This window comes from Acinetobacter sp. AS167, from assembly GCF_037152175.1.
Taxonomy (GTDB): Bacteria; Pseudomonadota; Gammaproteobacteria; order Pseudomonadales; family Moraxellaceae; genus Acinetobacter.
Genome location: NZ_JBBCMP010000010.1, coordinates 1 through 57,671, shown reverse-complemented (window position 1 = coordinate 57,671; position 57,671 = coordinate 1). Strand labels below are relative to the sequence as shown.

54 protein-coding genes, 3 tRNA genes and 3 pseudogenes (1 of these 60 running past the window's edge) are annotated in these 57,671 nt (G+C 35.7%); 34 read left to right on the top strand and 26 right to left on the bottom strand.

The window, feature by feature from the left end; genetic code table 11:
* The 3 genes from WFN33_RS15500 to WFN33_RS15490 all read left to right on the top strand — a co-directional run.
* A protein-coding gene (locus WFN33_RS15500) for an ABC transporter permease (RefSeq protein ID WP_336953905.1) crosses the window boundary here: on the top strand, nt 1-571 show its 3' portion. Its footprint begins 446 nt before the window's first position; 571 of the gene's 1,017 nt are visible here — the last part of the coding sequence; its start codon lies beyond the left edge, outside the window; the stop codon is at nt 569-571.
* Nucleotides 543-2,138: a dipeptide ABC transporter ATP-binding protein gene (locus WFN33_RS15495; RefSeq protein WP_336953904.1), complete on the top strand. Its 1,596-nt coding sequence runs from the start codon at nt 543-545 to the stop codon at nt 2,136-2,138. Before WFN33_RS15500 ends, WFN33_RS15495 begins: the two co-directional genes overlap by 29 nt.
* A 131-nt stretch (nt 2,139-2,269) precedes the next feature.
* Entirely contained in the window at nt 2,270-3,514 is a 1,245-nt protein-coding gene (locus WFN33_RS15490; RefSeq protein ID WP_336953903.1) for an NADH:flavin oxidoreductase/NADH oxidase family protein, read from the top strand.
* A 69-nt stretch (nt 3,515-3,583) separates the two neighbouring features.
* Here WFN33_RS15490 and WFN33_RS15485 read toward each other — a convergent pair.
* From WFN33_RS15485 to map, 4 genes and pseudogenes are all read right to left on the bottom strand, one after another.
* Nucleotides 3,584-3,697: pseudogene (locus WFN33_RS15485) on the bottom strand (glutathione S-transferase); the annotation flags it as partial.
* Between the two features lie 268 nt (nt 3,698-3,965).
* On the bottom strand, nt 3,966-5,192 hold the full coding sequence (locus tag WFN33_RS15480) for an MFS transporter (protein ID WP_336953902.1): 1,227 nt from the start codon (nt 5,190-5,192) through the stop codon (nt 3,966-3,968).
* Nucleotides 5,193-5,321: 129 nt separating this feature from the next.
* Nucleotides 5,322-6,371 carry an OmpW family outer membrane protein gene (locus WFN33_RS15475; RefSeq protein ID WP_336953901.1) on the bottom strand — a complete coding sequence of 350 codons (1,050 nt, stop codon included), beginning with the start codon at nt 6,369-6,371 and terminating at the stop codon, nt 5,322-5,324.
* Nucleotides 6,372-6,699: 328 nt separating this feature from the next.
* A complete protein-coding gene (gene map / locus WFN33_RS15470) occupies nt 6,700-7,527 on the bottom strand; it encodes a type I methionyl aminopeptidase (RefSeq protein ID WP_336953900.1) in 828 nt (275 codons plus the stop codon).
* A gap of 219 nt (nt 7,528-7,746) precedes the next feature.
* Here map and rpsB point away from each other — a divergent pair, with 219 nt between their 5' ends.
* The 6 genes from rpsB (at nt 7,747) to WFN33_RS15440 (ending at nt 12,370) form a co-directional block, all read left to right on the top strand.
* Nucleotides 7,747-8,499 (top strand): 30S ribosomal protein S2, encoded by a 753-nt coding sequence (gene rpsB / locus WFN33_RS15465; protein WP_004722027.1) that lies wholly within the window; start codon nt 7,747-7,749, stop codon nt 8,497-8,499.
* A gap of 139 nt (nt 8,500-8,638) precedes the next feature.
* Entirely contained in the window at nt 8,639-9,514 is an 876-nt protein-coding gene (gene tsf, locus WFN33_RS15460; protein WP_004722025.1) for a translation elongation factor Ts, read from the top strand.
* 157 nt (nt 9,515-9,671) lie between these two features.
* Nucleotides 9,672-10,232 (top strand): DUF3465 domain-containing protein, encoded by a 561-nt coding sequence (locus WFN33_RS15455; protein WP_336953899.1) that lies wholly within the window; start codon nt 9,672-9,674, stop codon nt 10,230-10,232.
* A gap of 136 nt (nt 10,233-10,368) precedes the next feature.
* Nucleotides 10,369-11,190 (top strand): AraC family transcriptional regulator, encoded by an 822-nt coding sequence (locus WFN33_RS15450; protein ID WP_004722023.1) that lies wholly within the window; start codon nt 10,369-10,371, stop codon nt 11,188-11,190.
* 122 nt (nt 11,191-11,312) lie between these two features.
* Nucleotides 11,313-12,059 (top strand): AzlC family ABC transporter permease, encoded by a 747-nt coding sequence (locus tag WFN33_RS15445; protein ID WP_336953898.1) that lies wholly within the window; start codon nt 11,313-11,315, stop codon nt 12,057-12,059.
* Nucleotides 12,056-12,370, top strand: a complete 315-nt coding sequence (locus tag WFN33_RS15440) for an AzlD domain-containing protein (RefSeq protein WP_004820009.1) — start codon at nt 12,056-12,058, stop codon at nt 12,368-12,370. The genes WFN33_RS15445 and WFN33_RS15440 overlap by 4 nt, the downstream gene beginning before the upstream one ends.
* Before the next feature lie 50 nt (nt 12,371-12,420).
* On the opposite strand, the gene WFN33_RS15435 is transcribed toward WFN33_RS15440, so the two are convergent.
* The 11 genes from WFN33_RS15435 to WFN33_RS15385 form a co-directional block, all read right to left on the bottom strand.
* Nucleotides 12,421-12,867, bottom strand: coding sequence for an Mpo1 family 2-hydroxy fatty acid dioxygenase (locus WFN33_RS15435; RefSeq protein ID WP_336953897.1), 447 nt, complete (start codon nt 12,865-12,867; stop codon nt 12,421-12,423).
* Nucleotides 12,868-13,307: 440 nt separating this feature from the next.
* Nucleotides 13,308-14,078: a DUF4850 domain-containing protein gene (locus WFN33_RS15430; protein WP_336953896.1), complete on the bottom strand. Its 771-nt coding sequence runs from the start codon at nt 14,076-14,078 to the stop codon at nt 13,308-13,310.
* A 29-nt stretch (nt 14,079-14,107) separates the two neighbouring features.
* Nucleotides 14,108-15,895 carry an amidohydrolase gene (locus WFN33_RS15425; protein WP_336953895.1) on the bottom strand — a complete coding sequence of 596 codons (1,788 nt, stop codon included), beginning with the start codon at nt 15,893-15,895 and terminating at the stop codon, nt 14,108-14,110.
* A gap of 187 nt (nt 15,896-16,082) precedes the next feature.
* Nucleotides 16,083-17,246 carry an MFS transporter gene (locus WFN33_RS15420; RefSeq protein WP_336953894.1) on the bottom strand — a complete coding sequence of 388 codons (1,164 nt, stop codon included), beginning with the start codon at nt 17,244-17,246 and terminating at the stop codon, nt 16,083-16,085.
* Nucleotides 17,247-17,465: 219 nt separating this feature from the next.
* Nucleotides 17,466-18,077 carry a septal ring lytic transglycosylase RlpA family protein gene (locus WFN33_RS15415; RefSeq protein WP_004722011.1) on the bottom strand — a complete coding sequence of 204 codons (612 nt, stop codon included), beginning with the start codon at nt 18,075-18,077 and terminating at the stop codon, nt 17,466-17,468.
* A gap of 285 nt (nt 18,078-18,362) precedes the next feature.
* Nucleotides 18,363-19,364 carry a lytic murein transglycosylase B gene (gene mltB, locus WFN33_RS15410; protein WP_004820018.1) on the bottom strand — a complete coding sequence of 334 codons (1,002 nt, stop codon included), beginning with the start codon at nt 19,362-19,364 and terminating at the stop codon, nt 18,363-18,365.
* A gap of 33 nt (nt 19,365-19,397) precedes the next feature.
* Entirely contained in the window at nt 19,398-20,540 is a 1,143-nt protein-coding gene (gene rodA, locus WFN33_RS15405) for a rod shape-determining protein RodA (RefSeq protein ID WP_336953893.1), read from the bottom strand.
* A gap of 343 nt (nt 20,541-20,883) precedes the next feature.
* Nucleotides 20,884-21,534, bottom strand: coding sequence for a hypothetical protein (locus WFN33_RS15400; RefSeq protein ID WP_336953892.1), 651 nt, complete (start codon nt 21,532-21,534; stop codon nt 20,884-20,886).
* A 17-nt stretch (nt 21,535-21,551) separates the two neighbouring features.
* A complete protein-coding gene (queF, locus tag WFN33_RS15395; RefSeq protein WP_336953891.1) occupies nt 21,552-22,376 on the bottom strand; it encodes an NADPH-dependent 7-cyano-7-deazaguanine reductase QueF in 825 nt (274 codons plus the stop codon).
* The gene (locus WFN33_RS15390; protein WP_336953890.1) at nt 22,376-23,149 is read right to left on the bottom strand and encodes an ABC transporter permease; all 774 of its coding nucleotides are present in this window, start codon (nt 23,147-23,149) and stop codon (nt 22,376-22,378) included. The genes queF and WFN33_RS15390 overlap by 1 nt, the downstream gene beginning before the upstream one ends.
* Nucleotides 23,146-24,081, bottom strand: a complete 936-nt coding sequence (locus WFN33_RS15385; protein WP_336953889.1) for an ABC transporter ATP-binding protein — start codon at nt 24,079-24,081, stop codon at nt 23,146-23,148. Before WFN33_RS15385 ends, WFN33_RS15390 begins: the two co-directional genes overlap by 4 nt.
* Before the next feature lie 187 nt (nt 24,082-24,268).
* On the opposite strand from WFN33_RS15385, the gene WFN33_RS15380 reads away from it, so the two are divergent.
* Both WFN33_RS15380 and WFN33_RS15375 read left to right on the top strand, forming a co-directional pair.
* Nucleotides 24,269-24,344, top strand: a tRNA-Arg gene (locus WFN33_RS15380).
* An 801-nt stretch (nt 24,345-25,145) separates the two neighbouring features.
* Complete coding sequence (locus WFN33_RS15375; protein ID WP_336953888.1) at nt 25,146-25,931, top strand: hypothetical protein; 786 nt, start codon at nt 25,146-25,148, stop codon at nt 25,929-25,931.
* A gap of 361 nt (nt 25,932-26,292) precedes the next feature.
* On the opposite strand, the gene gltS is transcribed toward WFN33_RS15375, so the two are convergent.
* Complete coding sequence (gltS, locus tag WFN33_RS15370; RefSeq protein WP_336953887.1) at nt 26,293-27,522, bottom strand: sodium/glutamate symporter; 1,230 nt, start codon at nt 27,520-27,522, stop codon at nt 26,293-26,295.
* Between the two features lie 588 nt (nt 27,523-28,110).
* On the opposite strand from gltS, the pseudogene WFN33_RS20455 reads away from it, so the two are divergent.
* From WFN33_RS20455 to WFN33_RS15320, 11 genes and pseudogenes are all read left to right on the top strand, one after another.
* A pseudogene (locus tag WFN33_RS20455) lies at nt 28,111-28,293 on the top strand (IS5/IS1182 family transposase); the annotation flags it as partial.
* An 857-nt stretch (nt 28,294-29,150) separates the two neighbouring features.
* Complete coding sequence (locus WFN33_RS15365) at nt 29,151-29,432, top strand: hypothetical protein (RefSeq protein ID WP_336953886.1); 282 nt, start codon at nt 29,151-29,153, stop codon at nt 29,430-29,432.
* 181 nt (nt 29,433-29,613) lie between these two features.
* Complete coding sequence (locus tag WFN33_RS15360; RefSeq protein ID WP_336953885.1) at nt 29,614-29,835, top strand: hypothetical protein; 222 nt, start codon at nt 29,614-29,616, stop codon at nt 29,833-29,835.
* A gap of 744 nt (nt 29,836-30,579) precedes the next feature.
* Nucleotides 30,580-30,656: transfer RNA gene (locus WFN33_RS15355), tRNA-Met, on the top strand.
* A gap of 206 nt (nt 30,657-30,862) precedes the next feature.
* Nucleotides 30,863-31,681 carry a helix-turn-helix domain-containing protein gene (locus WFN33_RS15350; protein ID WP_336953958.1) on the top strand — a complete coding sequence of 273 codons (819 nt, stop codon included), beginning with the start codon at nt 30,863-30,865 and terminating at the stop codon, nt 31,679-31,681.
* Nucleotides 31,682-31,766: 85 nt separating this feature from the next.
* Nucleotides 31,767-32,606 carry a sterol desaturase family protein gene (locus tag WFN33_RS15345; RefSeq protein ID WP_336953884.1) on the top strand — a complete coding sequence of 280 codons (840 nt, stop codon included), beginning with the start codon at nt 31,767-31,769 and terminating at the stop codon, nt 32,604-32,606.
* 359 nt (nt 32,607-32,965) lie between these two features.
* Nucleotides 32,966-33,181 carry a cold-shock protein gene (locus tag WFN33_RS15340; RefSeq protein WP_336953883.1) on the top strand — a complete coding sequence of 72 codons (216 nt, stop codon included), beginning with the start codon at nt 32,966-32,968 and terminating at the stop codon, nt 33,179-33,181.
* A 1,628-nt stretch (nt 33,182-34,809) separates the two neighbouring features.
* A complete protein-coding gene (locus WFN33_RS15335) occupies nt 34,810-35,022 on the top strand; it encodes a hypothetical protein (protein ID WP_336953882.1) in 213 nt (70 codons plus the stop codon).
* 704 nt (nt 35,023-35,726) lie between these two features.
* Nucleotides 35,727-35,803: transfer RNA gene (locus tag WFN33_RS15330), tRNA-Met, on the top strand.
* Nucleotides 35,804-36,050: 247 nt separating this feature from the next.
* Nucleotides 36,051-36,428 (top strand): hypothetical protein, encoded by a 378-nt coding sequence (locus WFN33_RS15325; RefSeq protein WP_336953881.1) that lies wholly within the window; start codon nt 36,051-36,053, stop codon nt 36,426-36,428.
* Nucleotides 36,425-36,616, top strand: a complete 192-nt coding sequence (locus tag WFN33_RS15320) for a helix-turn-helix transcriptional regulator (RefSeq protein ID WP_336953880.1) — start codon at nt 36,425-36,427, stop codon at nt 36,614-36,616. The genes WFN33_RS15325 and WFN33_RS15320 overlap by 4 nt, the downstream gene beginning before the upstream one ends.
* A 287-nt stretch (nt 36,617-36,903) precedes the next feature.
* On the opposite strand, the gene WFN33_RS15315 is transcribed toward WFN33_RS15320, so the two are convergent.
* Both WFN33_RS15315 and WFN33_RS15310 read right to left on the bottom strand, forming a co-directional pair.
* Nucleotides 36,904-37,950, bottom strand: coding sequence for a linear amide C-N hydrolase (locus WFN33_RS15315; protein ID WP_336953879.1), 1,047 nt, complete (start codon nt 37,948-37,950; stop codon nt 36,904-36,906).
* Between the two features lie 208 nt (nt 37,951-38,158).
* Entirely contained in the window at nt 38,159-38,710 is a 552-nt protein-coding gene (locus WFN33_RS15310) for a hypothetical protein (protein WP_336953878.1), read from the bottom strand.
* A 407-nt stretch (nt 38,711-39,117) separates the two neighbouring features.
* On the opposite strand from WFN33_RS15310, the gene WFN33_RS15305 reads away from it, so the two are divergent.
* The 3 genes from WFN33_RS15305 to WFN33_RS15295 all read left to right on the top strand — a co-directional run bounded on the left by WFN33_RS15305 (nt 39,118) and on the right by WFN33_RS15295 (nt 40,278).
* Nucleotides 39,118-39,288 carry a hypothetical protein gene (locus WFN33_RS15305; protein ID WP_336953877.1) on the top strand — a complete coding sequence of 57 codons (171 nt, stop codon included), beginning with the start codon at nt 39,118-39,120 and terminating at the stop codon, nt 39,286-39,288.
* Nucleotides 39,289-39,377: 89 nt separating this feature from the next.
* Nucleotides 39,378-39,602 carry a hypothetical protein gene (locus WFN33_RS15300; RefSeq protein WP_336953876.1) on the top strand — a complete coding sequence of 75 codons (225 nt, stop codon included), beginning with the start codon at nt 39,378-39,380 and terminating at the stop codon, nt 39,600-39,602.
* A gap of 415 nt (nt 39,603-40,017) precedes the next feature.
* Nucleotides 40,018-40,278 (top strand): DUF2164 domain-containing protein, encoded by a 261-nt coding sequence (locus WFN33_RS15295; RefSeq protein ID WP_336953875.1) that lies wholly within the window; start codon nt 40,018-40,020, stop codon nt 40,276-40,278.
* A 327-nt stretch (nt 40,279-40,605) separates the two neighbouring features.
* Here the strand turns inward: WFN33_RS15295 and WFN33_RS15290 are convergent, their stop codons facing one another.
* Together WFN33_RS15290 and WFN33_RS15285 are read right to left on the bottom strand one after the other, a co-directional pair.
* On the bottom strand, nt 40,606-41,094 hold the full coding sequence (locus tag WFN33_RS15290; RefSeq protein ID WP_336953874.1) for a GNAT family N-acetyltransferase: 489 nt from the start codon (nt 41,092-41,094) through the stop codon (nt 40,606-40,608).
* A 351-nt stretch (nt 41,095-41,445) separates the two neighbouring features.
* Nucleotides 41,446-41,682 (bottom strand): hypothetical protein, encoded by a 237-nt coding sequence (locus WFN33_RS15285; RefSeq protein ID WP_336953873.1) that lies wholly within the window; start codon nt 41,680-41,682, stop codon nt 41,446-41,448.
* A 410-nt stretch (nt 41,683-42,092) separates the two neighbouring features.
* On the opposite strand from WFN33_RS15285, the gene WFN33_RS15280 reads away from it, so the two are divergent.
* The 3 genes from WFN33_RS15280 to WFN33_RS15270 all read left to right on the top strand — a co-directional run bounded on the left by WFN33_RS15280 (nt 42,093) and on the right by WFN33_RS15270 (nt 44,827).
* Entirely contained in the window at nt 42,093-42,284 is a 192-nt protein-coding gene (locus WFN33_RS15280) for a hypothetical protein (RefSeq protein ID WP_336953872.1), read from the top strand.
* A 740-nt stretch (nt 42,285-43,024) separates the two neighbouring features.
* On the top strand, nt 43,025-43,381 hold the full coding sequence (locus WFN33_RS15275) for a roadblock/LC7 domain-containing protein (protein WP_336953871.1): 357 nt from the start codon (nt 43,025-43,027) through the stop codon (nt 43,379-43,381).
* A 1,218-nt stretch (nt 43,382-44,599) separates the two neighbouring features.
* Entirely contained in the window at nt 44,600-44,827 is a 228-nt protein-coding gene (locus tag WFN33_RS15270) for a hypothetical protein (protein WP_336953870.1), read from the top strand.
* Nucleotides 44,828-44,912: 85 nt separating this feature from the next.
* On the opposite strand, the gene WFN33_RS15265 is transcribed toward WFN33_RS15270, so the two are convergent.
* The 3 genes from WFN33_RS15265 to WFN33_RS15255 all read right to left on the bottom strand — a co-directional run bounded on the left by WFN33_RS15265 (nt 44,913) and on the right by WFN33_RS15255 (nt 47,020).
* Nucleotides 44,913-45,203, bottom strand: coding sequence for a hypothetical protein (locus WFN33_RS15265; protein WP_336953869.1), 291 nt, complete (start codon nt 45,201-45,203; stop codon nt 44,913-44,915).
* A gap of 343 nt (nt 45,204-45,546) precedes the next feature.
* A complete protein-coding gene (locus WFN33_RS15260; protein WP_336953868.1) occupies nt 45,547-46,233 on the bottom strand; it encodes a hypothetical protein in 687 nt (228 codons plus the stop codon).
* An 85-nt stretch (nt 46,234-46,318) separates the two neighbouring features.
* A complete protein-coding gene (locus WFN33_RS15255) occupies nt 46,319-47,020 on the bottom strand; it encodes a 3'-5' exonuclease (RefSeq protein ID WP_336953867.1) in 702 nt (233 codons plus the stop codon).
* 631 nt (nt 47,021-47,651) lie between these two features.
* Here WFN33_RS15255 and WFN33_RS15250 point away from each other — a divergent pair.
* The 3 genes from WFN33_RS15250 (at nt 47,652) to rnk (ending at nt 50,957) form a co-directional block, all read left to right on the top strand.
* Entirely contained in the window at nt 47,652-48,878 is a 1,227-nt protein-coding gene (locus tag WFN33_RS15250) for an alpha/beta hydrolase family protein (protein WP_336953866.1), read from the top strand.
* 160 nt (nt 48,879-49,038) lie between these two features.
* Nucleotides 49,039-50,292, top strand: a complete 1,254-nt coding sequence (glyA, locus tag WFN33_RS15245) for a serine hydroxymethyltransferase (RefSeq protein ID WP_262085493.1) — start codon at nt 49,039-49,041, stop codon at nt 50,290-50,292.
* Nucleotides 50,293-50,549: 257 nt separating this feature from the next.
* Nucleotides 50,550-50,957, top strand: a complete 408-nt coding sequence (gene rnk, locus WFN33_RS15240) for a nucleoside diphosphate kinase regulator (RefSeq protein ID WP_234622805.1) — start codon at nt 50,550-50,552, stop codon at nt 50,955-50,957.
* A gap of 82 nt (nt 50,958-51,039) precedes the next feature.
* Here rnk and WFN33_RS15235 read toward each other — a convergent pair whose 3' ends face one another.
* Entirely contained in the window at nt 51,040-52,578 is a 1,539-nt protein-coding gene (locus WFN33_RS15235) for a DUF4139 domain-containing protein (RefSeq protein ID WP_336953865.1), read from the bottom strand.
* Between the two features lie 266 nt (nt 52,579-52,844).
* On the opposite strand from WFN33_RS15235, the gene WFN33_RS15230 reads away from it, so the two are divergent.
* The 3 genes from WFN33_RS15230 to WFN33_RS15220 all read left to right on the top strand — a co-directional run bounded on the left by WFN33_RS15230 (nt 52,845) and on the right by WFN33_RS15220 (nt 55,630).
* A complete protein-coding gene (locus WFN33_RS15230) occupies nt 52,845-53,342 on the top strand; it encodes a chorismate--pyruvate lyase family protein (protein ID WP_336953864.1) in 498 nt (165 codons plus the stop codon).
* Between the two features lie 17 nt (nt 53,343-53,359).
* The gene (ubiA, locus tag WFN33_RS15225) at nt 53,360-54,238 is read left to right on the top strand and encodes a 4-hydroxybenzoate octaprenyltransferase (protein WP_336953863.1); all 879 of its coding nucleotides are present in this window, start codon (nt 53,360-53,362) and stop codon (nt 54,236-54,238) included.
* Between the two features lie 147 nt (nt 54,239-54,385).
* Nucleotides 54,386-55,630, top strand: coding sequence for an alpha/beta hydrolase family protein (locus WFN33_RS15220; protein WP_336953862.1), 1,245 nt, complete (start codon nt 54,386-54,388; stop codon nt 55,628-55,630).
* Nucleotides 55,631-55,732: 102 nt separating this feature from the next.
* Here WFN33_RS15220 and WFN33_RS15215 read toward each other — a convergent pair whose 3' ends face one another.
* Nucleotides 55,733-57,091 (bottom strand): nucleobase:cation symporter-2 family protein, encoded by a 1,359-nt coding sequence (locus WFN33_RS15215; RefSeq protein ID WP_336953861.1) that lies wholly within the window; start codon nt 57,089-57,091, stop codon nt 55,733-55,735.
* A 442-nt stretch (nt 57,092-57,533) separates the two neighbouring features.
* Nucleotides 57,534-57,671, bottom strand: a pseudogene (locus WFN33_RS15210) (IS110 family transposase); the annotation flags it as partial.

Sequence of the window (57,671 nt, the reverse complement as noted above, 5' to 3'; positions counted from 1 at the left end):
ATTTGCTGCATTTATTGGAATTATTGTTGGCGCGATACAGGGCTATTATGGCGGATGGGTAGATTTAATTGGGCAACGTCTGCTTGAAGTTTGGGGTGGTTTGCCGACTTTATTTATGGTGATCATCTTGGTCAGTATATTTACCCCGAGTGTCTATTGGCTATTTCTGATTATGTTGATTTTTGGCTGGACAGAGTTGGTCGGTATAGTGCGCGCTGAGTTTCTTCGTGCCCGTCATTTAGATTATGTTCAAGCAGCACGTGCATTAGGGGTGAGTGATTTGATGATTATGTTCCGACATATCTTGCCCAATGTGATCAGTTCAAGTTTATCTCAACTTCCATTTATGCTGACTGCAAATATCACCGCACTTACTGCATTGGATTTTTTAGGTTATGGGCTTCCACCAGATGCAGCCTCCCTCGGTGAATTATTACTACAAGGTAAAAATAATTTAAATGCGCCGTGGCTGGCTTTATCCGGATTTTTTACTTTGGCCTTGGTGCTATCTTTATTGATTTATATTGGGGAGGCGACACGCGATGCATTCGATCCAAGACGTCAAAAATGATCAATCTTTGTTGTTGTCTGTCCAACATCTGCATATTGAAAATGAGCGTAAAGAGGTGCTGGTCAATAATCTTAACTTTGACCTACATGTTGGGGAAACTGTTGCGATTGTCGGGGAGAGTGGTTCAGGCAAATCAATTAGTGGTTTGGCGTTACTTGGCTTGCTTCCTGAAAATTTAACTGTGACTGGGCAAGCGTTATATGATGAGCAAAATCTATTGTCTCTTAATCAAAATGCGCAGTTGGCGATCCGTGGTAAAAAAATTGCCATGATTTTTCAAGAACCGATGACTGCACTCAACCCACTACATAAAGTTGAGCGGATTATTGGTGAGACTTTACTTTTAGATGGGATGTCCAAGGAAAAAGTCAGAAAGCGTGTCTATGATTTATTGTGTGATGTCGGGATGGAAGAACCTGAGGATAAGTTGAATCGTTATCCACATGAGTTATCAGGTGGTCAAAGACAGCGTGTTTTGATTGCATCAGTTTTGGCCCAAAAGCCTGAAATTATTATTGCGGATGAACCCACAACAGCCTTAGATGTTACATTGCAATCGCAAGTTTTAAACTTATTACAACTGCTTATTCTAAACCATAAAATGGCGATGATTTTAGTCAGCCATGACTTGAATTTGGTGCGTAAATATTCCAATCAAGTGATTGTGATGAATCAGGGACAGGTTGAAGAAAAAGGCACAGTTCGAAATATTTTTCAAAACCCTAAAACCAGCTATACCCAATATTTATTGGATCATGATTTTGGTGAAGCCAATGCTTTACCACATAAACGTAACTTAGTTTTATCTCTGCATCGTGTTGGGGTTAAATTTCCAATAAGAAAGGGGATATTTAATCGAGTTAAAGATTATTTTGTTGCCGTTGAACCGATCAATTTACGTTTAGATCGAGCTGAGTCCATTGGCATTGTTGGAGAAAGCGGTTCTGGTAAAACCTCTTTGGCGTTGGCAATCGCACGACTTAAACAATGCTCGGGTAATATTTTCCTACTCAATCAAGACTTGAACAGGTTGAGCCAGCGTAAATTACGTCCACTTCGATCCAATTTTCAGATTGTATTCCAAGATCCGTTAAGCAGCTTAAATCCACGTATGACTGTTGACCAGATTATTCGAGAGGGCTTAACACTACAACGTCTAAAAGAAGCTGAAATGCTGATTCGTATCAATGAAATTTTAGATAAAGTAGATCTCCCGATAACAGTTAAACAGCGTTATCCACATGAGTTGTCTGGCGGTCAACGGCAACGTGTGGCTTTAGCGCGTGCTGTGGTATTACGCCCTAAATTATTGATTCTCGATGAACCAACCTCAGCACTTGACCGGACCACACAGCGTGCGATTGTAAAATTACTGCGTCAGTTACAACAGGATTATCAGATGAGTTATTTATTTATTAGTCATGATTTACAGGTTGTAAAAGCACTTTGTCAGAAAGTTCTGGTATTAAAAGATGCTAAAGTTATCGAATTTCATGACACTCAAGCCTTATTTGATAAACCTTTAAATGACTATACCAAGCGATTAATTGCCGCGAGTCAGTATTAACGCTGTATAGATGGTCTAGTTTAAAAAATATTCACATTAACAAAGTTGACAAAATGCATTGTCAGATTTACGCTTGAACTATTATAAATTTAAATTAGAGTAAAAGCTCTAATCACTAAAGAGATTTGACCATGAGCCATCTTGCACAAGCATTAGAAATAAAAAACACACCATTTAAAAACCGAATTATTAAAGGTGCGATGAGTGAAGCATTGGCCAACCATGCAGGGCAACCGAACCAATTGCATTTAGGTTTATATGATGCTTGGGGGAAAGGCGGCTTGGGTTGTGCCATTACGGGGAATGTGATGGTTGATTTCCGTGCTAAGAATGAGCCGGGTGTTGTTGTAGTTGAAACTGAACGTGATCTTGCCAAACTGACTGAATGGGCAAATGTGGGTAAAAAGCACGGGATGGTACAACTGATTCAGTTATCACATCCAGGTCGTCAGTGTCCAAAAGGGCTCAATAAAGAAACTGTTGCGCCTTCAGCAGTGCCTTTTAGTCCAATGTTGGCGACGACATTTGGTACACCACGTGCACTTAATGAAGCAGAAATTTTGGATATCATTCAACGATTTGCTGAAGCTGCGCGGATCTGTGAAAAAGCAGGATTTGAAGGTGTACAATTACATGGTGCACATGGTTATTTGATCAGTCAATTTCTTTCACCATTGACCAATAAACGTCAAGATCAATGGGGTGGTTCGATTGAAAACCGTATGCGTTTCTTATTAGAAATTTATGCTGCAGTGCGTGCTAAAACCTCAGAAAACTTTATTATTTCAGTCAAACTGAACTCTGCAGATTTCCAGCGTGGCGGAATCACAGAAGAAGAAGTGGTTCAAGTATTTAAAGCCATTGATACAGCAGGGATCGATCTGATTGAGATTTCTGGTGGTACCTATGAAGCACCGGCAATGGCAGGCGCAAAAGCGGATAAACGTAAGCAAAGTACGATTGCACGTGAAGCATATTTCTTGGATTTTGCAGAAAAAATTCGTAAAGAAGTCAAATGTCATCTTATGGTGACAGGTGGTTTCCGTACAGCGCAAGGAATGAATGCGGCTTTAGACAGTGGTGCGTGTGAATTTATTGGGATTGCACGTCCTCTTGCGGTAGAACCTGAAGTCAGCAACAACTTGATTGCTGGTCAGGATGTTCGATATGCAGTAGAACAAATCAAAACTGGTATCCCTTTTGTTGATAAAATGGCAATCATGGAAATTCTGTGGTATGCCGCTCAGTTTAAAGCAATTGGTGAAGGGAAGAAGCCAAATCCTAAGCTTTCTCCACTCAAGGTTTTCTTTAATTATGCAAAAAATAATATCAAAGCAGTGATTCAAGGACGAGTAAACTCGCGAAAATCAGCCTAATAAAGATTGGGAGAAGCGTAGTCTCGACTTAAAAAATTGATTTTAAGGTTGCTATTGGTCTGCTTTAGATCAATACGATTTAAATGTGTCAGCAGACCATTGTCCTTTCACTAAAGCCGTTTGAAAGGCGGGTCTGCTTTCTATTTGCAGAAGATAGCGCTGAATTTCAGTGAACTTTTGATATCTTGGGTGAGGTTCAAAACAGGCTTTGTTTCAACAAGGTCTAAATTAAAAAATGTTGAACTGCTTATTATTACAAAACAAAGCCCTAAAAGCAGCTAGGGCTTTGACAGAAAGCAATTAATCTAGCTATTGGACAATGGGTTAATGCGCACAAAAAGCCATATTAAAATATTCAAATAATTCAGGCGTATTTAACCACAGCATACTTGACAGCCCGAACAGAATAACAATAACCAACCAGATACTGAGCTTGAGCCACGAGAATGAATTAGTCATTAACCACAGCCTCTTCATTGACAAAGAAATGCACAATAACGCCGACTACACACAAGGCAATTGAGCATCCCCAAATGATGTTGTAGTTACCCGTTATATCATGATTTAAACCGCCTAGCCATCCACCAAAAAATGAACCGATTTGGTGAGTGAAAAACACTAGGCCGCTTAGCATGGTTAAGTATTTCACACCAAACATATTGGCCACAATGCCATTGGTTAGGGGTACAGTCGAAAGCCATAAAATCCCCATAACGATACCAAAGGCGTAAACAGTCCAAATACTCAATGGCAGCATCAGAAACGCAACAATCGCAACGCCACGTAAACCATATAAACCCATAAGCAGATGCGGTTTGGAATACTTACCACCAAGCCAACCTGCGGTATAGGTTCCGATAATATTAAATAGACCAACCAATGCAAGAAAGATCGTTCCAGTGGATGCATCAAAACCATGATCAATCAAATAACCGGGTAGGTGAATGCCTAAAAAAACCACTTGGAATCCACACACCGAGAAACCAAAGGCTAACCATAAAAAAGGTTTATGCTGAAAGGCAATTTTAAGAATCTGTTTAAAGCTTAAATTGGGTTTTATCGCTTGTTTAATTGCATTTGGCGGTACATACATAGGCGCTTTAAGCATCCATGCCAATGGGACAATCAGCACGATGAGTATTGCTGTAATGACTAGCGCAGATGACCAACCAAAGTTCTTAATGAGAAGTAGAGTGGTGGGCAACATAATGAATTGCCCAAATGAACCTGCCGCACTGGCTATACCCATTGCCATACTACGCTTGCTTGGATGCGCTGCTCGTCCTACGGCTGAAAGTAATACCGAGAATGATGTTGCAGAGAGGGCTAAGCCGATAATTAAGCCGACACTGATATCTAGTAACAGCACATTTGAACTGATAGACATTAACAATAGGCCAATGGTGTAGAGCACCCCGCCTATTGCAACAATCTTTTTACTGCCATATCTGTCTGCAAGCGCACCAGTAAAAGGTTGTACTGCACCCCAGAATAGATTTTGTATGGCAATGGCTAAACTAAAAACCTGATGACTCCAACCAAACTCATGGCTCATGGGTACAAGATAAAGCCCAAAACCGTGACGTACACCTAAAGAGAGTGCCAAGATAAAAGCACTACCGATGAGCATATAAATGAGTGGTTTAGAGAAACGTGTGTCGTCGTATAGTGCTGACATAAGCTATCCATTGAATCATCATGCGAGAATTGTAGATGATTCAATGGGACTTCGCGATAGAATAAAAATTTATCAATCGATAAATTTCAGTGATCAGTCAGCATATGTTAACGAAAATAAATTTAATTTTTAGAAGCGATAACCCACACCGACATAAGTAATCAGAGGATCAATATCAATTTTGGTTTTGGCTGTAACAAGTTGTTTGTTGGTATTTGAGTCTGAAATGGTAATGGTCGCATCACTACTCATTGGTGCATAAGTGACAGAGCCTACTCCAAACCAGCGATCATTAAAATCATAGGTTGCACCCAGTGTGGCCATAGGTGCCCAAGCATCATCTGCTTCTACTTTAACTACAGGATTTGCAGATGATTTTTTGCCATCTAATGCTGCTCCAGCCTGTCCATCTAATACGTTCTGGATCATGTGACCTGCTGCAATCAGATCGTCTTTTACGCCATTATCGACTTTTAGGTGAGTAAAATGTGCATACATGACACCTACACCCACATAAGGCCGAAGTTTATTCACACCAGATTTACCAAATTGATAATGTAGTTCTGCCGCTGGCAACCATGCAGTTGCAGATGCTGCTTTTGAATGTTTTGTTAAATCAGTAATCGCAATATCTTTTTTTAAGTCAATACTGCCAAGTGGTGTAGAATCTTTACCGGTCAATGGTGCATAGATTTGACCTTCGCCTTCAATCTCAACTTTAGGTGGAACACCTGCTTTAAACTCTAATGAAAGATTATCAGTGAAGTAGTAGTTTCCCATCAGGCCAAAAGTATCCACATCTTTTGCTGTTAGACCAGTACCTTCAGAGGTCCAACTGGATAGACCATTGACTGTGGCTGTGCCCGTTAAAGCGCCAGGAATTGTGTCACCCAAAAGGCCGATTGCACCATAAAGAAAAGGATTGGATTCTTTAACTGCTGCGTCTAAAACTGCCTTTTTAGAAATATCACCTACTTTAGATTGTGTTCCTTCTGCAACGGCAGTATTCACTTTGATCGGATTAGCGTTACCCTGTGGCATTGCATGTAGCCAACCTGCTGAAACAGAAAAGCGTTTAAACCCATCACCATCTTTAAGACTAAAATAAGGTGAATCTGCATGCGCCATCATCGGTAAAGTCATGCATGAGGTCATGATGCAAAGTAATGGTTTTTTCATAGGTTTGGACTCCATGTCCGTAATTGATACTAATTTTTATGCGTTTTTATTATTAGAAGTTTTTGCTGTTAATTAATGTAGTCTTTACAAAGGCTTTTTTTAAGTGAATGTTCTTTTTTTAATGTTTTATTTATCATAAGTTTATATATGTAATATAACTGTAATCATATTGTCATGATATTACATGCTAAAAATAAGTCACGATCTCGGTTAAAAACAATGATAAAACATTGACTTGGTAGAAAGGAAAAATTCAAGTTATAACAAAAGGTCATATGAACATGACCTTTTGTTAAGCAGTATAAGTCATTTTAGTCAATGACTTTCATTATTTTTGAAAACGAGATAGATCTTCTTCAGGGCGCGCGGTTAAAACTTCTACACCGTCTTTGGTCACCAGCAGGGTATGTTCGTATTGAGCTGAAAGACTATGGTCTTTGGTCACCACCGTCCATTTATCACCCATTAAACGTGTTTGCCAAACACCCGCATTTACCATTGGCTCAATGGTAAAGGTCATACCTTCTTCTAAAACCATGCCTGAATTAGGTTGACCATAGTGAAGGACTTGTGGTTCATCATGGAATACGGTACCAATACCGTGACCACAATATTCACGCACTACACTAAAGCGTTCTGATTCAACATATTTTTGAATCGCCGCACCAATATCACCAATGGTTGAACCCGGTTTCACGGTTTCCATACCACGGTACATTGCTTCTTGAGCAACTTTACACAAACGTTCAGCAATAATCGACGTTTCACCACCAACCACATACATCATATTGGTATCACCGTGATAACCATCCTTAATCACAGTGACATCAATATTGAGAATATCGCCTTTCTTTAAAATTTTATTTGCAGATGGAATACCGTGACATACCACATGATTTACAGAGGTACAAATCACATGTTGGAATGCAGGGCGACCAGGCGCAGCGCCATAACCTAAACATGCAGGTATAGCGTCTTGTTTGTTGACAATATAGTCATGACAAATCGTATCCAATTCAAGTGTACTGACACCTGGTTTGATATGCGGTTTGATCATATCCAAAACTTCTGCAGCCAATCGACCTGCAACACGCATTTTTTCAATTTCATCTGCGGTTTTGATTAATCGACGTGGCGCTTCGTAAGTACTGTTCATGATCTTTAAAAACTTTTGGAAATTTGTATGTGACTATGGTATAAATAGCCGCCCAATTTATCAAATGCTTTCTGTGACTTTCTTTGTGAATGGTTTATGGAAATATTGATAAGGGTAATTTAAAAATCCGCACATATGTCGTCACATTACTCTGGGTGCCTGAAAGGGTGGAGAATGCGGACATATGGAGGCCTAACCCAAACTTTTAAGGTAAAGAAAATGGCAGATTACAACGTAAGCATGCGCGACCTTCTTCAAGCTGGCGCGCACTTTGGTCACCAAACTCGCTTCTGGAACCCAAAAATGCGTCAATACATTTTTGGTGCGCGTAACCGTATTCACATCATCAACCTTGAACATACTGTTCCTGCGTTAAATGATGCTTTGAATTTTGTTAACAATCTAGCAAGCAAAAAGAACAAAGTATTGTTCGTTGGTACAAAACGTGCTGCTTCTAACATCATTCGTGAACAAGCTCAACGCGCTGGTCAGCCTTATGTTGATCACCGTTGGTTGGGTGGTATGTTGACTAACTGGAAAACTCTTCGTCAGTCAATCAACCGTTTGAAAGATCTTCAAACTCAATCACAAGATGGTACTTTTGCTAAACTGACTAAACGTGAAGCATTAGAACGCGCTCGTGAAATGGAAAAACTTGAACGCTCTTTAGGCGGTGTTAAGAACATGGGTGGTTTACCTGACGCATTGTTCATCATCGACGTTGATCACGAAGCAATCGCGATTAAAGAAGCTAAAAACCTTGGTATTCCAGTAATCGGTATCGTTGATACAAACTCTAACCCAGATAACGTAGATTTCGTTATTCCTGGTAATGACGATGCGATCCGTGCTGTTACACTTTATGCTTCTGCAATGGCTGATGCAATTCTTGCTGGTAAAGAATACGCTCAAACTCAAGCGAATGCTCAAGCTAAAGGCGAAGAAGCTGCGAAAGAAGCTCCTGAGGCTTAATGCGTTTTGACGCAAGCTTGTCATTTTTGTGATTTAAAATGATGACAAATTGAGCGTCGAGAAAGCAAAGCGGCCCAGAGGAACCTTTGGGCCGTTTTTGTTGAACAGATTCATATTCTACCGTATTTAGGAGAACAACATGACTGCAGTTACTGCGAGCATGGTAAAAGAATTACGTGACCGTACTGGTCTTGCAATGATGGAATGCAAAAAAGCATTAACAGAAGCAGACGGTGACATCGAATTAGCGATTGATAATCTTCGTAAATCAGGTCAAGCAAAAGCAGCTAAAAAAGCTGGTAACATTGCTGCTGATGGCGCGATCACAATTGCTCAAGAAGGTAATAAAGCAATTCTTTTAGAAGTAAACTGTCAAACTGACTTCGTTGCGAAAGACGAAAACTTTGCTGGTTTCTCTGCGAAAGTTGCTGCTGCTGCACTTGCTGCTGGTGTAACTGATGCTGCTCAAATTGCTGAATTGAAACTTGAAGATGGTTCAACTGTTGAAGAAGCTCGTATTGCGCTTGTTCAAAAAATCGGTGAAAACATCCAAGTTCGTCGTGCTGCAATTGTTGAAGGTGAAAACCTTGCAGTTTACAAACACGGTTTAAAAATCGGTGTTGTTGTTTCTTACACAGGTTCTGCTGAAACTGGTAAAGGTATTGCAATGCACGTTGCTGCGTTCAACCCAGTTGCTGTAACTGCTGAAGATGTTTCTGCTGATCTTATCGCGAAAGAGAAAGAAATTGCTGAAGCTAAAGCGATTGAATCTGGTAAGCCAGCGAACATCGTTGAAAAAATGGTGACTGGTTCAGTTGAAAAATACTTGAACGAAGTTGTTCTTGAGCGTCAACAATACGTAATCGACAACGACAAAAAAGTTGCTGAAGTATTGAAAGCGACTGCAACAACTGTAGCTCAATTCGTTCGCTTCGAAGTAGGTGAAGGTATTGAGAAGAAAGCTGAAATGAGCTTTGCAGAAGAAGTTGCTGCTGCTCAAGCGGCTGCTAAATAATTTTTACTCACTGAGTATAATTATTGAAAACCCCTCCTTAGAGGGGTTTTTTTTGTCTGTAATTTAATTGAAGTAGATTCAGAAGAATTAATTCATACATATCTAAAAGATTATTCTTTTATAATTCCACAATGAACATTGATTAGACTCAAACTTTATGGCAAATAAAACTCAACTTGGTATTGGTGCTGTAATCGCAGTGATCGTCGCAGCTTATCTAGGCGTTGATCTTAATCAACAAAAAAATCAAGCAACTGAATCCTCTAAAGTTGAATCGATCGATCAGCAAAACAATCATTCACAAGACAATACACAGCATGTGAATGAGCAAAGTAAAGATAACCAATTTAAAGATAAGCCGTCTGCCAATAGTCAAAATCAAAATGGTCTTGAGGTTATTCGAAAAGCCTACGATGCAAAACTCAGTAATGTTCAAGTACAATCGATTGGTCGAGTAAAAGCCGTCTTGCGTGATGATAATGAAGGTTCACGTCATCAAAAATTTATTCTTGCAATGGATAATGGCTTAACTGTACTGGTTGCGCATAATATTGATTTAGCACCCCGTATCGATAATTTACGCAAAGGTGATACTGTCGAATTTTTTGGCGAATATGAATATAGTAATCAAGGTGGTGTAATGCATTGGACACACCATGATCCAAAACGTCGTCATCAAGATGGTTGGCTAAAACATAATGGAAAAACCTATCAGTAATCTATTGGTTATTCTCTTATGTGCACAAAAGATCTTTGTATTTTCCATGTCTAATCGTATAGATAGCAATTTTGTTCTATACGCTTTTTATAAACATGCTATTTTTAAATTATTATCTAAAGTCTGAATAGAAAAAATGCAGGAGTGGGCAAGCTATTTTCACCTAAAAGAATTGGGTGGATTAGAGTTGTTAAAAGCACAGTATCACCATAAGCAATTTTCAAAGCATGTGCATGAAGGTTATTGTATTGGTGTGATTGAAGATGGTGCACAGAGTTTTTATCGGACTGGGCAGTTACATACAGCACCGAAGGGCGACATTATTTTAGTCAATGCTGATGAAATTCATACAGGTTCATCTGCTGTCGAGTCAGGCTGGAAATATCGTGCAATTTATCCAACGCCAGAAATGTTGTTAGATGCAGGGCAAGATTTTTTTAGTGTTAAAAATAGCGTACCGTGGTTCCCACAAGCAGTTGTGCAAGATGTTGGATTGGCACAGCAACTCTGTTTACTTTTTGATTTATTAGAACAAAAAGAAAATACTTTACTGAAAGAGAGTATGTATTTATCCACTTTAGCCCGCTTAATCAGTCGTTATGGTCGTGCCAAATTAACACCTGCTGAATTACCAGAAGCACAACGGAAAGTTGAAATAGTCAAAGATTTATTAAGCAGTTTTCCTGAGCATGATTATTCGCTCACTGATTTGGCGACATATGTAGGATTAAGCCCTTGGCATTTTTTACGTGAATTTAAAAAATATACGGGCTTACCACCGCATAGCTGGTTGGTTCAAGTCCGTTTACAGAAAGCGCGCCAATTATTAAAACAAGGGCAGAGTATCGCAATGACTGCTCAAAATAGTGGTTTTTCAGATCAAAGTCATTTTAATCGTCATTTTAAAAAAGCAGTCGGGGTTACACCTTCTCAATATTTAAGCACGTTAAATATTTAATAAATGTATTTGGGAATAGTCATTTAAACGTTCTACAGTCCCTCACCAAATAGCAATTTCATCCAAGCGATCACTGATCATTTATAAGATACTGCTTAAATTCTTAGATTTGGATTTTGCAAATGAGTGATCAATTTGAATCTTATACTGCCGACATTGAGCCGAAGTCTATGCAAAATAAAAAGGCTTTTTTCCAAGGTGTGGTGGATATTTTACCTTTATCTATTGCCGTACTGCCTTGGGGTATTCTGGCTGGATCAATGGCAATCAATGCTGGATTAAGCTTTGCACAAGCGTTCTCAATGTCCGCTGTTGTATTTGCAGGTGCAGCACAGTTGGTAAGTTTAGGTTTAGTCATGTCACATGCATCTGCCTTGACGATTATGATTACGGTATTTTTCTTAACCAGTCAGCATTTAATTTATGCGCTTAATTTTCGTCAAGATGTCAGTCGTTTTCCGTTTAAGCAACGCATATTAATTGGCTTCTTGCTGACAGATGAACTGTTTGCTGTCGGTATTGGCAAAGATAAACAACGCAACTTTGCTTATCTGTTTGGTGCTGGGCTATGTTTTTATTTGGCTTGGTGTCTATTTAGTGTATTGGGAATTGTACTGGCTAAATCAATTCCAAATTTAGAAAGCTTACATTTAGATTTTTCAATTGTTGCGGTATTTATTTTGATTATTGTGCCTATGGTGAAAAGTAGCGCAACTTTAGTGGGCGTCATATTTACCTTAGTATCTGCCTGTATTTTTAAATATTTTCAATTTGAAGCGGGCATTGTGCTATCTGGGATTTTGGGAATGTTTAGTGCGATGTGTACGGCAAAAATCGTCGGAGTAACAAACATAGGAGCACCAAAATGACATGGACTTTATTGTTAACTTTGGCAGGCATTGTATTGATTAACCGTTACTTTTTTTTAGAACCTAAAATCGCCCTGAAATTACCTCGTGTGATTGGAAATATGTTGCAGTATTCAGCGCCATGTTTGCTGACCGCTATTTGTGCCCCAATTGTATTTTTTAATGGAGATCAATTGCGTGCATTGCCTTTGGATGCCTATTTTTTAACAGCAATGATCTGTGTTGTTTTAGCACTTATTTCTAAGAAAATTCTAGTCAATTTAGCTTTAAGTTTATTGTGCTTTTACGGGTTATTTTATCTGTTAAATTGAAGAAAATGGAGGGAAAAGCCGAATTGAATTTTCCCTCTGGTTTATTTGCGCTAAAAAGCCAGTTTCTGGCGTGTTTTCCATTTGGGTAGTACTTTACCAAGATAGGCATCCATGCACCATACGGGGCCAATGAGGAGGAATTGAAGGTCTTTAAAGAAAGAAGGCTTTTTACCTTCGACTTTGTGACCATAAAATTGACCAATCCAAGCCAGAATAAATACCCCAATATAGAAACCAACACCGACTGGGAGTAAGTAAATGACCCATGCCATGACTGCAATTAATGCGGTCATTGCTACAGCAAGAACAATATCTAAACGGGCATAGAAAACGAGGGTTAGAACTAGAAGTAGTGCCGTAAGCAAAGCACTAAAATGTGCAAGAATCCCAATGATGGCAAATAAAATCGCGGGAACACAAGCCCAATGGATGGCTTTATTGGTTTTGTTTTGATGACTTTCGCTATATTCATCGAACCATTCGGTGATTGTTTTCATTTGGCGCTCCATGCATGTGGTTGGCTATATTTATTTTTTGCTGAAAACAATATAAATCAGAATAATGTTTTGGTCAAAATAGCGGCTTTAATTAACGTGAGTATGACTTAACTATATCTTTAACTTATTGAAAAGCAATGATCTCGACGGAGTCTTGCTGAGCTTACATTCAATTTCAGGATCAGCCTGCGGCTCGCCCTACTTTTCTTTCGGGATGAGGAGCGAAGCTCCGCAAGGGTAACCATCTTGCGCAGCTACATCGCTGCTCACCGCAAAACTCGTCGACCACCAGTAACGCATTCAATGAATCGCAGAAATAACACTTTTTTGAATGAAGTCCTGCCTCAGACAGTTGCGGATGACGTTTCCACGTATCATATTTCATCAAAAATTTTATATCGAAATCAGGTTAATTAAAAATAAGTGCTGGTCAGGGGATTTCAATGTGTTGCCTGATAGAAATTTAAAATATCACGTGCCCATGTTTGGTGTTCTGGTTTAAGTGTGACTTTGATTTCCTGAAAATTGGTGACATCGTTGCCATCGCTTTCGTCGGCATAATAGGCGATCCCATGTGTTTTATTGGGATAGTTGGGAATTTGATAGCTAAAATATACTTTATTTTTATTGGCTTTGACGATGTTTAACAGGTGATTTTTATCTTCAATGGCACCAAATTCATTGTCTAAACTGAGCTTTTTGATATTGGGGAAATACAAACTTGCGCTATGCATGGCACAGCCAGCACACGCGGATGAATTATAAATGGTGATGGCTTCATCTTTTTTACGGCTTGCCAGCACAGCATACGCAATGCCAGAAGGTCCCATATCCGTGCTGATCACTTGCCATGAAAGGGGGACAAGTACGGGACCAATACCCGGCAGCAAGATGATTTTAAAGTTTTTTGCTTGAGTCGCAGATAATGTATAACTGAACTGACATTTCACTTGTTGGGTATTGTTGATCTTACAGATGGAATCATCTTTGTAGAATCCTGTATCGTTAAAAGGATTGGGAATTGCTGCAATATAGGTATCCACTGTTACATTATTGCTGAGAGTAGCTGCGGGAAGTTGTTCAAGTTGGTGTTGTGGCTGAGGTGCTTGGTTGGTTTTTAGATCAGGAAAAGTGGCTTTGAAAATAGCGATATCTCCATAAGCAAAACCACTTAGGCCCAATAGTATGATTAAAAATTTCGAATTGAGCATGTCCTATCTCGACTATCCCTTACTGATCCTTATTGGGGACTTTGATAAATCAATTGACCTTCTTTATAGGTTGCCAATATTTTGATGTCTTTAATCTTTTGAGTGGGCACTTTTAATGGGTCTTGATCTATCACCACAAGATCCGCTAATTTGCCTTTTTCTAAGGTACCTTTGTCTTTTTCTTCAAAGTATTGGTATGCGGCCCAATCTGTGACTGATTTTAATGCAATATAAGGACTGACTTTTTGATTCTCACCTAATACATCTCTAGAACGGGTGGTACGATTGACGGTTGCATCAATCACCATCATATTTTTAGGAGGGATGACTGGAGCATCATGGTGCTCAGTAAAAATCATATTTTTTCTTAATGCAGAACCTGTAGGGGAAATTCGGTTGGCACGTTCTGCGCCGAGCGTTTCATGTTTATGCCAATCGCCCCAGTAGTAAGTATGTAATGAGAAGAACGAAGGAATAAGCCCTAATTTCTTGGCTTGATCTAATTGATCCTCACGCATGGTTTGCGCATGAATAATCACATTGCGGCGATCTGCTTGGCCATATTGTGCATTGGCTGTCTCAATAGTTGCGAGATATTGGTCAATTGCAGCATCACCATTGGCATGTGCAAGAATTTGCCAATGGTTTTTATAAGCCAGATTAATTGCATCTTGAACCATTTTTGTATCTGGGTAGGCTGGATAACCACGATAGTCTTTAGTTTTTCCTTCTGGTGGGATGAAGTAAGGCTGCGTTAGCCATGCGGTTTTGCCTTGTGGGGAGCCATCTAGGCTGATTTTAACCCCACCAATTCTAAAATGATTTTGATAATTGAGACTACTGCCATTTTTCAGCATGTAATCTTTTTCATTGATGATATCTGGATAAACCACGACATCAATATTCAATTGATTGATGGCCGCAAAACTTCGCCATAATTCAGCTGTACCATGATCTGCACGACCTTCTTGTACAGTAGTATAGCCATTTTTGATATAGGTATTCAGTGCTGTTTTTGCCATATTTTGCATGATTTCAGGTGGAACTTTGCTAAACGCAGTTGCCATTGCTGAAAAAACAGCAGCTTCTTCAAGTACACCATTGGGTTCTTGAGAATTTGCTTTACGACGAATAATCCCGCCAGTTGGATTTGGGGTATTTTTATTGATGTTTAAAAGTTCAAGAGCCTTATGATTGACAGAGGCTAAGTGTCCTGACTGATGTAAAACAATAATCGGGTGATTGGTGGAAACCAAGTCTAAATCATCTGCTGTAGGATGTCGTTTTTCTTTAATTTGGGCGTCATCATAACCATTTCCAATAATCCAGCCTGAGGTTGCTTTGATAAAGTCAGGATTGTTTTGTTGCCACAATGAAAGTTCATGAATTAATGATGCAATATCTGAAACGTTACCATCTGGCGTAGGGTAGAGATTTGCCACAGTTTGCTGTAGACCGACACTATTTAAATGACTATGTGCATCAATAAAACCAGGCAGCAGGGTATGACTGTTTAAGTTAACCTCTTGGGTATTTTTTTGTTTTAACTTTTGCGCTTGTTTTAAATCACCTGCAAAGACAATTCTTCCATCCTTGACCAGGAGCGCTTCGACATAATGGGGTGACATGCCTTGCATGGTTAAAATTGAGCCACCGTAAAATAGCGTGTTTGTTTGCGTCAATGTTGCAAGATCCGCGGGTGTATTCGTGTTTGTTGGAGATATTGTGGTACATGCGCTAAGCGAGCCAAGGCCAATTACGCAGATGATGGGTGCAATTGCATGGACAAGTTTTGATGGAACGCTGATTTGTAACATGAATAATCCCCCAATTTTGTTTTATTAAATATTGCTGAAAATAGATGAATTGAATTGTTTATTTTATTCAAACTAGCAAAGATTGTGATCTGCGTATAGATTTGATATGTGTATAAAAATAATGACTGTTTTTAAATTTTAGCAATGATCTTGATTCATCCTAAACGATTTTTTATTTATATACAGCCTAAATAAATCTTTTTCTAAAATAAATCACACACAACAGCGCCAGTGCTAAACCAATAAATGAGGGGCCATAACCGATAGGAGTAGCAAGTAAGCCAACAATTACTGCTCCTGCTACAGCCCCACCATAATTAAAAATATTCACCCGTGCGATAATTTCATCGCGTCGATTTTCATCTATACGACCTGCTGCTGAAAATGTCAGCGGGACTAATGCGCCTACAGCAACACCAGCCAGTGCAAAACCAGCAATGACAATCGCCAATGAATGCCCTAAGCCAGCGATTGCACAGCCCGTTGCACCAATCAGCGTTGTGATGAAGGCAACCCATGCAGCGCTTTTAAATTTTAAAAGATAATCCAGACTTAAACGTGTGAGTAAAATACCCATTTGGTAAGCAGCATAACCCAATGGGGCGACTGTGGCTGAGCTTGCTAAAATATCTTTAAGATAAATTGAACTCCACGTGCTGATTGCTGAATCAACAGTAAAGGCGATGAGAATGATCACACCAAAAATAAGCAATTGTTTATGCGGAATTGGCGAACGTTGTTGAGGATGTAGGGCAGCATTTTCTTTTTGTTGAAATAACCAACGTTTTGACACTTGCGATGTAATCAAACACATCACGACAGCAATGCACAATGCTGCTGTTGCCCCAAGTGTAGTTGAAACTGTCGCAGACATGATTAACGCGCCAAGGAAAGCAGCAGCGGTATAACAGGCAAAGAAACCTCCCAAGGCGCTTTTTCCAAGTTTTTGCTCCATCATGACAGCTTGCATATTCAATGCCGCATCTAAACATCCGAGTCCAAGCCCATAAAGTAAAAAACTAGCGACCATGATCATGACACTAGGACTAAATGCTGCAATTGCAATACCGATGCCTTCAAATAGCAAGCCGATAACAATAGCCAGCCTTGAACCTAGTTTCACAGCGAGTCGATCTGCCAAAATAGAACCCAACGCTGCTGCAATACAGACGCTAAGGATAATAATCGACAGTTGATCATCTGAAAGTCTGAATCGGTTTTTGATTGTAGGAAGCGCGGTCATGACGCTGGCATAACCCAAGCCTTGCGTGGCAAAACCAAGTGCGATTACTTTTTGGGTTTTGCTGAGGGATGTATGCGCGAAGTTTGGCGTTTTGCTGTTCACGTCCATGCATGGCTCACTTTTTTACTTTTAGAATTTAAACTTCGGTTTTCGTTTTGCTGTTTAGTGATACATCCTGTATCGACTCGCATTTTATTTTATCTGGAATGCATTTAAAGAAAAGGGGCATAACTGGAAAGTTAAGGGGGCAATTCGGACATCTGTATTTTTATTTTTTGCAATAAAAAAGCCACTGGAAAGTGGCTTTTGTTAAATGCATGCAGTGATTTACGAGTTTGGACCATCTACGCGTTCAATATTAACGCGTGCTGTTCCTGAATTTGTAATACCTAAACGCTTAGCAGCGCCGTAAGAGAGGTCAAGTACACGGTTACCATGGAAAGGACCACGATCGTTGACTTTAACCACTACGCTTTTACCATTGTCTTTATTGGTTACACGAATAAAGCAGTTTAATGGCAAGCTACGGTGTGCAGCAGTCAAATCATTCATATCGAATGTGTCACCGCTTGCGGTTTTACGGCCGTGGAACTGACGACCATACCAAGATGCAACACCAGTTTGGCTAAATTTGCGAACTGTGTTTGAAGCAACTTCATTAAGTTTATCAATTACTGAAGGCTCATCTTCAGGAACTTGAATCTTTGCTGCAATAGTTTGACGACGGACTTGATCGCCAGAACGTTCAGTAATTGACAAACTGTTTAGGTTTGAAAAATGAGAGTTGAAATTTGTTGAATCTTTGCTAATCACACGAGAAGCTAGACTCGAACTATCCGAATCATTGTTTAAGTATGATGACTGAACCATTTCTGAGTTGACCTGCGTCATACTCAGACCCATGGTCAGGGCCATCATATATTTTAGTGAAGCATGCATCGTTTAACTCCTTGGAACCTCAATTTTAACTTTCTAAGTCGCTGAAAATTAACCATAGAGGTCTGTAAATTCACTTTTGCAACTGCATTTAACGGAAAGGATGATATTCAAGCTGGAATAAATGTGTCTAGCATTATTTAAGAAACAGTTACAAAAAGGACAAATTCTTACAGGTTTTGATTAAAAAATAAACAATATTGTAACAGGATGTGCAAAAAGTATTAAATGTGATCAAATTAACATAAAAAAATCTTGACTTATTTATTGTTCAGGAAATTGCAAGTCTTAACGACTTACAATTTCGGTGCCTAAAAGCCATAAAGCAGTGGCATACATACGGCTTCTATTATATGTCGTAATCACTTGAAAATTAGGATAAGTAATATAATAAATAGGGCCATTGCTGTCCTGTAATTGAATCACATTAACCAAATCTAAGTCATCAATTTTGACGATTGGATTTAATGGAGAAATCCCTAAATTTTTAAGTGATCCATAGGGAACAGGCTGAGTTAAATCTTTTGCAATAACTGCTTCAGGATTGTTCCCGGTATAACGCGCTAAAAACGCAATAGGGCGATCACGCTGCCAGCCATGTTGAGCCAGATAGTTGGCAATTGAACCAATCGCATCGACCGCAGAGTTACGTAAGTCAACATGACCATTTCCATCGTAATCCACGCCAAATTTAGATACATTACTTGGCATAAATTGCGGATAACCTACTGCACCTGCATAAGAGCCAACAATCGAATTGGTTGGAACGCCATCTTTATATGACCATGCAATTAAAGCACCCAACTCATCTTGGAAATATTGCGCACGGCGAGGATAACCAAAACCGAGGGTTGCAAGTGCATCACGGGTGATAAAGGAGCCCTTATTTGAGCCATAACCTGTTTCGACCCCTAGAATGCCTAGGATGATTGCTTGAGGCACCCCAAACTGCTGTTCTGCGCGATTTAGCGTATCTGCATATTGTTGCTTAAAACGCACACCACGTTGGATGGTGCCTTCAGCTAAAAAATTAGTCTTATACTGATACCAAGGTTTACTTTCACCTGGTCGTTCCATAATGCTGATGATATTGGGTAAATTGCGTGAGCCATTCATAGCCCAATCAATTTGTTCGCTACTTAAACCATAGGTTTGCATGGTTTTGGCTTTAAAATTATTGTATTCAGGGTTGCTAGCAAAATCATTGGCTTGGCAGAAACTGGTCAGTGAAAATGCAGCTGCACAAAAAGTGATGTTTTTAACCTTCTGTAAAAGCCCAAAAGTAAACATAGGTTATATTTCCTAATTATTTATGATAAAAAATTAACGATGTGTATGTATAGACATCACAATGCCAAAAGTGGCCATTAAAGTAATAATTGCAGTACCACCATAACTCATAAAAGGTAATGGCACACCGACTACAGGTAAAATACCACTGACCATGCCTGCATTTACAAATACATAAACAAAAAATGACAAAGCAAAAGTACCTGCGACAAGACGGCCAAAATTATGGAAGCATTGTAGACTCATTTGAAAGGTTCTAAAGATAATACAAAAGTAAATGATGATCAGAAGTAGGATACCAATCAGACCGAATTCTTCGGAAAATGCTGCAATAATAAAGTCAGTATGACCTTCAGGTAAAAAGTGTAAGTGTGACTGAGTACCTTCTAAATAGCCTTTGCCCATAAAGCCACCCGAACCTATTGCTGTTTTAGACTGTATAATATTCCAACCTGTGCCTAAGGCATCAGCTTCCGGATTAAATAAAGTTAAAACCCGTTGTCTTTGATAATCATGGAGTAGAAACTCCCAAGCTATTGGAATAATCACAGCAATAGCACTCACTGCGCCTACAATCATTTTCCAAGAAAGACCACTCAGAAATAATACAAAAATTCCACTGGCTAAGATGAGTAGTGACGTCCCTAAATCGGGTTGTTCTGCAATTAGTATAAAAGGAATACCAATCATAATCAGTGATAAAAACACATTTTTAAAACTAGGCGGTAGAGGATTGCGAGATAAAAACCATGCAATCATCAATGGCATACCAATTTTTAAAAACTCACTGGGTTGAACGCTGCCAAAACCTGGAATCCCAATCCAGCGTTGAGCACCCATGCGAACCTCACCAAATACTTTGACCGCAACTAAGCAGAGCAGTCCAAACAGATAAAAGTAGGGTGCAAATGCTTGATAAACTTTAGGGGGAATTTGGGCTAAACCACACATGACGAGAAAACCGATACCAAAGCTCATGGCTTGTTTGTAAACCAGCCCCATATCTTGTGCAGAAGCACTATAAAGGACGGTTAAACCAAGCATCGCGTTTAAAATTAGAAATAAGCTCAACCAAGGGTCAATATGGAGTTTTTGCCAGCGTGAGGGGATCATGGCAGTACTCAGACCATCACGAGGAGATTGACGTAAAAATTTATATTGAGAGCTTGGTGCCATTGGTCTATTTTGTGCGGGAAATGTGTTTTGCGAATGCTATCACAATCCCCCTTGAAGGCAATGAATATCAATACTTTGCAACAAAATTATGACCTGAATTTTGTGATTATTTTGAGGTTGAAATATTTAAATTAGAAAATAGTAGGTTAAAGAGATTGAATTAAATGGTTTTGACTTTGAAAAGGTCTTATATGGATCTAGGGATAGTATTTTATAATGATTTTAAGTTTATGAATTTAATGGTTAATTACTATCCTTAAAAGCATAGCTCAGTAACTTTATAAAAAATGCCCTTACAAAGAAGGGCATTTTTATATTTAAAAATCCAATTGAATTTTAACGATCAATTAAAAAATAAAGTATCGTAATATTCTGCAACAGCTGTGATCTCATCTTTATTTAAATTTGGAATCAATTTGTCAATTGCCATGTGGACTGCCTTACCTACAGCGGAAGCCCCTATATCTGCAGCTTTACGTTTGATCATACCCAAATCGAGCGTTTTATTGAAATCGCGCATAAAATGGTTAATCGTCGCATCTGAGAATTGTTTGAATTGTTCAGACAAAACTGCACGATTTACATCACCATTTGCTTTGACTTCAGCAAAGCTATTTTTAAGATTGATGACTAAACTTGAGTCTAAATTCACTCCCACACGGAATTGACCTTGTGGATCTTTAAATAGGCTACGTTCGGAAAAATCTACAGACTGACGAACCACATCATTGTCTGCCTTACTTAACAATTGTTTAAGTAAAACAGCAACAGTTGATTTGACATAGCCTGCTAATTTTTCAGCAGTATCTCGTTTGTCGCTTGCAGGGAAGCGACGAACAAGTTCAATCAAAAGCGTATCAATAATTTCTTCATTAATGAGTAAGGCAGTTTGATCACGTAAAGGATAAAGTGGTTCGTTAGAGTTTTTTTTCTCAATACCAGTCTGAATGTTCTTTAATAGTTCTTCAGAAGGTACAAAACCAAAAAAAGGCATGTTTTCAACCTCAATGTTTATTGTCGCGCCAATCGAATTGGGCTTGGCATCCATGATTCATCAGATACACGGCAGGGGTTAATATCTAAACCGCCACGACGTGTATACGTTGCATACACCATCAGCTTTTCAGGTTTTAAATTTTGCCAAATATCGGCAAAGATTTGTTCCACGCATTGTTCGTGAAAACCGTTATGCTGACGATACGAGATAATATAAGCTAAAATACTACGATAACAAGGTTTTTCGCCTTGGTATCGGATAAAAACAGTTCCCCAATCTGGTTGTCCCGTCACAGGGCAATTACTTCTCAATAAGTGTGAATACAGTTGAATTTCAACGTTTTCTCCGTCTTGTGTATTTTCTTGATCAAAGGTCAAAAGGCTTGCATCTGGATGATTGACCAGCTGGTCAGGTTCTTGATCATCAATACAAATACCCATTGGTTTGGTAATCTCTAAATCATCAACTTGAAATAAAGTTAGAGTCACTGCTGCTTGTGCAGCAGTAGATAAGTCTTTTTCAACAGTATTGATAAAAGCTTGATGAGAATCAAACTGGGTAAAGTTCATGCTATTAAAGTAGAGCTTTAACGACTTCGATTCAATCAAATTTGGTGATGTTGCAGGAAGCGCAATACGCCCAATGGCAACTTGCGGGATCCCTTTGGTATTTAGCCAAGAAATTTCGAATACATGCCACCAATCTTGACCTTTATATATACCCGCTATATCCGCATATTGCTCACGTGCTTGTGCACGTGCGATCGGGAAAAGAATTTCGGGTTGATAGGTAGTTGGGTAATCGGTTTCTTTACCCAATAAAGATTTTTCAACAGACATTATTCACGCATTCCTGAACCACGAGAAAGTAAATAGTAAGCAATACCATAAAGTACGCCACAGAAAAGAGTCACTATCAGTAAAGACAGAGAAACATTGACATCACTATGACCTAGAATTCCGAAACGGAAAGCATTGACCATATATACAATTGGGTTAATTAAAGAGAGATTTTGCCAAAATGGGCTTAAAGCACTGATTGAGTAAAATACACCACCTAAGTAGGTCAGCGGTGTTAATACAAAGGTTGGGATAATGGAAATATCATCAAAAGATTTTGCATATACAGCATTGATAAAACCCCCTAAAGAGAATAAGAGTGAGGTAATAATAACGGTATATATTGTAACGAAAATATTGTGTATATAAAGGTCAGTAAAAAACAAACTCATTGCTGTGACAATTGCCCCAACAAGAACACCACGAGCAACACCGCCAATCACATAACCACACAAGACCATATGTAATGGAACTGGACTCATGATCAATTCTTCGATGCTTTTTTGGAATTTAGCACTAAAGAAGCTTGAAGACACATTGGCATAACTGTTTGTAATCACCGCCATCATGATAAGACCCGGCACGATGAATTGCATATAGCTAAATCCACCCATTTGCCCAATACGAGAACCGACCAAATTTCCAAAAATCACAAAGTACAAGCTCATGGTAATCGCAGGCGGTAATAAAGTCTGCGGCCAAATTCTCATAAATCTGCGAATTTCTTTTTGAACTAAAGTATAGAGTGCAATACGTAGTTGAGTAAAATTCATTCTGCAACTCCTTCAAGATTTTTCTCAACCAGTTTTACAAATAACTCTTCAAGACGATTTGATTTATTGCGCATACTGCGAACACGAATGCCCTGAGCTTCTAAAAGTTGGAATAAATCATTTAAAGAATGTGCTTTATCCATCGTGACTTCTAAAGTCATTGGGTCAATCAGGTTGAATTTCACACCAATAATATCGATTGTAATGGGTTCAATTGGATTTTCTAAATCGAAAATAAAAGACTCTTCGCTCAATTGATTTAAGAATGCTTTCATTGAGGTATCTTCTTTGATGACACCACGATCAATAATCGCAATTTGACGACATAGCATTTCTGCTTCTTCTAAATAATGCGTGGTTAAGATGATCGAGGTTCCTTTTTCATTCATCTCTGTAAGGAAATCCCACATTGAACGACGTAATTCGATGTCCACACCAGCAGTAGGTTCATCTAAAATCAAAAGCTTAGGCTCATGCATCATAGCACGCGCAATCATTAAACGGCGCTTCATACCACCAGACAACATGCGCCCTTGAGTATTACGCTTATCCCATAAACCTAATTTTTCTAAATATTCTTCAGCACGTTGTTGTGCAATTTTAGGCGGAATTCCGTAATAACCTGCTTGAGTAACTAAGATGTCGAAGATTTTTTCAAACTGACCGAAGTTAAATTCTTGGGGAACGACACCTAGGCATTGTTTTGCTTGTGAAGGATGCGTATCTAAATCATGACCAAAAATTTCCACAGTACCCGAGGTTTTCCGTGCCAAGGAACTGATAATACTGATTGTTGTCGATTTACCAGCGCCATTTGGTCCTAAAAGTGCATAAAACTCTCCTTCTGGAACTGTCAAATTGATTCCTTTGAGTGCTTGGAATCCATTTCTATAGGTTTTAGATAAATCTCTTAACGTCAGAGCATCAGTCATGAAATTCTCACTTGGTTTATGGAGTGTGTATTGTGAGCGATCTTTTTAAATAAACCAAGTAAGTTAGGAGGAATTCTGCATTGCAAATATGCGACATTGTTTAAAGCATGAGCATCAAGCAAAAGAGTTGTTTTATAAATGCTTTACCTAGCGGTTTTTTTTGTTATGATGTGCCATCTCAATTTAAGCGCCCATAGCTTAACTGGATAGAGTACAGGTTTCCGAAGCCTGTGGAGTGGGTTCGAGTCCCGCTGGGCGTACCATCTTTGTTTCAATTTGTCTCAAAACCCTTTATATTAAAAGCATCTAGACAATCCCTTTGTCGCATGATGTACCGCGATTTCTCAAGTTTTTAACGGTATACCGCAAAACCCAATAAAAATGTATCGTAAAAAATGGCAAAACTCGTTTTAAGTCTTACAGACTCAAAGATAAAAGCTGAAATCTCAGCTCAAAAAATCGCCTGATAAAGTTAAAAAGTTATCGAATGAAAACGGCTTAAACTTATATAGATAAAAAGTGAGGAACTTGCTGGCGCGTTTACTATGTTCGTTCAATCTCTAAGAAACGTGCAACATTTACTAATAAATAATGATGGATATAACAAGCATGGACCCATCATCACTTGTTATATTTTACAAATACTTTATCAAGGTTTGCTCGCTCTGATGAATTAAAAATGGGAAGATGTGGATCTTGAAAATTCTAAATGGTCCTATACACCATCTCAAACCGAAAATGCTTTAGGCACTCAAAATTGGTTGTACCTTTTTATTAAAGCAAGTCTTGTCTCTTTTTAAAGAACTGAAAGTAATTACAAGGCATAGTGAATATTGTTTAGCTAACCACGGGGGCAAAACAAGAATTCTTAGTGATCTCAATAAATAAGGCCTTTAAAAATCTAGGCTTCAATAATGGTGAGACTACAGACGATGAGTTTCGCGCACCTGTGCGTACTTTATTAAATGAAGTTAAAGTTGGTACGAAAAAGAGGCTAAATTAAATAGCATAATATTTTTTTATGACATAATTCTTTATATGAGATCAACTTTTAAGAAATCAGTATGGCAAGACTTCAAATGGAAAACAAAAAAAATGTTCAATTTACCGACGAGGCGCAAGAGCTGATATGTTTTGCAAAAATTTGTGATATCCAATCTTGGAAAGAAGTTCAGAATCAGTATATAGAACTAAAAAAGAAAATTGCTCCTAAAAAAGTTTTATTGCTTTTAGAGGATATCGGACAATGTAACTATACTTCGATGCATGCCTCTATGAGTGATGGGCTTTACTTTGATTTATCTGAATACCTTGACGAGGGTGAAAGCGAAAATATTAGCTACGAAAATGCTTTACCTCTTGAAGTTCAGTATCATATTAAACAACTCTTAAAGCCTGAGAATCAAGTAAGTGTTCGTGATTTGTATGGAAAATTCAGTTATAGCGATCAAGATTTATCTATTCTAATACAGATAAATATGCATCCTGAGAAAATTTTGGATAAATGTATTGAGGTAAAAGTATTAAGAAATACAACTGAAACTCAAAAATTTGCAGCCCAGCCTAATGGCTATTTTAGTTGTGATTTTAACCCATTTGAGTCTTTTAGTTTAATTCAATTTTTAGATAAAAATTTTGGCTTAGAGTATATTGGTCTAGGGGCAAGTTTATTATTTTTTTCTAAAACACCAATGTTTACATCAAGTAAATTAGATGACTTATTTAAAGAATTGGAAAAAATTTATAATTTTAATCAAACAATGAGTACACAGTTGAAGGAGCATTTAACGAACTATGATTATATCATTTTACCATATGTAGAATCGTTGGAAGTATTTGTTTTAGATTAAAAAAGTTACTAGAAGAGTTTGCTCAGTACAATATAAGCGGTTTGAAAAATATTAATAAGATTTTAACTAAACCTTCCTCGGGAGGTTTTTTAATATTTAATTCAACCAGCTTGAAAGCATATAGATCACAATTGCGAGTAAGAATAATCCTATTAAAATCAAAATATATATAGGTATTCTGCGATTTTCTTTAGCTTTCTCTGACCTTTCTTGAGAGCGTGTTTGGCTTTTATTAATTAGCATATTAACCTCTAAAAGTTTATAAAGCTGCTAATTGTATCTTGTGCTTATATTTGCATTACATTGTGAATATATGTAGTGCGATGGTTTGGTGTGCCCTCGAATTGGAGGGCTAGAAGTATTAACTAAAAATTTTCAAAATAGATTGGATGACCACAACGTTAACTAGATCAATAAAAAATGCGCCAACAAGCGGAACAATCAAAAAAGCTTTGTGTGATGGACCATACATATTAGTAATCGCCTGCATATTTGCAATTGCGTTAGGGGTTGCACCCATTCCAAAACCACATAGACCCGAAGCTAAAACTGCTGAGTCATAGTTTTTTCCCATAACACGAAAAGATATATATACTGCAAATAACCACATCGTAATAGACTGAGCAATCAATAGTATAATCATTGGAACAGCTAAATCTGCTAATTGCCAAAGCTTCAATGAGACTAAAGCCATCGCTAAAAATAGGGCAAGCGCAGTGTTGCCAAACACGTCAATTGAACGATCAAATATCGGTTGCTTAAAGCCAGTTTCAATCACGTTACGAAGTAAAATGCCACCACCTAAAGCCCATACAAAAGTAGGTAATTCAAACGCAGTACCAAGAGTTAAGTTCTTCATAATCTCTGCAAAAGCCAAAGCAAAAGCAAACATTCCCAAAGTTATAATAGCGTTATCTGCTGTAATGAGACGAACCTTTTGCGGGGCTTCAAATGCATATTCACTATCTGTCAATGGTGCACTTTTATTGTCTTGACGTACTTCTGTATTTAAAGGCGAAGCCAATTGATGCTTGCGGATTAAATATCGTGCTAACGGTCCACCCATTAGACCGCCAACTACCATACCAAATGTGGCACTTGCAATTCCCATAGGTAATGCACCTTCAACGGCATATTTTGATTCGAAAATCGGTCCCCAGGCACCTGCTGTCCCCAAACCACCGATTAAAGCAATTGAACCCGCAATTACGCCCATAAGAGGATCTAAACCAACCATCTTAGCGACAGCCATACCTACACCATTTTGCACTAAAACAAAGATAGATATTGCGATCAGGAAAATAACTAAAGGTTTTCCACCTTCTTTTAGCTTTACGAAATTAGCACTTAATCCAATTGATGCAAAAAACATCAACATGAATGTATCTTGCATCGGCTTATTTATTGAGATTGTGTATCCCATAAATTGATGAATTATATAAAAAATAATTGCGCCAACCAATCCGCCTGCCACGGGTTCTGGAATATTGTATTTTGTTAAAAAGGGAATATATTTGTTTAAAATACGTCCTGTATATAGAACCAACACAGCTAGCATGAGCGTATACGTTGGATTAAGTATTAAATCCATTAAATATCCTTAATTATTAGTTTGTTGTGCTCTATAGCATTGTGATTTAATTTAACAGATTAAGATGAAAACTATTAATATAAACTACAGAATAAATGCACTGTTCAAAGATAAAGCGATGTATTTCATACTTCTAATGCATTTTTATATTTTTCTATGCATTTTTTGCATAACAATTTACATAACTATGGAAATATCTTGGAATGATCAAAGTATCCAAGTAAGGTTGCTGATCGCTTATATTTAGATCATTTTTCCAAATTAGAGACAATTCATCTTTATTGTTTTGTACAGTTGGCTTTATGTAGAAGTATGGCTATTTGTTATAATTTTCGGATTTGTTAAAATAGCAATATTAAGGAATTGAAGCCTAATCTCTTTTTTATGGTAGCTAATACACTATGATTTAAAATTAATTAAATCATATAGATATAAGATGGTTGTTGTGGCCACTCTGCATACCATTTTAATAAAAAACCTTACTTCCGTGAGGGCAGTTGAAATTTAATGTATAAAAAATAGAGAGACAGTAATATTTAATTACCAAACTAAATTTATTACTCGCTATATCTCAAATAATGCTGAAGGATCAAGACTGACTGTTCTCAGCTAAAATTTACTTTCCGTAATTTTAAAATTTATCTCAAACAAACTTTGAGAAATTTTATTGAAGAGATCCTTTACCATATTAGAACAGTTTGCCCATGAAGAGATTTACAACAAGAATTTAGCAAATCAAACTCAATATTTAAAAATATTGTCGCTAGGTGGTAGGGAGTAAGCTTATGAAAAAATTAAATTATTTTGTAGAGATTAAAACATAAAGTGTTTTAGCCTCAAAAAGTAATGATCGCTTTAAATTTGAAGAAGAAGATATACTCTGTGTGAATATGATAAATGACTGATGGATACTTTAAAAAAGTATTAAAATTAATAATTATCCTGAAACAACTTTTGTGATTTATTCAAAAGAAAGATTAGGTGATTTGATCTTATAAATTTGAAAAAAGATTGGGAAAAGTTCTGTTCAATATTCTAAATGATGCTGTGAGACTAAATCTCTCATGTCATGAAGCATAATTTTATTCAAATAACATTGAAAAATGAGATTTTAATTAAGCATAAAATAAATTTTAAATATTTTTTTGTTTGCATTGTTATTTTTAGTTCAATCCTTAGAGCTGAGGGCGCAGGGGATCCTAAAAAGCATAAATGAGTAGTCAACTATAAGTCAGCGAAATATAACATGTGTCTATCAGTTTTCTTTTAGTCGAATGATTAAGCTAAGTATTTATAGATTTTAAATTTTCGTATCAACATGCATATTGGGTGTTTTTCACCGATTAAAAGAAAGCTCTAATAGTTGTTATATATTGCCACTGACAAGTAAAATCAAACCCTAGTAAAATAGTAGGTATTCCTCCTGTTACCGAATAATCGGTTTTTGCCTGTATTCTTTCCCCAAAGATGCAGGTTTTTTTTACCTCATTGTTTAGTTTTTTCTGTATATCATTTCAAATTTTTTGTGTTGAAAATCATAGAAATCACAAGAATTTAGAATTTTGCTCAAAGTTCATAAAGTAAGCCTGAATGCGGTAGTATAGTAATTAACGACAAGAGTAGTCATTATGATGAATGAAACATTTAAATATTTGTATACCCATGTGGGTATATTTGGTTCTTTACCTACACATAAAGTGTTTAAAAGCGATAAAAGTGATAGAACAAAACTAATTTTTGCTGATAATACATTTGTTTATAGTTTAATTTCTTCTTGGGCTTTGAGTAACTCAGATTTTGATAGTGGAAAAGAGACGTGGAAAGACGAGCCAGCAGATTATTTAGAAAATGAAATAAAAAAATTAGCTATTTATAAAGCGAATCATCCCTTATTTATCACTGAATTGTAATTTTATATTGTAGCTAGAATTAACTCGCAGCTGTTTAAAGATGGTTTGAATACCTAGCTAAAAGCTTTAAGATTGTCTTGCAGAAATGCGAGGCATTCTTCATCTCTTAATTTTTCTTAATTCGCCAAAAAAATGTCATAAATGGGTGTTATATTGAATAAAACAAATGAGGGGAGCTAACATGAGCATTAATCTAAAAGAACTAAACAAGCAAATTGCTGATTTTAAAGAAAATAAGGAGCCACAAAAATTAATTATCGGCTATAAAACTTATTCTAAATTGATGAAAGAGAGTAAGTTTTTAGATAAAATTAGCAAAGACGCAAATGATCCAATGATTAGATATTATAAAGAAATAAAAATAAAAATAGTGACCGAAAAGCATTTTTTTGAGATTGAGTAACTGATCGAGCTTTATGAAATCATTTGTGCGCAATAAAGTTGTGAGTCAAGTGCTTAAGATGTCATTTTAATCCCAAAAATTGATAAAGATATTTATGTATTATTCTAGAAAGGCTGTCATCAGACTAAAATGATAATTCTTATTTAACATTTTAAAAGTAATGGTGATTTGGAAGGTCTACATTTTTTTAATTTTGGTCGCAATAAATGTTGAAAATTCCACCTTATTAATGTATAATTAATGTACAAAAATAAAATAAGGTGATTACATGATATATAAATCTATAAACATCGCTTTTTTCTTCTTTATGTTTATTGTTCTTACTTTGCTTATACATTTATTTGGTAATATCCCTTCAGGGTTATGGGTGTATAAGTAAATACAACTGGATCTAAAAGCTCATCAAAAGATGGGCTTTTATGAGTTTTTTAATACTAAATATATCCAGAAAGATGTTGTGTTTATGTTGACTAATTAGCTGAATTGTCTATTTAAATTATTCTTTCTAGTTATAAATTTGGAATGCCACCTCGTCTAACCACTGTTAAGTGTCAGTGTATAGAGATGCCTAAAAAGATTAAAATATAGTTAATCTAAAAAATGATATTCTTCTGAGAAAAATTGTAAACATATATAAAAGTATAAAAATTGTGTGAATATAGCTGTTAAATCAGTCTTTTTAGTATATATATTTAATAATAGTTGTAATCCTTATCTTTAAAGCGTATAAAGTCACTTCGTTGATGCGGGATGGAGCAGTCTGGTAGCTCGTCGGGCTCATAACCCGAAGGTCGTTGGTTCAAATCCAGCTCCCGCTACCAACGAAAAAAGATTTAAAGTTTATAGCCTAGTTCGCTTCATGCTTACTAGGTTTTTTTATGTTTAAAATTTAACAAGATCAAACTCTAAAGTTATAGAAAAAGACGGCATGAAAGTGGGATAAATTAAGCCACTAATTTATTTTTTGTATTTGAAGATAAATAAAATAATGGTATTTATTGAGTTTTCACTTGTGCTTACATTTTCTATGGTCCAATCTAATCTATACAAATTGCCTGCTAAATATTGGAAAGGAAAGATATCGATTGGATATGGTATTGGATATTTTGAGGGGGCTGTCGGTGATAATTATCCACATCGTCATCACGCACATCAATTAAGCTTTGCAAAGGAAGAGGGAGAGCGTGTTCAGGTTGTTTATGAGGATGGAGATAAATGTATAATGAGTAGTGGGGTGTATATCGCAGCAAATACATCACATCATTTGCGACCAGGAAACTACTGTTCGATTTATATTGATCAAACACATTTCCTTGCAGATGTCATACAGCATTATTTACAAGGGTACCTACAATCAGACTCGCCCATTCGGGTATTGCCTGAAAGTCTGGTGATTATACTTAGAGAATTCTTTCTAGAACAAAATCATGCTATTGAATCTTTTCAAAAACTTATTAGTTATTGTAGTCAGAATGACTTCAAATATCAGAACATCAGAGCAAGACATCTTTCAGAATATCTTATTCTCAATAATCAAAAGAATTTAACAGTTAAACAAATTGCAGCAAAGCTCAATATCTCAGAAAGCCGTTTTAGTCATTGGTTCAGTGAAAATTTTGGTATTTCTTATCGTAGTTATCGGAAGTGGATACGCTTATTGCAAACCTTACAAGCAATAGAGCAGGACGTTAATTTAACAAGCATAGCTCATCAATCACACTTTTCTGATCAACCACACTTTAGTAGAACGTGTAAACAAATGTTTGGTATTCAACCCTCATTATTAAAATTTATTCCATTCATTGAACAGATGCCGATATTAGTAGTGCCATATAAACCATATTAACAAGACATTATAGCGGTTTCGTTCAATTTTTAGGGTATTCCAATCCGCATACTACTGAAGCGTATTATGATGATTGGAGTAATAAGTGAGCGCTTTTTTTAAAATATCTCTACAATATTTATTTTATCCGCTTTGTATGATGTTTACAGTATGGATCGTGATGTTGGTCGTCTCTGGGCAAATTCCGTATTGGCCAAGTTCAATAATTTTAATCTTACTAAGCGGTTTACTGATTGCATTGGTTGAATATTATTTGCCTTATCAACCCAAATGGTTAGATACACATCAAGATTTTCTTACAGATATAGTTCATGCAGTTTTTAATTTATTTTTGATTGTTTCTGTAGCAAAAATGATAGAGTGGTTGGATCTTTTTAGATTTATTCCTCGTTTATGGCCTGACCAAATTTCGGTATTTTGGCAGATTATAATTGTTGCTTTAATCATTGATTTTGGACTTTGGTTCATGCATTACATGAGCCACAAGTATCGATTTCTATGGAAATTACATGCGATTCATCACCATTCACGTCGGTTATATTGGTTAAATGCTGAAAAGAGGCATCCGCTGAGTGCAATTGTCCTTGCTGGGCCAAGTTTAACTGTATTGGCTCTTTTCGGGGCACCTAGTTTGCTGATTGGATGTTGGCTGATGTTTATGGCTGTACATTTGTTTTTCCAGCATGCCAATGTTGATTATCGGGTGGGTCCTTTAAAATATATTTTTGCTGTTGCCGAGGTTCATCGTAGTCATCATCAACATGGTCTTGGTCGTAAAAATTTTGGAGAAGTTTTTATATTTTGGGATATTATTTTTGGAAGCTTTTTTTATGAAGATAAAAAAGTTAAACATGATCAAGTCGGAGTGCGTATCCAAATACCAAATCAATATCTGGCTCAATTGCGCTGGCCTTTTAAAAAATAATCTTAAAGATGATTTTTACTTTAATCCCTACTAGCCAAAACTAAATCACTTGTTAAAAGTGATTTAGAAAGCTTAAGTTACTTGGCAAAGCTCTCGTTTGAGAGCTATTTAAGTAGATAAGTTCCTCTTTAAGCTTAAAAGAAGTTAAATATATATAAGAAAGCTTGATTATTTTTTTTTTTCCTGTAAAGTAAAGACAACTAGAAAAAAGTCATGTTTTGGTAAATCTTCTCTAAGTATCGCAGTTTTAGTCATAATCCTTCGTTTTATTCAGATTTTAAGTTCAATTCTTTATTATTTTCGACGTTATCACTAGTCATAAAATGACTTAAAATTTTTAAATTTCAGTAGGATTGATTATGTCAAACTCAAATGTTGTTAAAGGTACTGTTAAATGGTTCAACGAAACTAAAGGTTTCGGTTTCATTCAACAAGAGTCAGGTCCAGACGTTTTTGCTCATTTCAGCGAAATCGCTAACTCTGGTTTTAAAACTCTTGCTGAAGGTCAACAAGTTGAATTCAGTATCACTCAAGGTCCAAAAGGTCCTAACGCTGTAAACATTACTGCTCTATAATTAGTAGTAAGTTAAAAAAAGCACGATATCGTGCTTTTTTTAGCTGTGCATTTTTATTTAAACTAAAATTTATACATTTTAATTATTTCGATAAAATTTTCTATTCTATTAGGTATGTTCATACTGAATCACAATGTCCATATCAAAGATCAATTAGGTCTTCAATACTATATCTAAGCCACAGTTGATGGTGATTTCGGCAATACCCAATCTTACTCTAATTTATGCTTTATCATAATTAGGGTAGAAGATATTTGCCAGATTTTGAAATGATTTTTCAATGTACTTTAAGTGGAAAATTATATAAATACATTCCCTTTTTATGAACATTCCATCTCTGTAATCATTCACTTATCCTTGAAAGTTTAAGCATATCTAACGATTTGATGTATGTGCCTAGACTTTTACATTCTGTGGAATGTGATGCTGTTCCACTTATCGCTCAGGAAAAAAGAAACCTGCATCATGCAGGTTAGTTTCGAGTTTCTTTATTGTCATATAGACCACTCTCTCCAATGGTCATCGCTACTATACATCTGCTCACTAATAATAAAAACGCAGTAAAATAGTCGAGATAAATTTTGATAATCGTTAGGCTCGAAATGATAATTCGATTTTCTACTTTTAATTTCAATTATTTAAAGTAAATTAGCTGTGATTGGCTTTCTGCACTGGTTGTGTCGAGTATGTTACTGTTGCTTATTATTTTTATCTTCTGGACAATATTTAGTGTACTAAGTGCTGATTAGTACCTTAATTAAGTATCATATTTATGTTCTTTTGAAATTAAACATTCGATGAAGGATCTTGAAGTAATACTTAATTTATATAAATTAAGCTTGCATCACAGTTTTTGTAGATCCAACTACTTATTGTTGGTTATTTTTTATACATTTTATAAGAAGGTTAAGGCTGATTTAACTTTAACTTTACATTGTTATTTTACTAAAAATAAATAACAAAAAAACCTTAATCAGCGCAAAATTAAGGTCAAGCCTTACAAAAATATCAGGCTTTTGTATTGAACAATAGCATCTTGAGAACATAACCGGATTTTAAGCTTATAGATTAGAAACTATAAAATTGAACCTTATTAGCCAAATTTTATTACGATGACAAGTAAAATGAATTTGTTAGATTAATTGATGGGTACCAAGGAGATGAATGTAAGGAAAAAGTTAATTTTAGCAGTGTAATTGGTTGAGGCAACTTTAGAAGGTGACCATGTCACAAGAATGTTAATCGAAATTTTAGTTGGCTTTCTGATGGAAAGTGGAACTGTGAGATGTGAGGTTTATTTTCAATTTATTCAACAAACGAAAAAATATTTGATTGAGAATTCCAACGAGACCAGTGAATCTAAAGTAAAAATAATTGAAAGTATTTTTTGATCTTCATCTTGATGATTTAAAGGAGATAAAAGGATAGATATGAAAAGCGCTGAATAACATCTAAAACGATCTTTTGGGTAAACACTTAAAATGTAAGTAAATAAAAAAAATAATAACAATTGAATGTTTTTGCAGTATATTAAATCGCGTTCGATGAACAAGCATAAATTTAATAATCATTGAATGTTTAGGTACACAGTTTTAGCTATTTTTTAATTAATTTTTAAGGTGTTTTTTATGAATAAACTCGATATAAATGTAAAGGATCAATTTGGTACGTGTTATGCAGTAGAAGCAACATTGGATGATGTTGTGGTAGATCCAAATAAAACCCATGAACGTATAAAATATATTATTGTTGAAAATGAACTTTTACGGCCTAACTTTGAAATGCTCTTTGAAAGTACTAAGAACGGAAAAATTTATAAGATACTGGAATCTATAGCTTAAATATGACCACCTGCGGGTGGTTTTTTAATTGATAAAATTTATATTTACATTCTTGGATTTATTTAAAATTATCATGATCAGTATCGTTTGAATAATCAAGTCGACTTATGCTGTGATTAAAAAGTGAAGAAAAACTTACAAATCATAGTGGTTATATTTAAAAAACCTACTTTATTAGTTTTGTATATTGAACGAAATTGGGTTTATTGATTTTGCCAGACTTGATAGCAACTTTTGCAATAACAGCAAACATGACTTTTTATTAAAAAATAAACGAGTAGTTAAGTGAATCAGTCTGAGATTTATTGATCAATTATTTATAAAATGTTTACATTATAGATATTCAAATTTTTATTTCTTTAGGATTTTATAGTTATTATCAACTATTAATCAGATCATTTTATATATTCTCATTTTTTATTTTTATTACATAGTTTAGTTAAAATAATAAATAAAGATTGATATACTGGATTTAAATTGTTGTCTGACGCTTACGTTATTCATATTCTCCTAAACATACCCTCATTTTAGTGAGTGTATTTCTTTGATACTTTGGATGTTTTTATGATATTTTGAAGTTAAGATCATGGACCAACAATAAGTGTCTTCTGAGTGGTTCGGCTTCTCATTCATAATTCTTTTAAACATATATTGAATAAAGGTTGTATTTCTCGTCTTTAAGGCGTATAAAGGTGCTTCGTTGATGCGGGATGGAGCAGTCTGGTAGCTCGTCGGGCTCATAACCCGAAGGTCGTTGGTTCAAATCCAGCTCCCGCTACCAACGAAAAAAGATTCAAAGTTTATAGCCTAGTTTGCTTCATGCTTACTAGGTTTTTTTTATGCTTTTAAATCAGTTAGCTTCATAAATTTATAATCAAAGTGCAAATAAATGCTGTGAAAAATTTTCAATTGAAGGCGCATTTCGAGGTTGCTGTATAAGTTAAAATAAAAATAATATGTAAAGCACGCTTTACATAGTGCGCTATTTGATCTAAATTTGTGTAAAGTTTACTTTACATGAGTACCGTATGAAAAAATATAGATCTCTGATTGAGTTTAGCGCATCAATACTGCTTTATATTGTTGTGCTTATCTGTACATTGAATTATTTAAAGAATGATAATATCCGTTATTCAACACAAATTTTTGTGACATTATTGCCTATAATTCCCTGTATTTTGGTGGGCTGGAGTGTGCTCAGGCAATTAGCGCGCCTAGATGAAATGCAACAACACATCCAATTACAAGCTTTTGCGCTGGCATTTGTGGGTACCGCACTCATCACATTTAGCTATGGATTTCTTGAAAATATTGGCTTTCCACATCTTTCTATGTTTTTGGTATGGCCTTTAATGGCAACGCTGTGGGGTGTTGGTATTGCAATTGGGAGTTGGCGTTATCGATGAAAAATATCTTATCTGAATTGAGAACGCAGCAAGGTTGGTCTCAGCAACAATTAGCAGAATATTTGGGAGTTTCTCGCCAGACAATTAATGCAATTGAAAAAGAGCGCTATGATCCTAGCTTACCTTTGGCCTTTAAAATATCTAAATTATTTAATTCACCCATAGACGTAATTTTTAAAGATGAATAGAATTTTATAGATGGGTTAAGCTTGGCCTGGGCAGAAATTTTTGACCACTAAAAATAGTATATTTAAAGCATTATATTCTTAGCCGTTAATAAATTTAGCTCAAGTATTCAACACTTTTCATGGAATTTGATCTGTAAAATGGGTAAACGAAGCCTGACGTGAGAGGAAACTTACAAAACTTCGTGCTAGACCGTAAATTGTTAATGAAAGCCCACATTGAGAGGGCTTTTGTTTGAAGTCTTTATGTAAATTAATACTTATAAAAGGCATTTATCTTTTGCTTAAAGTTAATTTATTCCTAAAAACTGGAATGGTTTTGAGCTTTTAAAATAAGAGTTTGATTTTCCAGAATAGGTTATTGCTTGGTCTTTACCTAAAGCCAGTTTTTTGGTTTGCCCATCTTTGAAGTTAATCTCTTTTAAGTCTACCCAAAAAATATTTGGTGATACAGCAGATTCAAAAAAGTAAAGATTTCTCTTATGGTCAGCGACAGTACGCCAACGCGTAGAAGAAATATTTGGTTCTTCTGCGGTATTTAATCCAAATGGAACAGAGACATTTCTGATCACACCAAACACACTTGCGATAGAATGTTCTGATGACGCTTTTTTAGGTATTGCATTGATATAAAATGAAGCTCTTGCAAAGCGATCTGAAGCACGATTGGTTCCGGGTAACATGATTGTTCCGCCAATTTGCTGCCAATAGCTATTGAGCGCTAATTGTTGATCAAAGGTTGGGGAATTGGTCATTACTTGATATTTACGGCTATGATGAATCACTTGTTTACCGCCAATATACTCAATAATTGCACTATCACCCGTTGCATCCGATATAGAAAGATGTAGAGTCGTTAAACGTGTATCACCTGGCACAGTATCTGTAACAACTATAAAAGGTTCCTTTTCTAAAGCATGTACTGCTTCGTCTACAGTTGCATAGTTGTCTAAGACATATTGAGCCCATAGAGAAATACTCAGAGGTGGTTTGCTATTCTTCTTAGTATCTGGATAATCAGATTCTACTAACCAAAGTAAGTTAGCCACTAAACCTTTTTCATTCATGCCATCTGTTGTGGCAACATCATAACCTGTTGCAACGACGCTACCATATTTAGCCGTCCATTGAATAGAATTCGGACCAGCTAAGCCTGTACGTTTGACATTACTTGGTAAAATCCATAAATCTGTCCCTACGTCTTGTTTCCAATCCATAGAACGTGCTGTAATCACTTCATTGTCACCTAAATATACGACACGTGTACAAGCAGTGGTAACTTCTGCTGCGACGAGAATTCCCGCGGCAAGTAATATCTTTTTCAAAGCATTATTCATCATCATTTCCTCTTAAAAAACGGCAAATTAATGTCCAAGACAGGGGCTTGTTGTCGAATATCCCAATGGAAGTTATTGCATTTATAATTTTGTTCAAAATAACTGTAGTCAGTTGTTAAATTTAGATTTCGATTCAAAAATAGAAATTCGATATCCTGTATATACATAGGCAGAAATCGTTTTTCTCCCCTCAAGGTCATTTTTGAAGCTAAATTCCAAGGTGAATCAAAATTGTATTTAAAGCGAGAACCTCTAAAAAACCATTCCATACGCTACCTATGTCTGTAGATTGATTTAAAGTACTAGCTTTGGGTTTGGTGCAATGCATTCCAATTTTAGGTTCTATAATCGGCTTTGGTAGATTTTTGAAGCTAAAGGCAGGTGATATGTGTGCTCGATAGTAAGTTCCAGAACTGCCCTGATCTAATTGATTATTTATAGAGATCGGTAAGTATCTTGTTTGTTTTTCTTGAGACGGTTTTATAATTTGTTGGTTAGCATAAATCCCCCATTTTCCCTTAATTAGTTCGGCATGTGCCATAAATGAATGGTCTAGCTCTTTTACTATTTCTTTGAAACGTTGATCAATATTATATTTAATTTCCTCTTTTTTGATTGGCTCATCCACATCTGCGGCAAAGGTGTATAAGTTAAGATTTGACTTTTCATGACTATCAAAGGAGTCTATGAAGCTTTCAGCATAGACTATTTTATTTAAAATAATACCAAATATCATATATAAATAATTATTAAATATCATTTAATTTCAAAATTTTTATATCATAATGTTGATGAAATTATTTTATTTAAGATTTTCTACATTAATTTATTAAAAATATTAATTATTGTATTTATGTTATGGTCATCTATGCATATAATGAAATATAAATTTAGTGGCTAATACTAAAAATATTAAGTTTATCTTAGAATTCAGATTTTTAAATAAGTAATGGATTCTACATCTGTTTCTAAAGTATTTATTTTAGGGGCACATTTTTAATGGACATTGTCTAAACAATATTTATGAATTTTTATTGTAATAATAAATATAAACCAATGATATTAATTTTTAAATATACCTTGATACATGTCGCTACTATCTATTCAGTTCATAAAGGTGCATGTTAAATGTACCATTAATATGAATGGTAAAAAAGAGATATCACTATGTCAAAATTTAACAAGCAAGTGAGTAGCAATCAGGGTAAACAACCTGATGCTAATGGTCATCAATCTCAAGCGCCACAGCAACAGTCAAATAAGGATCAGAATAAGCAACCTGACGCTAATCATGCTAATTCACTTCAACTACAGCAAAAGAAAGTTGAAGAAAGATGAGTGCAAAAAAAATAGCACTAGGTGTTTCAATGCGTGAAGAATAAATTGTAAGGATGAAACTTCTTTCAATTTATTAAGGAGTTAAAGTAATGATTAAGAAAGTAACGGTACATAAAATGTATGCAGAATTTCAACAGTTTCCAGTTATACAATATATAGGTGAATATGATGAGTCATTTAATTTAGTTAGGCTATTCAATTCTTTCAATCAGGAATTAATCAGAATATTTGGAACCTATCAGTGGACTTTAATTGGCACTGATGAGGTTTTTTTTGTAGAAGAAGATCCAGCCTTTCAACAGAGAACACTCTAATCATATTTCGTGATATATAGTGAATATAAATGTTAGACTTGCTATATTTGTTGAAGGGAAGTATTTTTTATAAAAAGAGAATTTTCAGTTTTATGTTCAATAGGCGGAGTATGATCAGCTGTTTAAAAACTAGCAATTATTAAGTTTTATGATGTCTAGCCCAATTTTATTTTGTCTAGGATCAATGAATATCTTTTCTTGTTTATTATCTAATAAGATAATTAAAAATAGGCTTACTGTGGCGTCACTTATTTAGAGTTGAGTGTATAAATTTTTTAATCTGGTTATATAGGTCTATTGAGGCTCTTTACAAATATGAAAAATCAAGATGTACGTCATTTTAAGACGCGATGAGATTGAATAAAAACTGAATTAGTATTGTAATGTGTTCTCATTATTTTCAGAATCAAAGACTATGGCTAAAAAGCAAATAATTACATTTGATGATTTTACGCGTGAACAATTAATCTATTCGTTGAAAAAGTATGTATTAAAGGAACTAGACTTGGATCTAGGAAATTTTCCAGCGCAGTTTTTGTTTGATTTCATCGTAGAAGAATTTGGTCATCACTTTTACAATCAAGCACTCAATGATACCCATGAATGGTTGGCAGAAAGATTTGCTCATCTCAATGAAGACCTATTTTTATTATCTAAAGAAAAGGCAATAAAGTAAAATACGTAAGGTCTTAAAAATCATACTTTGAAAGCTTAGTGTTATAAGACAGGGTAAAGTGAGTGTTTAATGACAATTCATACTGAGAATTTTTTAGAACGCTTAAAGTAGAGAATTGCTGACCAGTGAGCATGGACTAAAACGGCCACACTTTTTAAACAAGTAAGTACGTCATTGCTTACTATTACTTTAGTTCAAGCACGCTTCATTTTTTTCAAATTGAGGAGCTATAGTTGAAACTAAGCAAGATGAGAATTTCGAATATTTATCCAGTTATTTTGCTTAACTCAGTAAGATGACCACGCAGAAGACTTTTTTGAATCATACTTACTCGACTTTTACGACAGGCATTTTATATAGACGATACCTGATAAAATGTTCATTGCTTAGGGTGACTTCACCATCCAATTTAAATCCAAGTGAGTAGATCCCTTTTAAATTTTTCCGTGTTGGCGGTAATAAAATTGTGATTGATTCAAAACCCATTTCGTTAAATGCTTTATTTATTATTTTATCAAAAATTTGTTTGCCAATTCCCCAATAATTAGGATGCAAAACTAAAGCTAAGTCAGCATCTCCATGCTCATATTGTAATCCTCCCCAACCTGCAAATTTGCCATCAACAATAAATGCCCATGGGCCATAGCCGTATTGTGTCCACTGATTTTCTTTATCATTGACCCACGCAATACATTGATCTTCATTAAAAATCGTCCCTTTGGCTAAAGGCATTTGTTTGAGGACGCGATCATTTGTGTTTAATTCAATAATCTCGGTCTTACTGACAGTACTTAAATGGTCAAACTTGATCTCCACTATGATCCTCCTTAAATACCAATTGTTTGGATTCCTTCGATTGATTTTATAGTTTAATGCTAGATGGGGCGTATTTTAAATAATACAAAGCATAATGCGATTAAGGGCTAATATTTTACTGATTAAAGTCAATTTTCTAAATGATTTGTGCTATGGTTTGTCTAATTTTACTTTAATTGCATGATTGATTCGTTCAAAATTCGGCTTGGTTTTAGTCTATAAGTTCTTTAAGAAAGGTTTTAACAAAACTCCACTTAAGGCTTCACTATGAATTAACCTTGTTTGATTCGTGCTTATTTGTTGTAATCTAAATTTATGTTCTACATTAAATACTCCTTTAACGACTACATTTCAACACCAGCTGACCTCTGTGTTTTCTTGTTTTTCTAACACAATCATATTGAAAGACATTTTGTTTATTGCATTATTTTGTATGCTTAGCTTGATCTTGCCAGCTTTTTGAAACGCTCCAGACACGTTTAGGATAAATGGATTCCAATTCTTATAATCTTCAAAATTTGTAAGAGTTTTCCAAAAAATATCAATGGGTGCATGGATCAAAACTTCGGTTGTTATTTCAAATTTCATGTTAGCTTTTTCAACTGGTTTGTATTTTAATCACCATACACTTGTTTCATCTTTTTAATATCGCTAAAATCAACGCTACTCAATTGATAGCTAAAACTAGTCAGTAAAATAATAATTATTGGAATATTTTGAGTTTTTTGTATTGGATATTTAGTTCTTTCCATTCTTTTATACTTGAAAAGTATTCACCTTAAATTATCAACTCAATATTTGAATCAAGAGAAAAAATAATTTAAACAATATCTTAGTTTAAAAAATTATAAATTTAGTTCAGTCATCTGAAGAAAATTGAACAATAAAAACTATAAAATTAATGTGATTTATGTCATGGTATTTAAATTTAATTTGAAATTATATGCGTTTTTGTATAATCTGTATCTGTGTTTTACGGCTTTATACAGGTAATTGTGATGATTTTTTATGATGGGGAGCATATTTTTCCTGAGCGTGCCAATGAATTTAAAAACTTTTTAAAAAAGTATTTGATTGAACATCAAGCTGAATATTTATTAGAACAAAAAACATTTGTATATGACAGTGATTGTGATGAGTTTTTTGAGTCAGATATTCAGGAATTTTATAAAATTTGGTTAATGGCTTAATAAAAAATGAGCTAATATTCAAGGCTTAAAAGCATTCAAAAGCCTGATAGGGTTTTGGGTAAGTAAACTCTGCTGTTCTATTGATTTTCCTTTATAGCCAAAAGCATTGTCAAAAATTAATAGTTGCTTTGACCTTAATAACTTTTTAAATAAATCAACAAGCCCTCATGTAATTAACATCCTTTCTTGTAAATTATAAAAAACTACGGTTGATAGAAAATTGTAGAGCTTTTTGTTCTTAATTATTTTTACAATTAAATACTGTGTATAGTCCATATTTTAAGAATTTTATTCTTAATTTTAGGATAATGCTCATCTTAAGGCATGTCTAGTATATTGGTGAAAAATAATATAATAAATATATTGATAAGTAGTGTATATATGGAAATATATTGTCTATGGAACATTGATTTTTTATTTTATTTAATTTTCAAATCATTGTATTTGAAGGGTTTTATTGTTTTTAAATTATGGTGTTTTAAATTGATCTATAAATAAGTATTTATTTATATTTCTATTCATTGTTTTTATTGAATATAAATTCATATTAATAAATTTTTGTGTTGAGTTAAATATTTCACTTGTGAAGTAATATAGAGGTAATTATTTGTTTATATTAAAAAAAGTTACAAATTATTATAATAAAATAATATTTTATTATAATTTTGTGGTATTTTTTAAACATGAGGGTGCTTTAGAAGTGGCTCATATTATCTCTTTTTAATAAAAGGCACATATAAATGGCTAAAATTGACTTAACAGCTTTAACAGAAATTGACGGATTCACAGCAGCAGCGCTTGTAGATAGTACAAGTGGTTTATCTTTAGCAGCACATGGAACAGGAATTGATTTGGAACTTGCCGCTGCTGGAAATACTGAAGTTTTAAGAGCTAAAATGAAAACAGCAGAAGCTTTAAATTTACGCGACACGATTGATGATATTTTAATTACATTAGGAAAGCAGTATCACTTATTGAGACCACTTGATAGAAACAGTAGTCTATTTTTATATTTAGTATTAGATCGCCAAAAATCTAATTTAGCTATGGCGCGACATGAACTTAGAATTTTTGAAAAAGAATTAGATTTCGCTTAAAATATAGACTTGGCTATTGCTTCAATATTGTCGTGATAGCCTTGTGACGATATTTAAATTGAAAAATTGATAATAATTAATAGTAAAAGTATTGTTTAAATATTAAAGTTTTATTAAAAAATGAAAATTAATTAGTCTCAATGTTTTTTTAAAGTATTTTGATGAGTTGAGAGGCTATTTTAATTCTCAAGTTTTTAGAAAATAAAAATATCATTTACAAATATAAAAAAATATCTTTAACCATAAAGTTGCAGCTAGAATGAGCAACGTCATGTTTGATAAATTTTGATCACGTATGATCAAGAACATCCTCGATTATAAGGCTTTAATCATATTTGTTATGCTTATTGCATTAGGACTTAGCATTTTAATCAGATTACTCAGAAAAGCTGAATTTCCTTTTCAAAGAATGATCACATTGAAAGGGAAGGTTTTGGTATTCAGATAACTGAAAATTTAAAGTACACACAGCCTAGACAGTATCCCACATGTTGAAAAAGTTAATTGAATTATAGCACCAGCAGGGAAGCTTAGAAAAAGTGTGTAGATCACGTGGAGGGGGAAGTCATTGTAAAAATCCTATAGCTGTTAAGTATAAGAATCCATATACGAAATCTGCTATAAATAGATGCTTTTAATGATTTATGAGAGAGAATATTATCGATAAAATATCAACAGAATAGACGATTTAGTAGGTCAAATTTATAAGACCCTTTTTAACGAAATATTGTAATTTAGATTTTTCATGTTTGAACGCGCAATAGATATAATCAATCAAACTTTCCTATTATCTACTCATAAAAAAAATATTCAATTTAATAATTGCTGTCATATCGTTCAATAATGTTGCTACATCTTGCAGATCTAAATGCATCTGACTATATTAAAACTACAGTAGGTCGCTAAGACGCTACGAAGTAGTTGGACAGATCAATGACGGCTTATTGAATTTGTGACTCCAGTTCAAATAAAAAATAAGCACTAGCTTTCCAACATAAAAAGCTCGCAGAAATGCGGGCTTTTCTTTTTGAAATGTCATGAAATAATTGAATTTGGTTGTATTTACACAAAGTATTTAAAGTAATTCATTGATTTATAAATATAAAAAACTATAATGTAGCTATTTTTTAACATTGCCATAAAATCTAACAACTTCAAAATAATTATTGCGTGATGTCATGGTATAAGAAAACAGTATATAAAAAAGAGGACACAAAAATGACTGAAATGATTACAGTAAGGGTCAAGGATCAATATAGCAATGAGCTGAATGCAATGGCTTGGTTAAACAAGCTACAAGAGCATGAAGACACAGAAAATTTATCTTTGTTCCAAAAAATTGATCACATCATTGTGGATGGTGAAAAAATACTACCCAGTATTGAATTGCTTTTTGAAAGCAAGGAAAGTGACAGCATATATCGTATTATTGAACAAGTGAGTTAATTTTGACCATGAATTAAAAAACGTGTTGGCTGAAAGCTTAACACGTTTTTATTTGTCATCGTTTTTAATAGTCGGATAAAATTAATTAAGCAGTTTTAAAATGATTAAGTACCACAGCAACAAGGTGATACAAAGCCAAACGATTTTGGTTGGCATGTTGAATTGCATTTTTTTCAATTTTTAACTTATCTTTAAGCGTCCCAAGATAATAGCTTTCGACCAATATATGTTGAGAAGAAATAGGATCATTTTTGATGCGTAGATCTTTTTGATATTTAATATTGGATACAGCCGTTAAACATTGTTCAAAAGTTGGATAAAAATTTGAAAGTTCTAAAGCTGTTTGATTTGTCGATTTTGTAAGATATTGCGTCATAATTGTCTAATTATTTTAAATAATAGGTTGGCTTTTGATTCTACAGAATGCTTGTAAAACAGACAATTTGATTTTGTAAATAGATATGAATCTTTGGAAGTTGTTTAAAATCATAACAAAAAAATTTCTAGTTGAGCTGATTTGAAATAATATCCCCATGCTTACTAAACTGAGCATACTCTTTAATTTATTAAAATTTGTCATTGTCTCTAGCTTATTTTGGGTATCATTAGCGCAATATAAAAAACCAAATACCAAACTGGATAAAAGACTTAGAATGACGCTAAAAGCACTAAATTTGTCATTCTAAGGGGTAAAATTGAAATCAATATTTATGATTGCTTTAAGATGATTGTAGGTGTTGTAAGGAATAATTGATCTGTTGCATAGTTAGGTTTAATTCATGTGGCGAAATTCGACTTTCTTGAAGCGCGGTAATCCACTGCATTTGGCAAAATTTAATATCTCGAATGGATTTGGCCTGTTGTATTTGTATTACCAACTGTTTTGTCATCAGTCCACAATGAGTTTGTAGAAGGGTAGACATTTTTTGCTTGATGTCATCAAAATTTATATAAATGAGCTCAGATGTAGATTCAACATGTGTTTCTTCTTCAGATATTACTGTGTTGGTAGCATGCGTAGTGGTATGTGAATCTGCTGATTTTGTATTTTCATTCAGATTTTGAGTGATAATACTTTTTAATTTATCAACTTCTTTTGGGAAAGGTAGGGGAGTAAGGTTAGTGCATTGATTTAAATGATGTAAGTGTTCTATCTTGAATGATTCAGGCGTTATTTTTGTCTTCATTTCAGATGAATGATCAGCATGATTCTGAAAAATTAAACCTAACTCTTCAAGTTGCTGAATAAGTTCTGGTGTTGCGAGTCTTTGTTTGAGTGGACTCTTTAAAATTTTAAAATCATCAGTGCCAATCAGAAGTAGTAACTGTCTTTGGCGAGCAGTGAGTTGAAATGAGCGGTTTTTTAATGCCTGAATTCCCAAGTCAGTTTTAAAATAGTGATCCATGAGTCAAATTATTCCCCAATAAATTGACCCTAGAATAAAGAATGACAATTACACTAATATGACTTTCTTGTTACAAATCACAAGCTTAAAGTGTGACTATGTTTGCATTCTCTAAAGCCTTGCGTAAATATGGATCAAGCTCATCTTGACGAAGTAACCATTGTACATAGTCTTTAGGTAATTCTGAAATAGCGGTACCACGGTGCTTTCCAAAGTTAATACTACGTGGGATACGTGCATCTTCTGAAGCTTCATATAATTCTTCAATTGTTTGAATTTTCAATTGATAAATAATATGCATAAGGATGTTTGCAGTTAAAATAATATCTGCATCAGCACGATGCGCACCTTTTAACATTTCACGTGCTTTTTCGCTGCCTTTACTTATCATATAGATCAGTGCTGATATATTGTGTGCTTCAGCATCAGGCCAAACAAGACGAGCAAGCGCAAGTGTACAAATGGCTTTGATATGAGCTGTATCTACGCCACATTGTTGGATTGCGCGAATATCATAGTCAATATTGTGCCCAATGATGTAAAGGGTTTGTTGAGGAAGTTCAAAACAGGAAAAATTTGGTTGATTCGTAAGATCTGATTCTAATATATGATGAACAGCCATTGAGCCGAAAGAAATCTTTTCATTTCCAATACTGTAAAGCTGATCGAACATTTGTTCACGATCTAGACTCAATTTCCCTTCTTGAATTTGAATCGGCGCATAAGCAATTTCAATGGGTAAGCCATTGAGTGTATGAGTCTCAGTATCTAAAATGATTGCTTGCATGCCTTTGTTCCTCAACCAATATATAAATGGAAAGCTTCCTTAAACTAGCTTTTTTAGGCCCTAAATACAATTTAAAGTCATATAAATTCGAGATCAACATTGGATTTTGCTTAAATCCTATTCAATTATGGTTTTTAAATACATGCAGTCGGAAAAATATTCAAATTTAATTGTCTTAAATGCATTAGGCTTCTTTGATAAAGCTTTTTTAAAACTATAAATCAATATAAAAATCCCCTCATCCTAGCTTTCTCTTAAAATGAGAAGAAATTTTCAATACCAAAAGTCTTCACCCAACATGATCATTTTTTTATCTATCAAGGGGGGCTATGGGAATAAGGTGAAAAATACAAATAATTAGGGGGAAATCAAAGTTGTATTCTATTTTATGTTTTAGTTTTTGTGTGTCATGTAACACTTCCCAACTGTAGTATTTACATTAATTGATAAGAAAGTTGTTTGGCTTTATTTAAGTGCTGAAGAGCTACAGGTCTTTATGATATTGAATCAATGTTTAAAATCGGGATTAAAAAACTTGCTTAACATTTTTTTTTGACGTATTGATAAAATAATTATACGCTTAAGCTCGTATAAATTAATTTTAAAAAATTGTGTTTTAAGGATAACTCACATGAAAAAAAAATTATTAACGGTTTTAATTTTAAGTTCTGGACTGGTTTTAACAGCATGTAAGAATGGTGGTAGTGGGGGAGGTTCATATGAATCGCCGTCAAATACTGATGTAAATAACATTACAAATCCTGTTGTTGGCACACCTACAGCATATAGCAAGACTGATTTTACTGCTGTTGCTGCAGATAGTGTGGTGATGACGTATAAGATGAAGGGAGTGAAGGGCACAGAAGTACAAGCAACGTCATTGGTATTTACTCCTAAAACTGCGCCACCAGCTTCAGGTTGGCCAATTGTGGTTTGGGCGCATGGTACAACCGGTGTCGCTGATATATGTGCGCCAAGCCGTAATGAGACAAATGTTTATATTAAAGGAATGATTTCTAAATTCCTTGCGGAAGGCTATGTGGTTGTTGCACCAGACTATGAAGGTTTAGGGGAGCCAAGTGGAACTGAACTTCATCCATTCTTAAATGTAAAAAGTGAAGCTTATTCAATTACAGATGCTGTGGTTGCAACACGAAATTGGTTAGGCAATAAAGCTTCGAAACAATGGGTGACTGTTGGACACTCGCAAGGTGGTCAAGCTGCTTTGGGGGCTGCACAATACGCAGATCGTGCAAGCTTAGATTATAAAGGTACGGTTGCTGTCGCACCTGCGTCACAACTGAATTTGATCCTAAATGCTGGAGAATCTAGCGTGGCAAATGCAACGCCTGATAAACAGATTCCAGTTTATGCATCTTTAGATACGTTTACCGCTCTGATCGCGGCAGGCTTACGTAATGCAAACCCAACTTTAGACTATAGCCAAGTCTTTAAAGTGCCGACTGATGCGATTGCTAAACAAGCAGAATCTGTTTGTTCTTCTCAAATAGGCGATAAGTTCGGGGGAGCAATGGGACAGTATGTTGCAATCAATGGATCATTGAAAAATTATCCAAGAAAAACAGATACATTTATGTCCCTACCTGTGGTTCAAACTTTCTTGAATAAAGATTCTCAACCTTTACAAGTTCAAGTTAAAACGCCTGTAATTATCTACCAAGGTGGAGCCGATACCACTGTACCTCAAGCGGCAACAGATACCTTATATGGTACAGCTAAAGCACTGGCAACACCTGTGAATTATATTACCAATCCTGCTTGGGATCATAGTACAGCTTATGCCTTAAATATCGATAATATTGTGGCTGATGTAAAAGGAATGTTTGCAGCACAATAACTATTTTAAATTGTAGGTTTTAGCAAATGGCTTATGTTTTCAACATGAGCCATTTTTATTTAAAACGGAGTAAACTTCATTCTGTTTAATTACAAACTTCATGCTACAATACGCGCAATCTTAGCACGGCTTAAAAGCCCTAATTCATAGGACCTCGCTAATGTTCGCCAATATCTCTATTTCTGAATTTGATCCAGAAATTGCTCAAGCAATCACTCAAGAAGATGCCCGTCAAGAAGCTCATATTGAGTTAATCGCATCTGAAAACTATTGCTCACCAGCTGTTATGGAAGCACAAGGGTCAAAACTCACTAACAAATATGCGGAAGGTTATCCTGGCAAGCGCTATTATGGCGGTTGTGAATATGTTGATGTGATCGAACAATTGGCGATCGATCGTGCTAAAGCATTATTTGGTGCTGACTATGCAAATGTTCAGCCACACGCAGGTTCTCAAGCAAACTCAGCAGTTTATCTTGCTTTACTCAACCCAGGTGATACTGTTTTAGGTATGAGCTTGGCACATGGTGGTCATTTGACCCATGGTGCTAAAGTCAACTTCTCTGGTAAATCATATAATGCTGTTCAATATGGTTTAAATACAGAAACGGGTGAAATTGATTACGAAGAAGTTGAACGTTTAGCAGTAGAGCATAAACCTCGTATGATTGTTGCGGGTTTCTCTGCATATAGCCAAATTGTAGATTGGCAACGTTTCCGCGAAATTGCGGATAAAGTTGGTGCATATTTATTTGTAGATATGGCTCACGTTGCTGGTCTAGTTGCAGCAGGTGTGTATCCAAGCCCAGTGCAAATTGCTGATGTAACAACGACGACTACGCATAAAACTTTGCGTGGCCCTCGTTCTGGTTTAATCCTTGCAAAAGCAAACGAAGAAATTGAGAAAAAACTTCAATCTGCTGTATTCCCTGGTAACCAAGGTGGTCCATTGGTTCATGCTATAGCAGCAAAAGCAATTTGCTTTAAAGAAGCAATGATGCCTGAATACAAAGAATATCAAAAACAAGTGGTTGTAAATGCTAAAGCAATGGCTGAAGTATTGATTTCACGTGGTTATGATGTTGTATCTGGTGGTACAGAAAACCATTTATTCTTGTTGTCTTTAATTAAGCAAGATGTGACAGGTAAAGATGCTGATGCTTGGTTAGGCGCTGCTCATATTACTGTAAACAAAAATGCTGTACCAAATGATCCACGTTCTCCATTTGTTACTTCAGGTATCCGTATCGGTACGCCAGCAGTAACAACACGTGGTTTTGGTGAAGCGGAAGTTCGCGACTTGGCGGGTTGGATTGCGGATATCCTCGATGCAAAAGGTGATGAAGCTGTGATCAATGCGGTTAAAGCAAAAGTTGAAACGGTTTGTGCAAAATTCCCCGTTTATGCTAAATAAGCATTAACTTGAGAAGGCCTCCTCTCAAGGGGGCTTTTTTTATGGTTGTTCAATAAGCTTAAACATCGAAGTAAATATCTGTTATAAAAGAAGTAGATTATGGGAGTTTATTGATACTTCGTTTCATGTTTCCGACATATAGGTTGCATGCTGTAGTTTACGGCTTGTGGCTTAATTTATTTATAAAATGTCAACAGACCCATTATAAACATCGCTGCTATACCCAAATGATGTGAAAGATCGAAGGAATTAGGCACATGGCTAGTAAACCAAATATTATTATTTCAGAACAAGATTTACATCGCTTAGAAACGATGTTGGAACATCAGTCGAAGTTGACTGTGACGATGCAACATTTAGAAGAGGAATTGGCGCGAGCAGATGTGGTTGCGCCTCAAGATATGCCTCCAAATGTAGTAACCATGAATGCAAAAGTCTTAATCACCATTGCACCATCGACGGAAGCAACCGAAATTACTTTGGTTTATCCACATGATTTTCGTGGTGAGACAGGGCAGGTCAATGTTGTTGCACCTGTAGGTACTGCAATTCTTGGATTGGCAGAAGGGCAGGAAATTGAATGGCCACAGCCAGATGGTCATTTGATGAAAGTAAAAATTGAAAAAATATTGTATCAGCCAGAAAGAGAAGGCGATTATCTCTAATAAATGTCAAAATTAATGATATTTACGTGACCAAATTAAAGCCCAGTAATCACTGGGCTAAATTTTGTATAAAAACCGAAAGTTAAAACCCTGAAGTTCTCCCTTTGCTTGGATATTTAAATTGATGTTGAATATCTAATTTATAAATCTGTTTCGGATTTAAATCAATTTGCCATTGGTTGATATTGGGTTGTCCATTCCATTGTGTTGCAGTCGGTGGAATATTATAGGTCGATTGAGTGCTGAGTTTACCGTTCTGGCTTTGTGGTTCAGGTTCAAAAATCGTAACCTGAATTGGATAGTTATGCAGGTTCTGTACTGAATATTGCTGTTTTCGTATGGTTTCAGATTGAGTACCTTTGACTGGATTTTTTTTGTCGGTTAAATCAGTGACTTTAACTTGAATTTGATCATCTGTACCAAAGCTCATTTGAAGTGCTTCATCTGCGCTATTGCTCCAAGCTCTTTGCCCAATATAGTCGCCATCACGATATAGTTTTACAATTCCAGAAGGCCAATTTTGATCAAGTTTTGAAATTTCAGCATTAATTGTGGCTTGAGTACTCTGTTTTGGAATCGCCCAAACTGAAAGTTTAGCCGCATATTGTTCCGTACTTAAAGGTAAATAGATTTGTTGTTGGCTGCTTGGAATGGATGCTTTGGTTTCTGAACGAAATTCAGTACTAAAATTTAAATCAGCCGTTTGAAACTGTGGAAATTGAGGGGGCGATTTTTTTACTGCGGCAGTGGACTTTCTATCATAACTCATTTCAGCCATTGCAATAGGTGCGGGTGCTGGATAAATTGGTCGTACTGGTTCTGGTTCATAATAGTTTACCCACCATTGTTGGGGTTGAACTTGTTGAATATAGTTTTGTGGGGTTGCTGTGGATAATGCCAATTTAACATTGTTCCAGTCTTCACCAGTTTTTTGAGCAATCATTGCCATACGTGTCAGCTTGATTTGCTTGGTTTGGGTGTTTAACTCAGCTTTATAGATCGGCTGCCAGCGTGCATAAGGAACCATATAGCTAATTTTAATTTCACCCCGTTGTGGGGCATTGACATAAAATTTTAGTGTTCGCTGATTAAACTCACTATCTCCAATGGCATTTAGATCCTGTTCAAGCTCTTGTAAGCGTTGTTGTAATTTTTCTTTCTCGGCCTTGGCTTGGTCAATGGCAATAAAAGCCTCGTAAGCCTGTTTACGGACTTTTGGCGCGGAACCTTTAATGACATTTTCTAAGAACTTATTTTGTAATTCAGCAGCTTGAATAATCGAGTTTTGTTCAGAAATCTGTTTTTTTATGCTTTCAATGTGATGACGTAATTGAGCAGATTCATTTCCTGCAGGTTTATCAATTGCACTATCTGTATGAGACACAGCATTGACTTCAATATTGCTACTTTGATATTGCAATTGGTCTATATTGAAGTTTGCTGCAAGCCCATTTAGTGTAATGAGTTGTTCTCCTGCTTGTACTGGAAAGCTTCGTTCGATTTTTGCCAGTGTGGGATACAGGGTGACTTGTTGAATGGGGGCGTTGGATAAGTTAAGCGCAAAACAATATGTTGAAGGAGCGCATAAAATAGTGAGTTGGAGTGCTGTTTTTATATTCATTATGAGGGGCCCTAAAATACATTCGATTAATTTTAAAGCTAAAATGTAGCAGAAAGTCATACAAATCAAAATAGTGATATAAGCATTTAAGGATGCTTGAACGTAATTGAGTATTGAGGATTGGCTAAATTTTAGACCTAAGAGAAAGCTTATTTATATTTAACTTGATGGATTTTTCAGCTAGTTTTGAATAATTGCAAGATCAAGTCAAACAAATTAAAAAAATTAAGTTACACTGAGTCATCCAAAAATTGAAGGGCTGAACATTGAAACAATCATGCACAATACGGGATAAGAAATTTCCTCCTGAATTAAAAGCATGGTTGTATGCACAAGGTTCGCTGACTCAACAATTGACTGAGGCAGCAGGTGGGCGATTTAAAGTTCAACCGATTCATGAGCATTATCAAAGAATGACCTTGTTAGATAGTCAATGGATGCTAATGTCGCATCAACACACCTCCTGGGTGCGTGAAAGTTATTTATTTGGTTGTGATGAACAACCTTGGGTCAAGGCAAAAAGTATATTTCCCATTTTAAGTATCCATGGCAAAGCACGTTTGTTTAAGCACATCCGAACGCAGCCAATTGGAAAATATTTATTTCAACGTACCAATCCGTTATGTGAACGCCGTGTTTTAAAATTAGAAGAAGGTTGGACGCGGCAAAGTTGTTATACTTGGCATGGTTGTAAATTTATTGTTCAAGAAACTTTTTTACCTGCTTTTGAGCAATTTTTACATCAACAGAATATTTCAAAATAGAGTATTTAAGGACTGTCATGTCGATAGCGCAACAAACCACTTGGCGACAACGGTTAGAAGCTTATTATTATCTATGTCGCTTTGATAAACCCGTTGGAACAGAATTGGTTTTGTGGCCCACCATGTGGGCATTATGGATTGCTGCAGATGGAATTCCAGATATTGTAACGCTGGTTGCAATGGTCTTAGGAACCATCTTTATGCGTGCTGCGGGTTGTGCAATCAATGATTTTGCTGATCGTAAAGTAGATGCCCATGTAGAGCGGACTAAACATCGTCCACTCGCAACTGGAGTCATCTCTGCTGAAGAAGCGATTTGGGTCTTTATTGGCTTGGTTGCAGCGAGTGCCTGTACATTATTCTTCTTACCGATTGCGACTTTTTATTGCGCACTTGCAGGATTAGTGCTTGCATTTATTTATCCATTTATGAAGCGTTATACCCATTTACCGCAAGTGGTGTTAGGAATGGCATTTTCTTGGGGGATTCCGATGTCATTTACTGCAATGGGAAAACCCTTAGATTGGACCTGTTGGTTGCTTTATTTTGGGAATTTAGCATGGACAGTGGCTTACGATACTCAATATGCAATTACAGACCGTGAATATGATTTAAAAATTGGGGTCAAATCAACAGCTATTCTTTTTGGAAAATATGATATTGAAATCATCTCTTTGTTGCAATTGACCAGTGTATTGTTGATTGGTTCGGCATTATATTTAGAAAACATATTGATTCCGTTTGGCCTGATTACATTATTATTGGTTGTTGCTGATTTCATTTATCAATGGTCAAAAACTAAAGATCGTGATCCACAATTATGCTTTTGGGCATTTAGGCACAATCGTTGGGTTGGTTTAATCATCTTTATTGGAATTTTTATTGCATTAATTTGATTTTTTGAATTTAAATTTAAGATTACAATCTATATTTATCTATTATTTTACTATTTAGTTAAAAGCATTCTAGCAAGATGCTTTTTTTTATGCTTAATTAGTGGTGAACAGGGAGCTGTTCAAACAATAAAAACTGAGGACTTTTTAATGAAAGTAGGATTTAAACGGACACTATTAGCTATTACTTGCGGTTCAGCATTATTATTAACTGCATGTAATGATGATGATAATAACTGGAATAATTGGGGTTCAAATAAGGATTATGTATCTGAAAATACATATAATTCTGATGTAATCAATGAGGCTACATCGGTCAAAGTCATGACTTATAATATGCCAAATGTACTTGGTGAAACCAAGAAAGCCACAGCGATGGTTTTCATCCCCAAAACAACACGACCTGCAGATGGTTGGAAAGTTGTGGTTTGGGAGCATGGCACGGTGGGCGTTGGTGATAGTTGCGCCCCAAGTAGAAATAAATTTAACCCACGATTTAAAAATATGGCGCAAAGCCTGTTAAATGAAGGTTATGTGATTATTGCTCCAGATTATGAAGGCTTGGGTACACCAGGTATGCATCCGTATTTAAATCTAAAGAGTGAGGCTAACTCAGCGATTTATGCAGTGAAAGCATATAAAGAGCGCTATGGTAATCAGATCAATGGTCAATGGATGTCTGTCGGGCAATCGCAGGGTGGGCATGGTTCTTTAGGAACTGCTGAGCTTTCCAATAGTGATGCCAATTATAGAGGTGCTGTCGCAGGCGCACCTGCCTCAAGTTTGGGTTATATTATTTCTGTCGTTGCGCCACAAGCAATTCGAGATATTCTTCAAAAGGAACAAGCTGGAACAGCTCCAGTAGGGACTGCTGTTGAAGTTTATGCAGAATTATTGGCATACGCTGCTTATACCACAGTTGGTGTGACCGCTTATGAGCCTAAGTTTAATTATCGAGAAGTTTTTAAAGATCGTTCAAAAAATATTGCAGAATTTGCGGAAGGTTCCACAGGTGAAAATGGCTTATGTCTAGATGAATTGCATAATAAATTTGCCGATGATATCCGTGATTATATTGTTAAGAATGGCGGAAAAACTGTTTTAGACTATCCTGGATTGGTCGATAATTTCCAAGAAAATCCGACAGTAAAAAAATTCTTAGCTGAGAACCAACCTGCAACCAAAAAAATTAATAGTCCTGTGATGATTATCCAGGGGACTGCTGATATGGCAGTGCCTTATCCTGTGACGGAAGGATTGCAACAACGTTTAAAAGATATGGGTACAGATGTAACGTTCTTACCTGTGAAAGATGCCAGCCATACTCAAGCGATTGTTGAAAAAAATCCTGAATTGGTTGCCTTTATTAAAAAGCATATGCCAACCACAAAATAATGGTTTTAAGAGAAGCATCCAGTCATTTGCTTTTCTTGGCGGTTAAATAGAGCATGGTAAGTAAAAAAGCAGAGCTTTTATTAAAGCTCTGCTTTTTTTATCTCAATGTATGGCCGTTTGTACATTTTTTACCGAAGATCGAACAGGTTTTTTACCAAATGAAAGGTGATTAAAGAAAATATTGAGTAATACTGCTGCTATACACGTCGCGCTTATTCCTGAATGAAATAAAGTTTGAAATACTTTGGGAAAGGCATGAAAGAAATCAGGGCTGATTAAAGGAATTAAGCCGACACAGATCGACACAGCAACGATGATGAGATTGGATTGGGTTTGATAATCCACTTTAGACAATGTACGAATACCGCTTGCTGCAACGCTACCAAATAAAACAATACCTGCTCCACCTAAAACAGGCATCGGAATCGCAGCAATTAAGCGTCCAAAAATCGGTAATAAACCCAGCACAACTAAAATAGCGCCACCCGTTGCTACTACAAAACGACTTTTCACACCTGAAATGGCAACCAGTCCCACGTTTTGAACAAAAGCACATTGCATAAATGAACCAAATAATGGCGCAATCGCAGAAGATAGCATGTCGGCTCTTAAACCATCTGCCAAACGATGACTATCCATTTTTGTATCAACAATTTCACCAATCGCTAATAGGCTGGCTGTTGTTTCAGTAAGGATCACAATGGTCACGATACACATGGTTAAGATAGCGGACATTTCAAAGCTGGGTAGACCAAAAGCAAATAGGTGTGGAAAAGCAAATAAATCACCATCGCTCACTTTTGAAAAGTCGGCAACACCAAGCAGGATGGTAAAAATTGCACCAACAATAATTGAAATGAGTACGCCTAGTCGCGCCATTGTAGCTGAACCAAAGCGGCTCACCACAAGTAGTATACCGAGGGTAAAGGCCGCAATCCCAATATTTTCCAGTGAGCCCCATTCGGGAGCTTTAGGATTACCGCCCATAATCCAGCGGATTGCAACAGGTAAAAGTGAAATCCCAATAATAGTAATAATTGAACCCGTCACAATCGGTGGAAAGAAACGCACTATTTTTGAGAAAAAGGGGGTAATCAATATCCCGAAAATAGAACTGACAATCACAGCACCAAAAATCGTTTGGATATTGCCCCCAGTTGTACCAATCGCGATCATGCTTGCGACAGCAGCAAATGAAGTGCCTTGTACAATTGGGAGTTTTGCACCAAACCACTTTATTCCAAGCGTTTGTAGTAATGTTGCCAAACCACCGACAAGAATAGATGCCGTAATTAATAAGGCAATTTCAGCTGCATTTAAACCAATCGCCGTGCCTACAACCAAAGGTGCTGCAATCAGACCACCATACATGGTGAGTACATGTTGTAAACCAAATGTTAGGTTCTTTCCTGCACTTAAAACTTCATCTTCAGGTTGAATTTTTTTAATTTCAGTATTCATCTTAAAACCTTTATGATTTTGCCATCCATGCATTACAAAGAGCAATTTATATGCCAAATGGTCAATAAGTGTAAGAAAAATGCTTTTAGTGAACGCTAAAACTTATTTGTTTGAGATTGATATTTAAATTATTTCTTTGTGCAAAGCCGATTATTTTACGGTGGATAAAGCTTAGCGTGTTTAGATTGGTTTTATAGTCAACTTGTCAAACAAATTAGACAAAAGAATAGAGATTCTCTTAATTAATATTTTTAATTAAATCAATTGTATTGGAAAATAAATTGTTTGATTATAACAAGATTGCAATATCACACATTAGTTTCAAAGTTTAAATATTTTTGCCTAGGCGATGCCTCACTCTAGCGTTGCAAACAATGCAGTGCTTTGTTCTTGCTCAGATGAAAAGATACCGTCTTAACTGTCAAGCAAATTATTTAAGGATTCATGCCTTATAATTTGCCTGATAAGGTTGTTGGTTTTTAAGAACACCATAGCAAAGATGAATTAACTTTCGCATAGCAGCAGCAATCGCTACCATTTTAGTTTTCCCTTTCGCTAAGAGCCGTTCGCTCAACTCTTT

What these genes read in the sequence shown, in the direction of transcription:
- WFN33_RS15495 (WP_336953904.1), top strand. Translation starts at nt 543, where the DNA reads ATGCATTCGATCCAAGACGTCAAAAATGATCAATCTTTGTTGTTGTCT.
- WFN33_RS15490 (WP_336953903.1), top strand. Translation starts at nt 2,270, where the DNA reads ATGAGCCATCTTGCACAAGCATTAGAAATAAAAAACACACCATTTAAA.
- WFN33_RS15480 (WP_336953902.1), bottom strand. Translation starts at nt 5,192, where the DNA reads ATGTCAGCACTATACGACGACACACGTTTCTCTAAACCACTCATTTAT.
- WFN33_RS15475 (WP_336953901.1), bottom strand. Translation starts at nt 6,371, where the DNA reads ATGAAAAAACCATTACTTTGCATCATGACCTCATGCATGACTTTACCG.
- map (WP_336953900.1), bottom strand. Translation starts at nt 7,527, where the DNA reads ATGAACAGTACTTACGAAGCGCCACGTCGATTAATCAAAACCGCAGAT.
- rpsB (WP_004722027.1), top strand. Translation starts at nt 7,747, where the DNA reads ATGGCAGATTACAACGTAAGCATGCGCGACCTTCTTCAAGCTGGCGCG.
- tsf (WP_004722025.1), top strand. Translation starts at nt 8,639, where the DNA reads ATGACTGCAGTTACTGCGAGCATGGTAAAAGAATTACGTGACCGTACT.
- WFN33_RS15455 (WP_336953899.1), top strand. Translation starts at nt 9,672, where the DNA reads ATGGCAAATAAAACTCAACTTGGTATTGGTGCTGTAATCGCAGTGATC.
- WFN33_RS15450 (WP_004722023.1), top strand. Translation starts at nt 10,369, where the DNA reads ATGCAGGAGTGGGCAAGCTATTTTCACCTAAAAGAATTGGGTGGATTA.
- WFN33_RS15445 (WP_336953898.1), top strand. Translation starts at nt 11,313, where the DNA reads ATGAGTGATCAATTTGAATCTTATACTGCCGACATTGAGCCGAAGTCT.
- WFN33_RS15440 (WP_004820009.1), top strand. Translation starts at nt 12,056, where the DNA reads ATGACATGGACTTTATTGTTAACTTTGGCAGGCATTGTATTGATTAAC.
- WFN33_RS15435 (WP_336953897.1), bottom strand. Translation starts at nt 12,867, where the DNA reads ATGAAAACAATCACCGAATGGTTCGATGAATATAGCGAAAGTCATCAA.
- WFN33_RS15430 (WP_336953896.1), bottom strand. Translation starts at nt 14,078, where the DNA reads ATGCTCAATTCGAAATTTTTAATCATACTATTGGGCCTAAGTGGTTTT.
- WFN33_RS15425 (WP_336953895.1), bottom strand. Translation starts at nt 15,895, where the DNA reads ATGTTACAAATCAGCGTTCCATCAAAACTTGTCCATGCAATTGCACCC.
- WFN33_RS15420 (WP_336953894.1), bottom strand. Translation starts at nt 17,246, where the DNA reads ATGGACGTGAACAGCAAAACGCCAAACTTCGCGCATACATCCCTCAGC.
- WFN33_RS15415 (WP_004722011.1), bottom strand. Translation starts at nt 18,077, where the DNA reads ATGCATGCTTCACTAAAATATATGATGGCCCTGACCATGGGTCTGAGT.
- mltB (WP_004820018.1), bottom strand. Translation starts at nt 19,364, where the DNA reads ATGTTTACTTTTGGGCTTTTACAGAAGGTTAAAAACATCACTTTTTGT.
- rodA (WP_336953893.1), bottom strand. Translation starts at nt 20,540, where the DNA reads ATGGCACCAAGCTCTCAATATAAATTTTTACGTCAATCTCCTCGTGAT.
- WFN33_RS15400 (WP_336953892.1), bottom strand. Translation starts at nt 21,534, where the DNA reads ATGCCTTTTTTTGGTTTTGTACCTTCTGAAGAACTATTAAAGAACATT.
- queF (WP_336953891.1), bottom strand. Translation starts at nt 22,376, where the DNA reads ATGTCTGTTGAAAAATCTTTATTGGGTAAAGAAACCGATTACCCAACT.
- WFN33_RS15390 (WP_336953890.1), bottom strand. Translation starts at nt 23,149, where the DNA reads ATGAATTTTACTCAACTACGTATTGCACTCTATACTTTAGTTCAAAAA.
- WFN33_RS15385 (WP_336953889.1), bottom strand. Translation starts at nt 24,081, where the DNA reads ATGACTGATGCTCTGACGTTAAGAGATTTATCTAAAACCTATAGAAAT.
- WFN33_RS15375 (WP_336953888.1), top strand. Translation starts at nt 25,146, where the DNA reads ATGGCAAGACTTCAAATGGAAAACAAAAAAAATGTTCAATTTACCGAC.
- gltS (WP_336953887.1), bottom strand. Translation starts at nt 27,522, where the DNA reads ATGGATTTAATACTTAATCCAACGTATACGCTCATGCTAGCTGTGTTG.
- WFN33_RS15365 (WP_336953886.1), top strand. Translation starts at nt 29,151, where the DNA reads ATGATGAATGAAACATTTAAATATTTGTATACCCATGTGGGTATATTT.
- WFN33_RS15360 (WP_336953885.1), top strand. Translation starts at nt 29,614, where the DNA reads ATGAGCATTAATCTAAAAGAACTAAACAAGCAAATTGCTGATTTTAAA.
- WFN33_RS15350 (WP_336953958.1), top strand. Translation starts at nt 30,863, where the DNA reads ATGGTCCAATCTAATCTATACAAATTGCCTGCTAAATATTGGAAAGGA.
- WFN33_RS15340 (WP_336953883.1), top strand. Translation starts at nt 32,966, where the DNA reads ATGTCAAACTCAAATGTTGTTAAAGGTACTGTTAAATGGTTCAACGAA.
- WFN33_RS15335 (WP_336953882.1), top strand. Translation starts at nt 34,810, where the DNA reads ATGAATAAACTCGATATAAATGTAAAGGATCAATTTGGTACGTGTTAT.
- WFN33_RS15325 (WP_336953881.1), top strand. Translation starts at nt 36,051, where the DNA reads ATGAAAAAATATAGATCTCTGATTGAGTTTAGCGCATCAATACTGCTT.
- WFN33_RS15320 (WP_336953880.1), top strand. Translation starts at nt 36,425, where the DNA reads ATGAAAAATATCTTATCTGAATTGAGAACGCAGCAAGGTTGGTCTCAG.
- WFN33_RS15315 (WP_336953879.1), bottom strand. Translation starts at nt 37,950, where the DNA reads ATGAATAATGCTTTGAAAAAGATATTACTTGCCGCGGGAATTCTCGTC.
- WFN33_RS15310 (WP_336953878.1), bottom strand. Translation starts at nt 38,710, where the DNA reads ATGATATTTAATAATTATTTATATATGATATTTGGTATTATTTTAAAT.
- WFN33_RS15305 (WP_336953877.1), top strand. Translation starts at nt 39,118, where the DNA reads ATGTCAAAATTTAACAAGCAAGTGAGTAGCAATCAGGGTAAACAACCT.
- WFN33_RS15300 (WP_336953876.1), top strand. Translation starts at nt 39,378, where the DNA reads ATGATTAAGAAAGTAACGGTACATAAAATGTATGCAGAATTTCAACAG.
- WFN33_RS15295 (WP_336953875.1), top strand. Translation starts at nt 40,018, where the DNA reads ATGGCTAAAAAGCAAATAATTACATTTGATGATTTTACGCGTGAACAA.
- WFN33_RS15285 (WP_336953873.1), bottom strand. Translation starts at nt 41,682, where the DNA reads ATGAAATTTGAAATAACAACCGAAGTTTTGATCCATGCACCCATTGAT.
- WFN33_RS15280 (WP_336953872.1), top strand. Translation starts at nt 42,093, where the DNA reads ATGATTTTTTATGATGGGGAGCATATTTTTCCTGAGCGTGCCAATGAA.
- WFN33_RS15275 (WP_336953871.1), top strand. Translation starts at nt 43,025, where the DNA reads ATGGCTAAAATTGACTTAACAGCTTTAACAGAAATTGACGGATTCACA.
- WFN33_RS15270 (WP_336953870.1), top strand. Translation starts at nt 44,600, where the DNA reads ATGACTGAAATGATTACAGTAAGGGTCAAGGATCAATATAGCAATGAG.
- WFN33_RS15265 (WP_336953869.1), bottom strand. Translation starts at nt 45,203, where the DNA reads ATGACGCAATATCTTACAAAATCGACAAATCAAACAGCTTTAGAACTT.
- WFN33_RS15260 (WP_336953868.1), bottom strand. Translation starts at nt 46,233, where the DNA reads ATGGATCACTATTTTAAAACTGACTTGGGAATTCAGGCATTAAAAAAC.
- WFN33_RS15255 (WP_336953867.1), bottom strand. Translation starts at nt 47,020, where the DNA reads ATGCAAGCAATCATTTTAGATACTGAGACTCATACACTCAATGGCTTA.
- WFN33_RS15250 (WP_336953866.1), top strand. Translation starts at nt 47,652, where the DNA reads ATGAAAAAAAAATTATTAACGGTTTTAATTTTAAGTTCTGGACTGGTT.
- glyA (WP_262085493.1), top strand. Translation starts at nt 49,039, where the DNA reads ATGTTCGCCAATATCTCTATTTCTGAATTTGATCCAGAAATTGCTCAA.
- rnk (WP_234622805.1), top strand. Translation starts at nt 50,550, where the DNA reads ATGGCTAGTAAACCAAATATTATTATTTCAGAACAAGATTTACATCGC.
- WFN33_RS15235 (WP_336953865.1), bottom strand. Translation starts at nt 52,578, where the DNA reads ATGAATATAAAAACAGCACTCCAACTCACTATTTTATGCGCTCCTTCA.
- ubiA (WP_336953863.1), top strand. Translation starts at nt 53,360, where the DNA reads ATGTCGATAGCGCAACAAACCACTTGGCGACAACGGTTAGAAGCTTAT.
- WFN33_RS15220 (WP_336953862.1), top strand. Translation starts at nt 54,386, where the DNA reads ATGAAAGTAGGATTTAAACGGACACTATTAGCTATTACTTGCGGTTCA.
- WFN33_RS15215 (WP_336953861.1), bottom strand. Translation starts at nt 57,091, where the DNA reads ATGAATACTGAAATTAAAAAAATTCAACCTGAAGATGAAGTTTTAAGT.